The 57,671-nt window shown below is 31.6% G+C and carries 60 protein-coding genes and 1 pseudogene (2 of these 61 cut by a window edge); 48 read left to right on the plus strand and 13 right to left on the minus strand.

Annotation, left to right across the window (positions count from 1 at the left end; genetic code table 11):
• The 39 genes from AABJ49_RS09385 to AABJ49_RS09575 all read left to right on the plus strand — a co-directional run.
• Nucleotides 1-2,583, plus strand: partial view of an efflux RND transporter permease subunit gene (locus AABJ49_RS09385; RefSeq protein WP_338378020.1) — the 3' portion only. Its footprint begins 1,242 nt before the window's first position; 2,583 of the gene's 3,825 nt are visible here — the last part of the coding sequence; its start codon lies beyond the left edge, outside the window; its stop codon occupies nucleotides 2,581-2,583.
• A complete protein-coding gene (locus tag AABJ49_RS09390; protein ID WP_338378021.1) occupies nucleotides 2,576-3,796 on the plus strand; it encodes a TolC family protein in 1,221 nt (406 codons plus the stop codon). Before AABJ49_RS09385 ends, AABJ49_RS09390 begins: the two co-directional genes overlap by 8 nt.
• Nucleotides 3,797-3,798: 2 nt before the next feature.
• Nucleotides 3,799-5,571, plus strand: coding sequence for an efflux RND transporter periplasmic adaptor subunit (locus tag AABJ49_RS09395; protein WP_338378022.1), 1,773 nt, complete (start codon nucleotides 3,799-3,801; stop codon nucleotides 5,569-5,571).
• Between the two features lie 26 nt (nucleotides 5,572-5,597).
• Nucleotides 5,598-6,248: a DUF3347 domain-containing protein gene (locus AABJ49_RS09400; RefSeq protein ID WP_338378023.1), complete on the plus strand. Its 651-nt coding sequence runs from the start codon at nucleotides 5,598-5,600 to the stop codon at nucleotides 6,246-6,248.
• A gap of 21 nt (nucleotides 6,249-6,269) precedes the next feature.
• The gene (locus AABJ49_RS09405) at nucleotides 6,270-8,720 is read left to right on the plus strand and encodes a multicopper oxidase domain-containing protein (RefSeq protein ID WP_338378024.1); all 2,451 of its coding nucleotides are present in this window, start codon (nucleotides 6,270-6,272) and stop codon (nucleotides 8,718-8,720) included.
• A 198-nt stretch (nucleotides 8,721-8,918) separates the two neighbouring features.
• A complete protein-coding gene (locus tag AABJ49_RS09410; RefSeq protein WP_338378025.1) occupies nucleotides 8,919-9,599 on the plus strand; it encodes a DUF3347 domain-containing protein in 681 nt (226 codons plus the stop codon).
• Nucleotides 9,600-10,052, plus strand: coding sequence for a heme-binding domain-containing protein (locus tag AABJ49_RS09415; RefSeq protein ID WP_338378026.1), 453 nt, complete (start codon nucleotides 9,600-9,602; stop codon nucleotides 10,050-10,052).
• A gap of 20 nt (nucleotides 10,053-10,072) precedes the next feature.
• Entirely contained in the window at nucleotides 10,073-10,621 is a 549-nt protein-coding gene (locus AABJ49_RS09420) for a DUF3347 domain-containing protein (RefSeq protein WP_338378027.1), read from the plus strand.
• 315 nt (nucleotides 10,622-10,936) lie between these two features.
• The gene (locus AABJ49_RS09425; protein ID WP_140996448.1) at nucleotides 10,937-12,181 is read left to right on the plus strand and encodes a hypothetical protein; all 1,245 of its coding nucleotides are present in this window, start codon (nucleotides 10,937-10,939) and stop codon (nucleotides 12,179-12,181) included.
• Between the two features lie 12 nt (nucleotides 12,182-12,193).
• The gene (locus AABJ49_RS09430) at nucleotides 12,194-12,763 is read left to right on the plus strand and encodes an AraC family transcriptional regulator (RefSeq protein ID WP_338378028.1); all 570 of its coding nucleotides are present in this window, start codon (nucleotides 12,194-12,196) and stop codon (nucleotides 12,761-12,763) included.
• 329 nt (nucleotides 12,764-13,092) lie between these two features.
• Nucleotides 13,093-13,317: a heavy-metal-associated domain-containing protein gene (locus AABJ49_RS09435; RefSeq protein ID WP_140996445.1), complete on the plus strand. Its 225-nt coding sequence runs from the start codon at nucleotides 13,093-13,095 to the stop codon at nucleotides 13,315-13,317.
• A gap of 11 nt (nucleotides 13,318-13,328) precedes the next feature.
• Complete coding sequence (locus AABJ49_RS09440; protein WP_140996444.1) at nucleotides 13,329-13,547, plus strand: SHOCT domain-containing protein; 219 nt, start codon at nucleotides 13,329-13,331, stop codon at nucleotides 13,545-13,547.
• Between the two features lie 17 nt (nucleotides 13,548-13,564).
• Complete coding sequence (locus AABJ49_RS09445) at nucleotides 13,565-13,843, plus strand: DUF5676 family membrane protein (RefSeq protein WP_338378029.1); 279 nt, start codon at nucleotides 13,565-13,567, stop codon at nucleotides 13,841-13,843.
• A gap of 79 nt (nucleotides 13,844-13,922) precedes the next feature.
• Complete coding sequence (locus tag AABJ49_RS09450) at nucleotides 13,923-14,936, plus strand: type II glyceraldehyde-3-phosphate dehydrogenase (protein WP_338378030.1); 1,014 nt, start codon at nucleotides 13,923-13,925, stop codon at nucleotides 14,934-14,936.
• A gap of 11 nt (nucleotides 14,937-14,947) precedes the next feature.
• Entirely contained in the window at nucleotides 14,948-16,009 is a 1,062-nt protein-coding gene (locus tag AABJ49_RS09455) for a class I fructose-bisphosphate aldolase (protein WP_338378031.1), read from the plus strand.
• A 61-nt stretch (nucleotides 16,010-16,070) separates the two neighbouring features.
• Entirely contained in the window at nucleotides 16,071-16,901 is an 831-nt protein-coding gene (locus AABJ49_RS09460) for a universal stress protein (RefSeq protein WP_338378032.1), read from the plus strand.
• 10 nt (nucleotides 16,902-16,911) lie between these two features.
• The gene (locus AABJ49_RS09465) at nucleotides 16,912-17,466 is read left to right on the plus strand and encodes an ion channel (RefSeq protein ID WP_338378033.1); all 555 of its coding nucleotides are present in this window, start codon (nucleotides 16,912-16,914) and stop codon (nucleotides 17,464-17,466) included.
• Nucleotides 17,459-18,298 (plus strand): ATP cone domain-containing protein, encoded by an 840-nt coding sequence (locus tag AABJ49_RS09470; RefSeq protein ID WP_338378034.1) that lies wholly within the window; start codon nucleotides 17,459-17,461, stop codon nucleotides 18,296-18,298. The genes AABJ49_RS09465 and AABJ49_RS09470 overlap by 8 nt, the downstream gene beginning before the upstream one ends.
• 13 nt (nucleotides 18,299-18,311) lie before the next feature.
• Nucleotides 18,312-19,685 (plus strand): MBL fold metallo-hydrolase, encoded by a 1,374-nt coding sequence (locus AABJ49_RS09475; RefSeq protein WP_338378035.1) that lies wholly within the window; start codon nucleotides 18,312-18,314, stop codon nucleotides 19,683-19,685.
• A gap of 21 nt (nucleotides 19,686-19,706) precedes the next feature.
• Complete coding sequence (locus AABJ49_RS09480) at nucleotides 19,707-20,255, plus strand: ATP-binding protein (protein WP_338378036.1); 549 nt, start codon at nucleotides 19,707-19,709, stop codon at nucleotides 20,253-20,255.
• Nucleotides 20,256-20,269: 14 nt separating this feature from the next.
• On the plus strand, nucleotides 20,270-20,959 hold the full coding sequence (locus tag AABJ49_RS09485) for a hypothetical protein (RefSeq protein WP_338378037.1): 690 nt from the start codon (nucleotides 20,270-20,272) through the stop codon (nucleotides 20,957-20,959).
• Between the two features lie 7 nt (nucleotides 20,960-20,966).
• The gene (locus AABJ49_RS09490; RefSeq protein ID WP_338378038.1) at nucleotides 20,967-21,269 is read left to right on the plus strand and encodes a phosphoribosylpyrophosphate synthetase; all 303 of its coding nucleotides are present in this window, start codon (nucleotides 20,967-20,969) and stop codon (nucleotides 21,267-21,269) included.
• 1 nt (nucleotide 21,270) lies between these two features.
• A complete protein-coding gene (locus tag AABJ49_RS09495; protein ID WP_338378039.1) occupies nucleotides 21,271-22,002 on the plus strand; it encodes a PPK2 family polyphosphate kinase in 732 nt (243 codons plus the stop codon).
• 13 nt (nucleotides 22,003-22,015) lie between these two features.
• Entirely contained in the window at nucleotides 22,016-24,097 is a 2,082-nt protein-coding gene (locus tag AABJ49_RS09500; RefSeq protein WP_338378040.1) for a copper-translocating P-type ATPase, read from the plus strand.
• Between the two features lie 156 nt (nucleotides 24,098-24,253).
• Nucleotides 24,254-24,733, plus strand: a complete 480-nt coding sequence (locus AABJ49_RS09505; protein WP_338378041.1) for a DUF305 domain-containing protein — start codon at nucleotides 24,254-24,256, stop codon at nucleotides 24,731-24,733.
• Nucleotides 24,734-24,735: 2 nt separating this feature from the next.
• Nucleotides 24,736-27,258 (plus strand): heavy metal translocating P-type ATPase, encoded by a 2,523-nt coding sequence (locus tag AABJ49_RS09510; RefSeq protein WP_338378042.1) that lies wholly within the window; start codon nucleotides 24,736-24,738, stop codon nucleotides 27,256-27,258.
• Nucleotides 27,259-27,359: 101 nt separating this feature from the next.
• Nucleotides 27,360-28,205, plus strand: coding sequence for an RteC domain-containing protein (locus tag AABJ49_RS09515; RefSeq protein ID WP_338378043.1), 846 nt, complete (start codon nucleotides 27,360-27,362; stop codon nucleotides 28,203-28,205).
• 416 nt (nucleotides 28,206-28,621) lie between these two features.
• Nucleotides 28,622-28,909 (plus strand): helix-turn-helix domain-containing protein, encoded by a 288-nt coding sequence (locus tag AABJ49_RS09520; RefSeq protein WP_338378044.1) that lies wholly within the window; start codon nucleotides 28,622-28,624, stop codon nucleotides 28,907-28,909.
• A 79-nt stretch (nucleotides 28,910-28,988) separates the two neighbouring features.
• Nucleotides 28,989-29,843, plus strand: a complete 855-nt coding sequence (locus AABJ49_RS09525) for a transcriptional regulator (RefSeq protein WP_338378045.1) — start codon at nucleotides 28,989-28,991, stop codon at nucleotides 29,841-29,843.
• 250 nt (nucleotides 29,844-30,093) lie between these two features.
• The gene (locus AABJ49_RS09530; RefSeq protein ID WP_338378046.1) at nucleotides 30,094-30,438 is read left to right on the plus strand and encodes a hypothetical protein; all 345 of its coding nucleotides are present in this window, start codon (nucleotides 30,094-30,096) and stop codon (nucleotides 30,436-30,438) included.
• A 38-nt stretch (nucleotides 30,439-30,476) separates the two neighbouring features.
• A complete protein-coding gene (locus tag AABJ49_RS09535; RefSeq protein WP_298179485.1) occupies nucleotides 30,477-31,106 on the plus strand; it encodes a hypothetical protein in 630 nt (209 codons plus the stop codon).
• Nucleotides 31,107-31,684: 578 nt separating this feature from the next.
• Nucleotides 31,685-31,981 carry a helix-turn-helix transcriptional regulator gene (locus tag AABJ49_RS09540; RefSeq protein WP_140996399.1) on the plus strand — a complete coding sequence of 99 codons (297 nt, stop codon included), beginning with the start codon at nucleotides 31,685-31,687 and terminating at the stop codon, nucleotides 31,979-31,981.
• Between the two features lie 365 nt (nucleotides 31,982-32,346).
• Nucleotides 32,347-33,333 (plus strand): HipA domain-containing protein, encoded by a 987-nt coding sequence (locus AABJ49_RS09545; protein WP_338378047.1) that lies wholly within the window; start codon nucleotides 32,347-32,349, stop codon nucleotides 33,331-33,333.
• 177 nt (nucleotides 33,334-33,510) lie between these two features.
• Nucleotides 33,511-33,819: a DUF6660 family protein gene (locus AABJ49_RS09550; RefSeq protein ID WP_338378048.1), complete on the plus strand. Its 309-nt coding sequence runs from the start codon at nucleotides 33,511-33,513 to the stop codon at nucleotides 33,817-33,819.
• Nucleotides 33,820-33,905: 86 nt separating this feature from the next.
• Nucleotides 33,906-36,080 (plus strand): TonB-dependent receptor, encoded by a 2,175-nt coding sequence (locus AABJ49_RS09555; RefSeq protein ID WP_338378049.1) that lies wholly within the window; start codon nucleotides 33,906-33,908, stop codon nucleotides 36,078-36,080.
• 4 nt (nucleotides 36,081-36,084) lie between these two features.
• Entirely contained in the window at nucleotides 36,085-36,879 is a 795-nt protein-coding gene (locus AABJ49_RS09560; RefSeq protein WP_338378050.1) for a cation diffusion facilitator family transporter, read from the plus strand.
• A 1,583-nt stretch (nucleotides 36,880-38,462) separates the two neighbouring features.
• Nucleotides 38,463-38,882, plus strand: a complete 420-nt coding sequence (locus AABJ49_RS09565; protein WP_338378051.1) for a hypothetical protein — start codon at nucleotides 38,463-38,465, stop codon at nucleotides 38,880-38,882.
• A 42-nt stretch (nucleotides 38,883-38,924) separates the two neighbouring features.
• Nucleotides 38,925-39,476, plus strand: a complete 552-nt coding sequence (locus tag AABJ49_RS09570; protein ID WP_338378052.1) for a hypothetical protein — start codon at nucleotides 38,925-38,927, stop codon at nucleotides 39,474-39,476.
• Nucleotides 39,476-40,084 (plus strand): hypothetical protein, encoded by a 609-nt coding sequence (locus AABJ49_RS09575; RefSeq protein ID WP_338378053.1) that lies wholly within the window; start codon nucleotides 39,476-39,478, stop codon nucleotides 40,082-40,084. Before AABJ49_RS09570 ends, AABJ49_RS09575 begins: the two co-directional genes overlap by 1 nt.
• A gap of 70 nt (nucleotides 40,085-40,154) precedes the next feature.
• Here the strand turns inward: AABJ49_RS09575 and AABJ49_RS09580 are convergent, their stop codons facing one another.
• The 4 genes from AABJ49_RS09580 to AABJ49_RS09595 are packed head-to-tail and all read right to left on the minus strand — an operon-like array spanning nucleotide 40,155 to nucleotide 41,719.
• Nucleotides 40,155-40,331: a hypothetical protein gene (locus AABJ49_RS09580; protein WP_338378054.1), complete on the minus strand. Its 177-nt coding sequence runs from the start codon at nucleotides 40,329-40,331 to the stop codon at nucleotides 40,155-40,157.
• Complete coding sequence (locus AABJ49_RS09585; protein ID WP_338378055.1) at nucleotides 40,318-40,533, minus strand: hypothetical protein; 216 nt, start codon at nucleotides 40,531-40,533, stop codon at nucleotides 40,318-40,320. Before AABJ49_RS09585 ends, AABJ49_RS09580 begins: the two co-directional genes overlap by 14 nt.
• A gap of 35 nt (nucleotides 40,534-40,568) precedes the next feature.
• Nucleotides 40,569-40,961: a DUF5675 family protein gene (locus AABJ49_RS09590; RefSeq protein WP_338378056.1), complete on the minus strand. Its 393-nt coding sequence runs from the start codon at nucleotides 40,959-40,961 to the stop codon at nucleotides 40,569-40,571.
• Nucleotides 40,961-41,719, minus strand: a complete 759-nt coding sequence (locus tag AABJ49_RS09595) for a hypothetical protein (protein ID WP_338378057.1) — start codon at nucleotides 41,717-41,719, stop codon at nucleotides 40,961-40,963. The genes AABJ49_RS09590 and AABJ49_RS09595 overlap by 1 nt, the downstream gene beginning before the upstream one ends.
• Before the next feature lie 305 nt (nucleotides 41,720-42,024).
• Here AABJ49_RS09595 and AABJ49_RS09600 point away from each other — a divergent pair, with 305 nt between their 5' ends.
• The 3 genes from AABJ49_RS09600 to AABJ49_RS09610 are packed head-to-tail and all read left to right on the plus strand — an operon-like array spanning nucleotide 42,025 to nucleotide 43,537.
• On the plus strand, nucleotides 42,025-42,243 hold the full coding sequence (locus tag AABJ49_RS09600; protein ID WP_338378058.1) for a helix-turn-helix domain-containing protein: 219 nt from the start codon (nucleotides 42,025-42,027) through the stop codon (nucleotides 42,241-42,243).
• Nucleotides 42,244-42,249: 6 nt separating this feature from the next.
• Nucleotides 42,250-42,585 carry a HipA N-terminal domain-containing protein gene (locus tag AABJ49_RS09605; protein WP_338378059.1) on the plus strand — a complete coding sequence of 112 codons (336 nt, stop codon included), beginning with the start codon at nucleotides 42,250-42,252 and terminating at the stop codon, nucleotides 42,583-42,585.
• On the plus strand, nucleotides 42,569-43,537 hold the full coding sequence (locus tag AABJ49_RS09610; RefSeq protein WP_338378060.1) for a HipA domain-containing protein: 969 nt from the start codon (nucleotides 42,569-42,571) through the stop codon (nucleotides 43,535-43,537). The genes AABJ49_RS09605 and AABJ49_RS09610 overlap by 17 nt, the downstream gene beginning before the upstream one ends.
• A gap of 590 nt (nucleotides 43,538-44,127) precedes the next feature.
• On the opposite strand, the gene AABJ49_RS09615 is transcribed toward AABJ49_RS09610, so the two are convergent.
• Nucleotides 44,128-44,697 (minus strand): hypothetical protein, encoded by a 570-nt coding sequence (locus AABJ49_RS09615; RefSeq protein WP_338378061.1) that lies wholly within the window; start codon nucleotides 44,695-44,697, stop codon nucleotides 44,128-44,130.
• Nucleotides 44,698-44,868: 171 nt separating this feature from the next.
• On the opposite strand from AABJ49_RS09615, the gene AABJ49_RS09620 reads away from it, so the two are divergent.
• Nucleotides 44,869-45,741 carry a winged helix-turn-helix domain-containing protein gene (locus AABJ49_RS09620; protein WP_338378062.1) on the plus strand — a complete coding sequence of 291 codons (873 nt, stop codon included), beginning with the start codon at nucleotides 44,869-44,871 and terminating at the stop codon, nucleotides 45,739-45,741.
• A gap of 67 nt (nucleotides 45,742-45,808) precedes the next feature.
• On the opposite strand, the gene AABJ49_RS09625 is transcribed toward AABJ49_RS09620, so the two are convergent.
• Both AABJ49_RS09625 and AABJ49_RS09630 read right to left on the minus strand, forming a co-directional pair.
• Nucleotides 45,809-46,249 carry a hypothetical protein gene (locus AABJ49_RS09625; RefSeq protein WP_338378063.1) on the minus strand — a complete coding sequence of 147 codons (441 nt, stop codon included), beginning with the start codon at nucleotides 46,247-46,249 and terminating at the stop codon, nucleotides 45,809-45,811.
• 94 nt (nucleotides 46,250-46,343) lie between these two features.
• Complete coding sequence (locus AABJ49_RS09630) at nucleotides 46,344-46,619, minus strand: hypothetical protein (RefSeq protein ID WP_338378064.1); 276 nt, start codon at nucleotides 46,617-46,619, stop codon at nucleotides 46,344-46,346.
• Between the two features lie 228 nt (nucleotides 46,620-46,847).
• On the opposite strand from AABJ49_RS09630, the gene AABJ49_RS09635 reads away from it, so the two are divergent.
• From AABJ49_RS09635 to AABJ49_RS09645, 3 genes are all read left to right on the plus strand, one after another.
• Complete coding sequence (locus AABJ49_RS09635) at nucleotides 46,848-48,704, plus strand: DNA topoisomerase IV subunit B (RefSeq protein WP_338378065.1); 1,857 nt, start codon at nucleotides 46,848-46,850, stop codon at nucleotides 48,702-48,704.
• A gap of 80 nt (nucleotides 48,705-48,784) precedes the next feature.
• Entirely contained in the window at nucleotides 48,785-51,493 is a 2,709-nt protein-coding gene (locus tag AABJ49_RS09640; RefSeq protein WP_338378066.1) for a DNA gyrase/topoisomerase IV subunit A, read from the plus strand.
• 136 nt (nucleotides 51,494-51,629) lie between these two features.
• On the plus strand, nucleotides 51,630-52,571 hold the full coding sequence (locus tag AABJ49_RS09645; RefSeq protein WP_338378067.1) for a redoxin domain-containing protein: 942 nt from the start codon (nucleotides 51,630-51,632) through the stop codon (nucleotides 52,569-52,571).
• Nucleotides 52,572-52,631: 60 nt separating this feature from the next.
• On the opposite strand, the pseudogene AABJ49_RS09650 reads toward AABJ49_RS09645, so the two are convergent.
• The 4 genes and pseudogenes from AABJ49_RS09650 to murQ all read right to left on the minus strand — a co-directional run bounded on the left by AABJ49_RS09650 (nucleotide 52,632) and on the right by murQ (nucleotide 54,947).
• Nucleotides 52,632-53,404, minus strand: a pseudogene (locus tag AABJ49_RS09650) (TerC family protein).
• Between the two features lie 26 nt (nucleotides 53,405-53,430).
• Nucleotides 53,431-53,820, minus strand: coding sequence for a DNA topoisomerase IV (locus AABJ49_RS09655; RefSeq protein WP_338378068.1), 390 nt, complete (start codon nucleotides 53,818-53,820; stop codon nucleotides 53,431-53,433).
• Between the two features lie 30 nt (nucleotides 53,821-53,850).
• Nucleotides 53,851-54,084 carry a DUF6095 family protein gene (locus tag AABJ49_RS09660; protein WP_338378069.1) on the minus strand — a complete coding sequence of 78 codons (234 nt, stop codon included), beginning with the start codon at nucleotides 54,082-54,084 and terminating at the stop codon, nucleotides 53,851-53,853.
• A gap of 50 nt (nucleotides 54,085-54,134) precedes the next feature.
• Nucleotides 54,135-54,947 (minus strand): N-acetylmuramic acid 6-phosphate etherase, encoded by an 813-nt coding sequence (gene murQ / locus AABJ49_RS09665; protein ID WP_338378070.1) that lies wholly within the window; start codon nucleotides 54,945-54,947, stop codon nucleotides 54,135-54,137.
• Nucleotides 54,948-55,024: 77 nt separating this feature from the next.
• On the opposite strand from murQ, the gene AABJ49_RS09670 reads away from it, so the two are divergent.
• Nucleotides 55,025-55,480, plus strand: a complete 456-nt coding sequence (locus AABJ49_RS09670) for a hypothetical protein (RefSeq protein WP_338378071.1) — start codon at nucleotides 55,025-55,027, stop codon at nucleotides 55,478-55,480.
• Between the two features lie 3 nt (nucleotides 55,481-55,483).
• Here AABJ49_RS09670 and AABJ49_RS09675 read toward each other — a convergent pair whose 3' ends face one another.
• Together AABJ49_RS09675 and AABJ49_RS09680 are read right to left on the minus strand one after the other, a co-directional pair.
• Nucleotides 55,484-56,224 (minus strand): ZIP family metal transporter, encoded by a 741-nt coding sequence (locus tag AABJ49_RS09675; protein ID WP_338378072.1) that lies wholly within the window; start codon nucleotides 56,222-56,224, stop codon nucleotides 55,484-55,486.
• Nucleotides 56,224-56,988, minus strand: a complete 765-nt coding sequence (locus AABJ49_RS09680; RefSeq protein WP_338378073.1) for a methyltransferase domain-containing protein — start codon at nucleotides 56,986-56,988, stop codon at nucleotides 56,224-56,226. Before AABJ49_RS09680 ends, AABJ49_RS09675 begins: the two co-directional genes overlap by 1 nt.
• 131 nt (nucleotides 56,989-57,119) lie before the next feature.
• Between AABJ49_RS09680 and AABJ49_RS09685 the strand changes: the two genes are divergently transcribed.
• Nucleotides 57,120-57,671 carry the beginning of a THUMP domain-containing protein gene (locus tag AABJ49_RS09685; protein WP_338378074.1) on the plus strand. The gene runs 612 nt beyond the window's last position, so the window shows 552 of its 1,164 coding nt (coding positions 1-552); it begins with the start codon at nucleotides 57,120-57,122; its stop codon lies beyond the right edge, outside the window.

Below are 57,671 nucleotides of genomic sequence, written 5' to 3' on the forward strand. Positions count from 1 at the left end.
GTTGTTGCACTTTCAGGAATTGCTATTGCTATTGGAGTAATGGTAGATGTTGGAGTCGTCTTTGTCGAAAATATTATTCGACATCTCGAAATGCCGAAGAATAAAGGAGTAAAAGGAAAACAATTAATGCTAGTAATTTATGAAGGAACTACTGAAGTTGCATCAGCTATTACAACAGCTTTAGCAACAACAGTTGTTAGTTTTATTCCTGTTTTTGCAATGGAATCTGCTGAAGGTAAATTATTTAGACCTTTAGCATTCACAAAGACTTTTGCACTGTTAGGAGCTTTTGTATTAGGAATTGTAGTACTTCCTTCTTTAGCTAACTATTTGTTTGGAATTGACTATGATAAGAAAAGAGTAAAACGTTTTTGGTCGTATGTATTTATTTCAGGTGGTATTTTACTAAGTATTTATTTCAAAATTTGGCTTCCGTTGGGATTAACCTTAATGGGATTATATGACCTGTTTAATCATAAAATTCCTGAAAAATTCCAACTTTATACAAAGCATTTCAACTTAGTTATAGTAGTATTTATTGTTTCTTTCTTTTTAACTCAAGAATGGATGCCTTTAGGCCCACAAATAAGCGTAATTGGTAATTATCTATTTGTAATTGTTTTGTTAGGAATAATAATAGGAGCACTTTTATATATTGTCAGTTCTTATGAAAGAGTGCTGCGTTGGTGTTTAGAAAATAAAGGTAAATTCATGTTGTTACCCATAGCGACATTACTTTTTGGGGTTTTAGTATGGATTGGTTTTGAAAGCACTTTTGGTTTTGTGGCTAAAGGATTTGATAAAATAGGTTGGAACATCAAAACTTCAAAAGTATGGTCAGTTCCATCTCACACTTTTCCTGGAATTGGTTCCGAATTCATGCCAACACTTAATGAAGGAAGCTATCTTTTAATGCCAACATCTATGCCTCATGCTGGTGTAGAACAAAACAGAAAAGTAGTTGGACAACTCGATATGATTCTAAACCACATTCCCGAAGTTGATATGGCAGTTGGGAAATTAGGACGTGTAGAAAGTGCTTTAGACCCTGCTCCAATTTCAATGTATGAAAACGTTATCAATTATAAGCCAGAATATATTTTGGATGCTAACGGACATCGAATGCGATTTAAAACCGATAATAAAGGTCGTTACATTACAAAATCTGGTGATACACTTTCACATGATGAAGCACTAAAACAGGCAATTACTGTAAAAAATTTAATACCAGACGAAGATGGTTCTTTCTATAGAAATTGGCGCGATATAATTCAATCACCCGATGATATCTGGAATGAAATTGTAAAAGCATCTAAAATACCAGGTGTTACATCTGCTCCTAAATTACAACCTATCGAAACTCGTTTGGTTATGCTTCAAACAGGAATGAGAGCACCTATGGGAATAAAAGTTTTTGGACCCGATTTAAAAACTATTGAAGAATTTGGATTAGAATTAGAAGCCATTATTAAAGAAGTTCCTTCTGTAAAAAGCGAAGCTGTTTTTGCTGATAGAATCGTAGGAAAACCTTATTTACATTTAAATATTGATAGAGAAAAAATTGCTCGATTTGGCTTAAATATAGAAGATGTTCAACAAGCTATTGAAACAGCAATTGGAGGAATGAAAATTTCTTCAACTGTTGAAGGAAGAGAACGCTATCCTATAAGAGTTCGCTATCCTAGAGAATTAAGAGATAGCCCTGAAGCATTAGGAAAAATATTAATAGCTACTCCTACTGGCGCACAGATTCCGTTAGGTCAATTAGTTCAGTTTGAATATAAAAAAGGACCTCAAGCCATTAAAAGTGAAGATACTTTTCTGGTTGGTTTTGTCTTATTCGATAAAAATGATGGCTATGCCGAAGTTGATGTAGTAAATGATGCTCAAAAAGCAATTCAAACTAAAATTGATTCAGGCGAATTGGTAGTGCCTCAAGGTGTAAATTATAAATTTTCAGGAAGTTATGAAAATCAAATAAGAGCAATGAAAAGACTTTCAATTGTAATTCCTATTTGTTTAATCGTTATCTTTTTATTACTTTATTTTCAATTCAAGACTGTTATTGCATCGTCAATCCATTTCTCTGGAGTATTTGTTGCATTTGCAGGTGGATTTATAATGCTATGGTTATACGGACAAGATTGGTTCATGAATTTTGCTGTTGCAGATGTAAACATGCGCGATTTATTTCAAATGCATCCCATCAATTTAAGCGTTGCCGTTTGGGTAGGTTTCATAGCCTTATTTGGAATTGCTACTGATGATGGAGTAATCATGGGTTCTTATATCCACCAAGTTTTTGAAGAAAAAAATCCACAAACAATACCTGAAGTTCGGGACGCTGTAGTAGAAGCCGGAAAAATGAGAGTTAGACCAGCAGTTATGACAACTGCAACAACAATTATTGCTTTGCTTCCTGTTTTAACCTCAACAGGGAAAGGTTCAGATATTATGATCCCAATGGCTATTCCAACTTTTGGAGGTATGACCATTCAAATTATGACCATGTTTGTAGTGCCAGTATTACAAGCGTATTGGAGAGAAACAGTAATTAAAAATAAAGAAAAGAGAAATGCGTAAAATACTAATAATATCAATTCTATTTATGGCGTATAATGTTGTAGGCCAATCTATAAACGACTATTATACTATTGCGGCAGAAAATAATCCAGAATTAAAAGCAAAGTATAAAGAGTTTGAAGCAGCCATGCAAAAAATACCACAAGTGAGTTCTTTACCAGATCCAAATCTTTCTATGGGTTATTTTATTTCACCCGTAGAAACAAGACTTGGTCCTCAAAACATGCGATTTTCATTAACTCAAATGTTTCCTTGGTTTGGTACTTTAAAAGCTCAAAAAAATGCTGCAACTTTAATGGCAGAAAGTAAATACCAAGCTTTTTTAAATGCTAAAAATCAATTGTATTCTCAAGTTGCTACTGCTTATTATCCTTTGTATGAGCTATTAAAACTAAAAGATATTGAACAAGAAAACATCAAAATTCTAGAATCATACAAAAATATTGCCAATGCGAAATTTGAAAATGGTAAAGGAAGTTTAGTAGATGTCTTGCGTGTGGATATTATGATAAAAGATGCACAAACTAATTTAGATATTTTAACTAAAAAAGAACCTGCATTAACATCTTGGTTGAATAGTATATTAAATAGAAAGTACAATGAAAAAATTGTTATTTCTAAAGATTTGCAAATTATGGAATTACCAATGGAATACCGCAAAGATTCTATAACCACTAACCCAATACTACAAGAGCTTGAATTAAAAAAACAAGCTTCAGAAGTAGCTATTGAAGTAGCCAGAAAGCAAGGTTTACCTAAATTAGGTCTTGGTTTAGATTATGTTTTGGTAGGGAAAGGAATGAATAATTTTCCAGATTCTGGTAAAGATATTATCATGCCAATGGTTTCTGTTAGTTTGCCAATCTTTAGAAAAAAATACAATGCAGCAACGAAAGAAGCAAAACTAATGCAAGAAAGTTTTTCTTTTCAAAAAGAAGCGTATGAAAACAAACTAAACGGTACATATTATAAACTTGTTTTTGAATTAGAAAAGGAACGAGATTTATTAAAATTATATGAAGGTCAAGTACTAACACTCTCCAAAAGTTTGAATCTATTATTTGCTTATTACAGTAATGCGAATAAAGATTTTGAAGAAGTATTACGCATGCAACAAGAGCTTTTAAAGTATCAAAAAATGCAATTGTCAAGCACTAGTACTTTTTATATAAAACTAGCTGAATTGGATTATTTAACAGCAAAACAATTTTAATTATGAACATAGATAAAAAAACAAAAATACTGTTAGCAATAACTTTATTAGTTGGGCTATTATTAGGTGCTCTATTCTTTGGTGGAAACACTAAAGAGGAAGAAAATAAAACAGAAGTCAAATCAAAAGCAGAAGTTTGGACGTGTTCCATGCACCCACAAATTAGGCAACCAGAACCAGGAGATTGTCCTATCTGTGGTATGGATTTAATTCCGTTAGAATCTGGTAATGAAGATATTGACCCAGAAGCAATTAGTATGTCAGAATCGGCAATGATAATTGCAGGAATTTCTACTTATAAAGTAGGAAATACGGATGGAATCAAAGAAATAGCACTGAATGGAAAAATTGAAGTAAATGAGAAAACAGTTTACAGCCAATCCTCACACATACCTGGTCGTATTGAAAAAATTCAAGTTTCTTTTGTAGGCGAATATGTAAAAAAAGGTCAAGTGGTTGCTTATATATATTCTCCGGAATTAGCGAGTGCACAACAAGAACTTATTGAAGCTTATAGTGTAAAAGATATTCAGCCCCAATTATTCGAATCGGTAAAATCGAAATTGAAAAACTGGAAAGTTTCAGACGCTACCATAAACAGTATTATTTCTTCAGGAAAAACACAAGATAGATTTCCTATTTATGCTGATGTTTCAGGATATATTATTAAGAAAAATGTAGAGCTTGGCGATTATCTTCAAAAAGGGCAAACCTTATATGATGTTGCTGATTTGTCAACCGTTTGGGTACTTTTTGAAATTTACGAATCGGATATGAGTTGGGTTAAAAAAGGAGATAAAATTAACTATACAGTAGCATCTTTTCCAGGAGAAACATTTTCAGGAACAATTGCATTTATTGACCCATTTATAAACCCAATGACACGAATCGCAAAGGCAAGAGTTGAGGTAGCTAATTCTGGATTAAAATTCAAACCGGAAATGTTTGCAACGGGTACTTTAAAAACTAAAGTAGTTGGTAATAAAGCGACATTAAGTGTTCCTAAATCAGCTGTAATGTGGACAGGAAAACGCTCTATTGTTTATATTAAAAATGAAACCGATAAGGGAATAACATTCAAACTACGTGAAGTGACATTAGGACCTCTTTTAGGGAATGATTATATAATTGAACAAGGTTTAGAAGTTGGTGAAGAAATTGTAGCTAATGGTACTTTTAATGTAGATGCAGCTGCACAATTAGCCGGTAAACCAAGCATGATGAATTTGGAAGGTGGCAGAGTAAGCACAGGTCATAATCATGGAGATTCTTCTATGCCAATGAATGAAGATAAAAAAGCAGCATTAAAAACAAACAAAACTACGATAAGTTCTGAAGCTAAAAAGAGTTTACAACCATTATATAAAGATTATTTTGAATTTAAAGATGCCTTAACAAAAGACGATTTTAATTCAGCTAAAAAAGCTTTGTTAGCATTTGAAAAATCTTTTAATAAAATAAACATGAGCGTATTTAAAGGAGAATCTCATAAAGTATGGATGAATTATCAAACAGAGCTGAAAAAACAGACACTTCATGCTACACATATTAAAAACATTAAAGAATTAAGAATGACTTTTGAACCTATATCAAATGTTATGATAGCAATGACAAAAGCTTTTAATCCTTTAACTGAGAGTGCATACGTTCAGTTTTGTCCTATGGCTAATAGTGATAAAGGTGCCAATTGGTTAAGTAAAGAGAATAAAGTAGTTAACCCATATTTTGGAGCTTCAATGATAAAATGTGGAGAAGTAAAAGAAACAATTAAATAAATTAATAATTAATAAATTTTAAAATCATGAAAAAAGTAATCGGAATTTTAACAGTAGCTTTATTAAGCGTAACAATCTCTTGTAAAGACAATAAAGAACAAGAAGAAGGAACAATGCACAACGAAGAAATGCAAATAGAAGGACATGAAGGGCACGATCATTCAGAAATGAATAATGAAGATGGACATGACCATGGTAATAGCGAAAGTTCAGAAAGAGAAATCACTCAAAACAACACAAAAAATAGTGCTACTTCAGCTATACTTGATGCTTATTTTGAAATCAAAAATGGTCTAGTAGCTGATAGTGACGAAAAAGCAGCAAAAGGAGGAAATGCTCTTTTAACTGCGTTTTCTAAATTTGAGATGTCAAAATTATCTGAAGAAGAACATAAACAATATATGGAAATTCAAGAAAGTGCAAAAGAGCATGCAGAACATATAGTAAAAAGTCCTATAGACCATCAAAGAGAACACTTCGAAGCATTAAGCATAGATGTTACTGATTTAATTACACTTCTTGGTACAGATAAAGTAGTATACCAAGATTTTTGTCCAATGGCTAACAACAATAAAGGAGCAAATTGGTTGAGCGAAGTCAAAGAAATTAAAAACCCATATTTTGGATCAAAAATGCTAAAATGTGGAGAAATAAAATCAGAAATCACAAATAAATAATAACTATAAAAAAATTAAAACATGAAAATCATCAAACATATAATAATCGTATTACTAATTCCGCTGAGTTCAGTTTTTGGACAGTCGGTGGAGGGAAATGTTGATAATTTACCTATCCACGAATACACTTTAACCATCAAGGAAGAAATAGTAAACAAAGCAGGTAAACAAATTAAAGGGATGACTGTTAATGGTACAATTCCTGGACCCACTTTAGAATTTACAGAGGGGGAATATGCTGTGATTTACGTGAAAAATGAAATGAGCGAAGAAACATCGGTGCATTGGCATGGTTTGTTATTGCCCAATTTCTATGATGGCGTTCCCTATCTAACAACACCACCTGTAGAACCTGGACATACACTTAAATATGAATTTCCTATTAAACATTCTGGGACTTATTGGTATCATTCACATACCATGTTGCAAGAACAAAGTGGAGTTTTTGGTTCAATTGTTATTAAGCCAAAAGAACAAACCTTAAAATATGATAAGGAATTGGTGTTGATGTTATCAGATTGGACCAACGAAAAACCAATGAATGTGCTTCGCAATTTAAAACGAGGCAATGAATGGTATAGTATCAAAAAAGGAACTGCTACACCATTAAATCAGGTTATTGCACGTGGCGCATTTGGAGCACAGTTAAACTTTTGGAGGCAGCGGATGGGCGGTGCTGATATAGCAGATGTATATTATCCTGCTTTTTTAATTAATGGTGAAGAAAGCGTGGAATATCCAGAATTTAAAGCTGGTGAGAAAGTGCGATTAAGAATGATTAATGGAGGTGCATCCACGTCGTTTTGGATGACTTTCGGGGGAGAAGAACCGCTATTGGTTTCTGCTGATGGTCTTGATGTAGTACCTGTTAAAAAGAATAAGACTTTTATCGGGACTGCTGAAACATACGATTTTATTATAACTGTTCCAGAAGATGGAAAAATAGAATTTAAAATCACAGCTCAAGATGGTTCGGGAACTGCATCTGCATTTATTGGCAATGGAAAAGTGCTACCTGCAATGACTATTCCAAGACCAGATAAGATTGGGATGATGCAAAAAATGGCAAAAATGGATATGAAAATGGGCGCTCATGCTTTAAAATTTCAGCCCAAAAAAGACGAACGCTTTAAGATGATGGAAGAATATGGAATGCAAATGGATAAAATGTCTGGAATGGATATGAGTAAACAAAAAGATTCTATAGGTCAAATGAAAGATATTAAAATGGATCATTCCAAAATGGAAGGTATGAATATGGATGATCCAAAGATGTCTGGAATGGATATGAGTCAACCAAAAGAGGCTATGGCAACTGATAAAATGAATGAGATGAAAATGGATCATTCCAAAATGAAAGGAATGGTAATGAACAATGGTGTTGCTATGAAAGGCATGCAGATTAATGAGCAAAAAGATACAACGAAAGCAGACAATATGGAGGGAATGGATTTGTTTTCGGAGTATAACTATGACTATTTGAAATCTGTAAAGAAAACTAACTATGACAAAAATATTCCTGTAAAAGAAGTACTATTGAATCTTACAGGCAATATGAATCGCTACATCTGGAGTATGAATGGCGTGCCTTTATCTGAAGCTGATAAAATTAAAATAAATAGTAAAGAAGTAACAAGGGTTACCTTTAATAATCTTACTATGATGCACCACCCCATGCATTTACACGGTCATTTCTTTAGGGTTATCAATAAAAATGGAGATTACTCCCCGTTAAAACACACGGTAAATGTACCGCCAATGCAAAAGGTAACTATAGAATTTTATGGGAATAATGGGGATGAATATGGCGACTGGTTTTTTCATTGTCACATTTTATATCATATGATGGGAGGTATGGCAAGAGTTATGTCTTATGATACACCCAGAGACCCAAGAATGAATGAATTTCCGGCTTCTAAAATTATTGCAGAAACCGACAAATGGTATTCATGGGGATTGGTAGATGCAGCTTCACATACAACGGGTTTTAATTTAATGACATCTAATATCAGAAATCAATTTAATGCGTCTTTAGAATATGGTTGGAACAAAAATTTAGAATCAGAGTTTACCTACGAACGTTATTTACACGATTACTTACGTGTTTTTGGAGGTGTTAACATTGAAAATAAAACACGCAATAGTTTAGACCAATTTAAAACTACTGCAGTGGTTGGGATACGTTATTTAACACCCTATTTATTTAATCTTGATGTACGTATAGATAATGAGTTAAGACCAAGAATTGCGTTAGGGAGAAGTATAATGATATTTCCTAAACTATCTATTTTTGGCTATTATGAGTATCAATTGGATTTAGGGATTGTAAATAATTTGCCCGTGGGAAAAGATTTTAGTTCGGAAACGGTATGGAGTGCAGGAGCTGAGTATTTTCTATCCAGAAATATTTCACTTATGGGTAGCTATGATAACCGGTTTGGTGCTGGAGGTGGACTTTCCGTAAGGTTTTAATAACTAAAATCAGGATGTAAACTTGTTATTTTTCAATAGATTAATCTCTTAATTATAGAATTGGCAGCTATTAGCACGATGGTTTCTATGCTGGCAGTTGACAACTATCAAATGATGGAAAATGCAGATGAAATAACCGCTAAACTTAAAAATGTAATTAAAAAACTTTAAATAATAATAATCACTAAAAACAAAAAAATGAGAAAATTAAAATTGTCAATGGGACTTTTAGCAATAGTATTTGCAACCCTAACTGTTGTATCATGTAAAGATTCAAAAAAAGAGCATGATAATGAGGACGGACATCATTCAGAAATGTCTTCAGAAGGAGACCAAATGGAAATGAATAATGAAAGTGAAGAACATCATCATGCAGAAGGCAACGATGAACATGCTCACGACAAGGACGCTTCGATGAAGACTAGAGAAATAACAGCGTCCTCTAAAAAAAATGCGGCAACTTCTGCTATTATAGATGGCTATTTGCAAATTAAAAATGGATTAGTTGCAGACAATAAAGACAATGCCGCGAAAGGCGGAACAGCGCTACTTGCAGCATTTTCAAATTTTGATATGTCAAAAATTGACGAAGCACAGCATAAAGAATATATGGAAATTCAAGAAAGTGCAAAAGAGCATGCAGAACATATAGTAAAAAGTCCTATAGACCATCAAAGAGAACACTTCGAAGCATTAAGCATAGATGTTACTGATTTAATTACACTTCTTGGTACAGATAAAGTAGTATACCAAGATTTTTGTCCAATGGCTAACAACAATAAAGGAGCAAATTGGTTGAGCGAAGTCAAAGAAATTAAAAACCCATATTTTGGATCAAAAATGCTAAAATGTGGTAGTATAAAAAAACAAATTAACTAAATGAAAATTTTTAAAATCATCTTACTGATTTTACTGATTGTGTTTGTGGGAATTCAATTCATTCCCACAAAACGCAATCAAAGTGAAAGTATACCCAATACAGATTTTATGGTTGTAAATAATGTACCACAAAATATTTATAATTCATTGCAAACGTCTTGTTATGATTGCCACAGCAATAATACTTCATATCCATGGTACAATAAAGTGCAACCAGTTGCTTGGTTTTTAGAAAATCATATTGAAGAGGGCAAAGCAGAATTAAACTTTAGTGAATGGGATAACTACTCAAACAGAAGAAAAAAAAGCAAATTAAAATCTATTGTTAGTCAAATTAAAGATAACAAAATGCCTTTAAGTTCGTATACATTTATTCATAAAGAAGCAGTATTGGATAATACTAAGAGGCAAGAAATTCTAAATTATATCACAGAATTAAAAGATAGTTTATAATAATTTAAAAAGTTAAAAAGATGAAATTTTTAAAAATTAGTATAACAACAATGTTATTATTAGCTATTTCTTTTACTTATGCACAAGATGGACATAATCATAACCATGGTAAAATGAATCATAGTAAAATGAAGAAAAATAATGATGTTAAAGCAGAAGCAATCCTAAGCGATTACATTAACTTAAAAGACGCATTGGTAGCGGATGATACAAAAAAAGCAGCTGCTGTAGCTTCTAAATTAGTAGCCTCTTTTAAAGCCTTTGATAGAACTACCTATAGAGGTATGGAACAAATGGAACTTATAGAAATTATTGAAGATGCAATAGAACATGCAGAACATATTGCTAAAAGTGAACTCGATCATCAAAGAGAACATTTCAAGACGTTGAGTAAAGATATTACTGACATGATTACTATTACTGGAACTGAAAACACACTCTACCAACAGTTCTGCCCAATGTATGATAAAGGTAGTTCGTGGTTAAGCACAAATAAGGAAGTAAAAAACCCATATTATGGTAGTAAAATGCCAAATTGTGGAAAAGTGCAAAAGGAAATTAAGAATTAGAGTACTTCTTTTAGAGTAAAGGAATGAGATATCTAATTCCTAAAAGGACAATAAGGTTTTCATTATTGATTCACATTTTTATAAAAGATCCCTTTTATGGTGTTAGAAAAGTCCTAGTTTGGGAAGGGTTAAATGGATAATTAGTCTGATCTCCTTCCCTTGTTAGGCACAATAAATTAAAAAAAAGGCTTTTAATATTAATAGCTTGTATAAGTGAAGAATGATAAATCTATTAATAACATTTCCTTGTCAAACGGCAGATGAAATATAAATTTTAAAAGCAAAATAAATAATTATCAAATAGTAACATCATCAATGAACAACCTTAACCAAATAATCAATCAATATAAAAACGATACCGAAAGTGTATACAATACTTGGTTTATAGATAATGACCAACGATTAAAAGCTTTTAGAACAATACGTCGTGGTGTTATTCAAGTTGTGGAAGATATTAAAAACAAAACATTTCCTAACGATTTTAAAGGCAGTAGTTTAGAATTTGTATTGAGTTGCATTGCAGAGCAAAAACAAATATTTGTAGGTGTAGCTCATCCCTTCTATTGGAAACCAAAATTGCGTATCCCAGATATTTATGAAAACCAAAATAATAAAATCGCTTTTGGCCAATTTTTAGAAAACTGTATTAATGCAAAATCAGAAGAACAAGTTGTAAAAGAAATAGTAAAGCTAGATGAACTCAAAATAAAAGGACTTGGCCCAGCTGTTGCTAGTATTTTATACTTTTTACATCCAACATGGTTTCCTCCTTTTAATACAGCAATTCTCAATGGATTTAACTTTTTATTCAAAGACAAAAAAAAATTAGGTAGTTGGTCAGAATACCTAAAAATAAGGGAAACAGTAGTTGAAACAAATAATAAACATAAAACTGATTTATCTAATGATTTAGGTGCAATTGCTGGCTTATGTTTTGAAATTGGTACACAGAAAATGCTTATTGGTAACGATGAATATTTGAGTGAAGTAGAACGCACAAAATTTGAAAAGAATATTTTAAAACGTCAAAAAGAAATTCAAGAAGAAAAACAGGAAGAAAATTTACATAACGAAATGCAATACCACCTACTAAAAATAGGTGCTTCATTAGGGTATGATGTAACTCCAGCTAGTAATGACAAAAGCAAATCATTTGGCGGACAAAGTTTTTCATTTATTTCACTTTCTAAATTCCCAGAACTTCCTTGCGATAAAGAAACACAAAATACGATTAAACTAATTGATGTGCTTTGGTTTAAAAAAGGAACAAATACCATTGTTGGAGCATTTGAAGTAGAAAAAAGTACGAGTATCTATTCAGGGATTTTAAGATTGTCTGATTTATATTTCAGTATCTCAAATGGTAATGAAGTATTTTATATAATTATCCCAAACAGTCGCGAAAAAGATGTCATACAGCAATTAAATCGCCCTGTAATCAAAAATTCTAAAATGCTCATCAAATATATTTTGTTTTCAGAATTAAGAGAAAATTGCGATGCCATTTGCAAGTTTGGTACTGATCTTTCCATAATGGATAAAATTGCAAAATCAATTTAAAAATAAAAAATCATGAAATTATATATCAAAAACATGGTCTGTAGTCGTTGCTTAAAAGTGATAAAACAAGAGCTTGAAGAACTAGAAATAAAAGTCACATCTATTGAACTTGGAGAATTAGTTATTGATGATTCAAATAGTAATCATGATGATATTATCTTTCAAATTGAAAAAGTATTGCATTCCAATAATTTTGAAATAATTCATAGTTCAGAAGAAATTCTTGTCGAAAAAATCAAACATTTTCTATTTAATAAATTGGAAGAATTACCATTGGATATCAAAGTGAATTTATCACAAGTTTTGAGTGCAGAACTCAATCATGAATATAAATCATTAAGTAAACTATTTTCACATTCAGAAAAAATTACAATTGAAAAATACTTCATTCGATTAAAAATTGAAAAAGTCAAAGAGTTAATTCAATTGAAACAACATACTTTTTCTGAAATAGGATATTTATTGGATTATAATAATGTCAACCATTTATCAAGACAATTTAAAGAAATTGTTGGAATGAGTATGACAGAATATAAAAATTATGACGATTCAAAACGAAATCATTACGATGAAATTATATAGATTTTAACGAAAATTGTGTAGCTGATTTAAGATAGGAGTAAATACCTTTAGGAGTATTATAAACCAGCACACTATGAAAAATAATCACTGGATTTGGATGGTTTTAGGCTGTGTCCTACCATTACTATTCATCTTTTTAGCACCTACTCTTGGCATAGGAAGTAGTTCCTCACTTTTCCTTTTCATCATTTTTATGTTTGCCTGTCACCTGTTTATGCCTCATGGGTCGCATCGACATGGTAATCATAATCACGGGGAATAAAAACAAGATAATACTCAAAGTAATAAAGAGGAGCACAAAGGGCATCATAACCATTAATATCTAAGAAATGAAAAAGAAGTATCAAATAAACGGAATTAGCTGTGGTGGATGCATAGCAAGTGTTAAGAAAACTTTGGAAGTACATCCTAATATTGAGAGAGCCCAAATTTTCTTAGAACCTAAAGGAGCTGCTATCATAACAATGAGTGAAAGTCTTACGGTTGATGAATTACAAGAGCAACTCAATACGCTAAAAGGATATACCATTACTGAATTTAAAGAAACAACTTAAAAACAATTATTATGCATTTAAACGAAGCACATTATGGAGGAATGCACCTTATATGGTGGATTATATGGATGGTATTAATCATATGGATTTTTGCAACACCATGGAGTATTCCTGGGCAAAGAGCAAAAAAAGATTCCCCACTCGATATTTTAAAAAAACGCTTTGCTAAAGGAGAAATTACAAAGGAAGAATTTGAAGAATCGAAAAAGATTTTAAACGCGAGCAAATAACTTAAAATCCCAATACTATGTATCAATTAAACGTAAAAAAACTTGGTTTTGCATTCGGTCTAACAGCTGCCTTTCTTTATCTCGGCTGTATGATTGTAATGGCAACTGCAGGAAAAGAAGGAACTATTACTTTTTTTAACAGCTTGTTACACGGACTAGATACTAGCAATATTATAAGAATGGATGTACCGCTTTTAGAAGCTTTCTTTGGGATTATTCAAACATTTATTTTAGGTTGGCTTATAGGGGCTTGTGTTGGAGTATTTTATAATATTCAAATTAAAGTTAAAAAATAATTCATTATTAAAACAGGTTTCCTATCTGATTTAAAATATAAAAAGAGGAAGCTCATACAAATATTTTAAATAATTAAACATGAAAAATATTGCAGTTATAGGCTATGGTGTAATAGGAAAAAGAGTTGCTGATGCCATAAATAAACAAGATGACATGATACTTTCAGGAGTTTGTGATATCATTAGCGATTGGCGTATTCAAAATGCTGTACGAAAAGAGTATAATATTTATGCAGCAACAACTGAAGCTGCAGATAACATGGAAGCAGTAGGAATCACTGTAAAAGGAGATATGCAGTTGCTTTTAGAAAAGTCAGATCTCGTTGTAGATTGTACACCAAAAAAAATCGCAGCACAAAATGTGATAATTTACAAAGCACAAAATATAAAATTTATTTTACAAGGTGGTGAAAAGCATGAAACTACAAATCATTCGTTTAGTGCCGAAAATAATTATCAATCAGCATTAAATTTAGAGGCAACAAGAGTTGTTTCTTGTAATACCACTTCCATTTTAAGAACATTGACTGCTTTGAAAAAAGCGGGTTTATTAGAATATGCTAGGGGTACATTATTAAGAAGAGCAACAGATCCGTGGGAAAGTCATTTAGGGGGTATTATGAATACAATGGTTCCCGAAAAGGAAATTCCAAGTCATCAAGGGCCTGATGCAAAAAGTGTAGACCCAGACTTAGATGTAATTACCGTTGCGGTAAAAGTTCCGGAAACCTTAAGCCACATGCATTATTGGAATGTTAAGTTAAAAAAAAACACAACTAAAGAAGAAGTACTAACAGCTTTCAAAACATCAAGTCGTATTAAATTAATTCGCTACGACCAAGGATTGGTTTCTAACAATACCATAAAGGAAATGTTTTTGGATATGGGAAGACCATGGGGAGATATGTACGAAGTAGCGCTTTGGGAAGATATGCTAAAAGTAGTGGGCGATGAACTTTTCTATGCCTACGTAGTAGATAACCAAGCTATTGTTATTCCTGAAACTATTGATGCCATTCGTGCACTCACAGGAATTGAAACGGATGCTCAAAAATCCATTACGAAAACCAATATAAGTTTAGGAATTAGTTAAACACTATAAAAATGAAAGCAACCGAAAGTATAACCGAAATTCTAGGAAAAAAAGCGACATTTTATTTAGACCATGTTTGTGAAAAAATAACCAAGGATGAATTACAAATTCCTTCAAAAAGGAGTCTGGATAATATTTTTATTCAATCAAATAGAAGTCCTCAAGTACTTCGGAGCCTTTCACAATTATACAACCATGGAAATTTAGGTAAAACAGGTTATTTAAGTATTCTTCCAGTTGACCAAGGTATTGAGCATAGTGCAGCTTTTTCATTTTATAAAAATCCTGATTATTTTGATCCAGAAAATATTATAAAATTAGCTATTGAAGCGGGTTGCAATGGTGTAGCATCAACTTTTGGTGTACTTGGTCTTAATGCTAGAAAATATGCGCACAAAATTCCTTTTATTGTGAAGATTAACCATAATGAGCTCCTTACCTACCCTAATAAATTCGACCAAACACTATTTGGAAAGGTAAAATCTGCTTGGGATATGGGTGCCATTGCAGTTGGTGCCACAATATATTTTGGTTCTGAAGAAAGCAACAGACAACTCAACGAAATAGCAGAAGCTTTTGAAGAAGCACATAATTTAGGAATGGCAACAATCTTATGGTGTTATCTTCGTAATGAAGGATTCAAAAAAGATAAAGTTGATTATCACGCTGCAGCTGATCTTACTGGGCAAGCAAACCATTTGGGAGTAACTATTCAAGCGGACATAATTAAACAAAAATTGCCATCTACAAATTTTGGTTTCAAAAATATAGGCTTTGGCAAATATGATGATGAAATGTACAAATCACTAACTACTTCCCACCCTATCGATTTATGTAGATTGCAAGTTGCTAATTGCTTTATGGGCAAAATTGGACTAATTAATTCGGGTGGTGGTTCTAAAGGAAAATCAGATTTAATGGAAGCAGTAACAACCGCAGTAATAAATAAAAGAGCCGGTGGTTCAGGTCTAATATTAGGCAGAAAAGCATTTCAACGGCCATTTAGTGAAGGAGTAAAAATATTGCAATCCGTCCAAAGTATATATTTAGATGATAGTATCACTATCGCATAATATCTACAAAACAGTAATGAATTGCATCAAAATTTAGAATTATTTAAAATATATAAATAAAATGAAAAATATATTAGTACCAACCAATTTCACCGAAAACTGCCAAAAAGCAGCACAACTTGGCATTGAAATGGCAAAATTATATAATTCGGAAATTCATTTTCTACACTATATAAAAACACCTGTAGATTGGGTAAAATTAGATAAGCTAAAAGAAGAAAGATACCCTGAAACTTTGAAACAAATAGGAAGTGCTAAAGCAAATTTGAGAGAATTAGAAAAAAGTGCAGAAAATCAAGGACTTAAATGTCGAACTTTTCTTCAATATGATGTAGATGATAAAAGTATTTTAGACCATTCTGGTCATTTTCAACACGATTTTATAATAACAGGAAGTAGTGGAACAAAGGGAGTAATTAGAGAAATATCAGGTAGTAATGTTGAAGATATTGTACGTAAAGCTAAAGTTCCAGTAATAGTCGTTAAAGATGAAGAAATAAAATTTCCATTTAAAAGTATTGTTTTTGTTTCAAATTTTGAAGAAGATGTAACTAATGCCTTTAAACAAGTAATTTCAATAGCTAAAAAATGTAATGCTAAAATTCACTTATTACAAATAAATACAAAAACAGATTTTAACAGTATTGAAAGTAGTTTAACTAATATCGATTCACTATTGAAAAAATTTCCAGATTTTGAAAATTATTCAAAAGCAGTTTATAATGAAGATTCTGTAGAAATTGGTATTAATACATTTATAAAGCAACAACCAGTAGACTTAATAGCAATGGTTACTCATGGTAAAACAGGTTTTTTAAGTTTATTTTCTAAAAGCATAGCAGAAGGAATAACAAATCATTCAAATTTACCAGTAATGACAATACTTATTTAAAATTATAATGATGTCAAGTAGTCTAAATTATATCAAAGAAAAAGCATTTTATAAATTGCTTTTTGGAAAAACAGCACTTCCAATTATCATTATTGTTGGAATTGCATTAATTTATGTTGTTTTAATGACGATGATAGACCATAGTGCATTACCTTTTCATATAGTAGTTGCTGTAGCAGCATTAATAAAAACCATTGTGATTACTTTAACTACGTTAAAAAAACTTTCAAAACTCATAAAAATTTGCCATTCATTAGAGCGTTTACTATGGGTTTTTGGACTAATTATTGTAATAATTGTTTTCTCATTCGCTACAGATTACACTTGCTTATATCAATTCGACCATGCTGCATTTGAAGGCATACCTGACTTTTCAAATACATACCTATTTAATCTATACCATTTCTTTTATTTCAGCGTAATCACATTTTCAACAGTAGGTTTTGGAGATATTACTCCAGTATCAGATGTTGCTAAATTTGTTATCATGCTTGAAATATTTTTAAGTTTTTTTATTATAGTTTTTGCATTAACAAATATCAAAAAAATACATCTAAATGAATAATATAAACATCATAAAAGCAAACGGAGATAAAGCTCTTTTTCAAGTTGAAAAACTTATAAATTCCTTAAGACGTTCTCAAGCTAACGAAACACTTATTCAACAAATTGTAGAGCAAGTTGAAGCAGTACTTTATGATGGTATGACAACCAAACAAATCTACAAGATGGCTTTTAAAATGCTTAAAGGCAAGTCTTCAGTGAGTGCCTCTCGTTATAAACTTAAAAAAGCACTTATGGAATTAGGTCCTACTGGTTTTCCTTTTGAAAAATTAGTTGGTAAACTAATGGAACATGAAGGTTTTGCTACAGAGGTTGGGGTAATTGTACAGGGTAATTGTGTGCAGCATGAGATAGATGTAATCGCTCAAAAAGAGAACAACCATTATATGATTGAATGCAAATACCATAGTGACCAAGGTAGATTTTGTAATGTAAAAATTCCTTTATACATCCATTCGAGATTTTTAGATGTAGAAAAACAATGGGAACGTCAAAAAGGTCATGAAGCAAAACTTCATAAAGGAGGAGTTTATACCAATACTCGATTTACTACAGATGCCATACAATATGGCAAATGTGTTGGTTTACTAATGACAAGTTGGGATTACCCGTATGGTAATGGTTTAAAAGACAGAATAGATAAGTCTGGCCTTCACCCATTAACCGCTTTAACAACATTAACAAAAAACGAAAAAGCAAAATTATTAGACAAAGGAATAGTGCTTTGTAAAGAGCTTCACGAAAACCCAACTATTTTAGACCAAATCGGTATTTCAAAAACAAGGCAGAAAAATATTTTAGATGATTCAAATGTATTATGTAGTAACCATTAAATAGTATTGACAAATGAAAAATAATAAAATTAACATTCACTTTTTGGGTGCAGCAGGCACAGTAACTGGCTCAAAATATTTAGTAGATACAGGAGATAAAAAAATATTAATCGACTGTGGACTTTTTCAAGGAATAAAAGAACTACGTTTAAAAAATTGGGAATATCCACCTGTTAATGTTTCAGAAATTGATATTGTATTGCTTACTCATGGTCACATGGATCATACGGGTTATCTTCCAAGATTAGTTAAACAAGGATTTAATGGTCCAATATATGGAACCAATCCAACTTTAGATATCGCAAAAATCATACTAAATGATAGTGCCAAAATACAAGAACAAGAAGCAGAACGTGCAAATAAGGAAGGCTACTCAAAACATAGTCCTGCAGAACCGTTATACGATTTAAAAGATGTAGAAAATACATTACCACACTTTAAAGCGATACCTCAAGCACAATGGATTCCATTATTTGAAGGTATAAAAGCAAGATTTCAATACAACGGACATATTTTAGGAGCTACATTTATCGAGTTGGATATTCACGGAAAACGATTTGTATTCTCCGGAGATATTGGAAGAACAAACGATTTATTACTATATCCACCTTTAAAACCTAAAAAAGCCGATGTACTTTTCATAGAATCAACATACGGTGGAAGATTTCATCCAGATGAAATAGAAGCTATTCCACAAATTGAAAAGTTAGTAAATGAAACCATTAATAATGGTGGTAGCTTATTTATTCCAAGCTTTTCGGTAGAAAGAGCACAACTAATGATGTTTATTTTTTGGAAATTACTCAAAGAAAAGAAAATACCAAAAGTTCAAATGATAATGGATAGTCCTATGGGAGCTAGTGTATTAGAACTATTTCACAACACAAGAGATTGGCACAAATTGAAAGATAATGAATGTGATGAAATGTGTGCTAACTTCACAGTTGTAAGTAGTTATCGTGAAACATTAGAATTACGTGCTGATAATAAACCAAAAATTGTAATAGCAGGAAGCGGAATGCTTACGGGTGGTAGAATGCTCAACTATCTAGAAACACAAGCACAAAACCCTAATAACACTTTACTTTTTGTAGGTTATCAAGCCGAAGGAACTCGTGGAAGAAAATTATTAGAAGGTGAAAAAGAATTAAAAGTGTATGGAAAATGGGTTCCATTTAATATGAAAGTGGCAGTAATTGAAGGACTTTCTGCTCATGCAGATCATACAGAACTGATAGATTGGATGAGTAAAATAAAGAAAAAACCAAATAGAATTTTTATTGTTCATGGAGAAAATGAGGGTGCAGTTGCATTACAAAAAGGAATTAAAGAAACCTATAATTGGGATGCTGAAATTCCTCAACTCTATAATATTGAAGAGGTTTAATCTTGAAGTAAATTTAGTATTATGAACAGCAAAACAATCAAATCAAAACAGACCAATTGGTACGTCATCACTGGAGGACCAAGCACAGGTAAAACCACTATTATTGATTTACTTCAAAAAAGAGGATACAATACTACCATAGAACATGCCAGACATTACATTGATACGATGCACGATGAAGGACATTCTGTAGAAGAAATTAGGTCTAATAAAAGAAAATTTCAGTTAGGTGTTTTGGATATGCAAATTGAACAAGAAGGATCACTTAATAAAGAAGATATTGTGTTTTTAGATAGAGCAATTCCAGATGCACAAGCATATTATCAATTTTTGAAATTAGATTATGATGAAAAATTATTAAATGCAATAAAAGCAGTTTCTTATAAAAAAATCTTTATTTTAGACAGATTGCCATTTACAAAAGATTATGCGAGAACAGAAAATGAAGATGACCAAAAAAATATTCATCAGTTAATAATTGAGGTCTATAAAAATTTAGGTTTTCCAATTGTTTTTATTCCTGTTTTACCTCCTTTAGAAAGGGTAGAATATCTATTGAATAATTTATAAAACAAATCAAAATAATGGCTAACAATAACAATAATCAAACCTCTTCTATTAAAGCAAAAGTATCGCTTTTAGTACTGTTTATAATTGGTATAAGTTCAAATGTACAATCACAGGACACTATGTTTATTGATCAAATTGAAGGTAGAACAATTACAAGAGAAAACTTCAATGAAAAAGGTGACTTACTAAATAAGCAAATCTTTGAAGCTGGAAAAATTTTAAATAAGAACAGAAATTATCAAATAAAGGTCAAAACAGAATTATTTGATAAAAATAAAATAGCAACAGATAAATATGAAACAACCTACAAATGCAAACCAGACAAGTTTAGTGTCGTAGTATTTGTTTTTCCTTTTGCTAATCCAAAATCAAAAGAAACTGAAATTAGTTCTAAATCTGTAAATTTTAAAGAATTGTACAATATAGAAAAGTTAAACAATATTGATTTAGATATAAGTTTTGATTCTGGCTTGATGAACTTTTTTGGTTCAAAGAGTACCATAAAAATTTACGACAGAAAAAAAGAAGTAAATAATAACAGCGTAATTATTAAGTCAAAAATTATCATAAAAGCATATACTTTAGGAATAAGAGTTAAACAGTTAAATTATACTTTAACTGAAAAGTTAAATGCAAATGGATTGTTATCCTATCAAAAATTTGTCGAAAAGGATGGCAGCTACTTCACAATGGACTATAAATAAAAAAAAAATGAGAAATTACGACACTCTTTCAGAAGCAATAAACGATTTAATAAATAAAGGGTATACCTATGACTTCAATTTGAATCCTGATTGCATAAAATGTGCTTCACTTAAAATTAAAATACATCCTGAAGATTTTGAGGTTGATGCCTTTTATCGATTTGAGGGAATGAGCAGTACAGATGATAATAGTATACTATATGCAATATCATCTAAAGAAGGAATTAAAGGTTTATTAGTCGATGCTTATGGTATGTATAGCGAAAATTTAAATGAAGAAATGATACAGAAACTTACAATAAAACACTAAAATGAATACTCTTAATGATATTTCAGTAGAACCCGTAAACAATCTGTCTAAAGATGTAGCAAAGGAAGCATTAAAAAAGTTGCGAAAAGAACTTTTTGAACTGCAAAATAAGTTTTATGCAGATGGAAGATTTGCTTTACTTATAATACTACAAGGAATGGACACTTCTGGTAAAGATGGTACAATAAGACATGTTTTTAGTAGTATGAACCCACAAGGTGTTCAGGTAAAATCTTTTAAAAAACCAACAGAAGAAGAATTAAGTCATGATTTTTTGTGGCGAGTATATTCACATGTTCCACCAAAAGGTGTAATTCAGATTTTCAATCGTTCTTATTATGAAGATATCATCATGCCCATAATAGAAAATAAAAGTTCTGATAAAATGATGATACATCGCTGTAAACTTATTAAAAACCTTGAAGAGCATTTTGAGCTAAATAACATTACTGTAATCAAGATGTTTTTACATATATCAAAAGAAGAACAAGAAAAAAGAATTAAAGAAAGATTAACCAAACCTCATAAGCGATGGAAATACAGCAAAGAAGATACTAATGTAGCTAAATTATGGCATAAATATCAAACGGCTTATAATAGCATAATTAATAATTGCGATAGTCCAGATTGGAATATAATTCCTGCAAACAAAAAATGGTATCGTAACTATCAAGTAGCAAAAATACTAACAGAACATTTAAAAAATCTTAATCTAAAATATCCAAATAACTAAAGAATTTATTAAAATGGAAAATAACAAACAACACCAAAAAATGGATCATTCTAAAATGAATCATAAAACAGAAGACCATTCAAAAATGGATCATTCAAAAATGAAGCACGATCATGGTAGCGTTCCAATGGGAATGGCAGGTCATGACCACCACCAAATGATGATTAATGATTTTAAAAAACGCTTTTGGGTAACCTTATTCTTAACCATTCCCATATTATTTTTATCTCCAATGATACAAGATTTTTTTGGTTATGAATTTTTATTACCCGGTAATCCTTATGTATTATTTGGTTTAGGAACAATCGTATATTTTTATGGTGGTTGGCCTTTTCTAAAAGGATTTTGGTCAGAAATAAAAAGCGGTGCTCCAGGTATGATGACACTAATATCAATGGCAATTAGTGTTGCTTATTTTTATAGTTCTGCAACCGTATTTGGACTTAAAGGAGTTGACTTCTTTTGGGAGTTGGCTACACTTATAGCCATCATGCTAATTGGACATTGGATAGAAATGAAAAGTGTTTTGGGTGCTTCAAAAGCCTTGCAACTTTTGGTAAGCATGATGCCTGCAGAAGCACATAAAGTTATTGGAGATAAAATTGAAGATATAGCTCTTGATAAATTATTAAAAGATGATATAATACTTATAAAACCAGGTGAAAAAGTTCCAGCGGATGGAATAATCACTGAAGGCACAAGTTACTTAAATGAATCAATGCTAACTGGTGAGTCAAAACCAGTTAAAAAAGAAGTAAATGATAAAGTCATTGGTGGTTCTGTAAACGGAAATAGCACTATAAACGTTAAAGTAGAACACACAGGAAAAGACAGCTATCTTAATAAAGTGATTAAGATGGTTGAAGACGCTCAAAAGACAAAATCAAAAATGCAAAATTTGTCCGATAGAGCAGCAAAATGGCTTACTTATATCGCTTTAGCTATTGGTTTTGGAACTTTAGCTACATGGTTACTTTTAGGATTTCCTTTTGTTTTTGCATTAGAAAGAATGGTAACGGTAATGGTAATTGCATGTCCTCACGCATTAGGTCTTGCCATACCTTTAGTTGTAGCAATTTCAACAGCAGTTTCTGCTCAAAATGGTTTATTAATTAGAAACAGAACTGCATTTGAAGAATCTCGTAAAATCTCGGCATTATTATTTGATAAAACAGGAACATTAACTAAAGGAGATTTTGGTGTTACAAGAATTGAAACGGTAGATAAAAATTTCACTACAGAGGAAGTTTTAAGACTAGCTAGTGCTTTAGAACAAAGTTCAGAACATCCTATTGCAGTTGGGATTATTAAAAAAGTAAAAGAAAACAAAGTTGTAATCCCTACTCTAGAGAAATTTAAAGCAATTACAGGTAAAGGTGTAGAAGCTATTGTAGAAGGAAAAGAGGTAAAAGTAGTAAGTCCAGGATATTTACGTGAAAATAATATTTCAATTCCAGAAGATGCTTACAGTGATGCTGCAGAAACAGTAGTTTTTATTGTAATCGACAATAAGTTAGTAGGTTTTATTGCATTAGCAGATGAAATCAGACCAGAATCAGCAGAAGCAATTAGAATTTTTAAAAAGAATAATATTAAAGTATTAATGGCTACTGGAGATAACGAAATCACAGCAAAAGCAGTAAGTGATAAGTTAGGTTTAGATGGCTATTTTGCAGAAGTGTTACCACATCAAAAAGTTGAAATAATTAAAGAACTTCAAGCCAAAGGTGAGTTTGTGGCTATGACTGGTGATGGTGTTAATGATGCACCTGCCCTAGCACAAGCTAATGTAGGAATTGCAGTAGGTTCAGGAACAGATGTTGCTGCAGAAACCGCAGATATTATTTTAGTAAATAGCAATCCTCAAGATATAGCTAATTTAATCCTGTTTGGTAAAGCTACATATAATAAGATGATTCAAAACCTTATTTGGGCAACAGGATATAACGTTATTGCTATTCCATTAGCCGCAGGAGTTTTATATTCATCTGGTTTTGTTTTAGGTCCAGCAATTGGAGCGGTTTTTATGAGTTTAAGCACAATTATCGTTGCAATTAACGCTCAACTTTTAAAAAGAAAAATAAGTAAAAAATAAGAAGTTTTAGTCATAATAAATAAATTAGAAGCGGATTTTTAATTTATTTTTCTTAATTCAGATTAAAATTTTGTAATAAAGACCAACAACTATATAACTTGTTCTTTTAATAAATTTTTAAATTGAAAAAATAAAATAAATTTAAAAATAAACAATATGCAAACAAATCAAACACACTCAAAAAAAAATCCGTATCCAAAATTTGGATTAATCATGGCAGTATCATTTGTCATTATGTATTTAGTGATGTTTTTAAATGTTGCTGAATTTGATCATGTTCTAAACAGTTTAACTCGCTTTTATATGACAACGTTAATGATTGCTACTATGGCGATTACTATGTTAATATTCATGTGGAAGATGTATCCAAATCGTAAAATCAATATAGGAATTATTGCTTTTGCTGCATTTACTTTTTTTGGAACATTTTATTTATTGCGAACACAAACTCCAATAAGTGATGTTCAATGGATGAAAGCGATGATTCCACATCATTCATCAGCGATTATGACTAGTAGTAATGCCGATTTTAAAGATGCAGAAGTTCAAAAGCTCGCTGATGATATTATTGATGCTCAAGAAAAGGAAATCAATCAAATGAAAGAAATGATTGAACGTATAGAAAATAAAAAATAAAGATGAAACACACATATACAATTACAGGAATGACCTGTTCAGGTTGTGAAGCTAAAGTTAAAAAAGATTTGTCTAATGTTGAACATGTCACAGAAGTTGCAGTTTCTAAAGAAGACAAAGTAGCAACTATTATCATGTCTAAACATGTTGAAATAGAAGTTTTACAAAATGCTTTAGGAGGAAAAGATTGTAAATATCAAATTACTTTATCAGATAATTCTAGTAAAGAAGTAGTTCAAAAAAGTTGTTGTTCTACTGGAGAAAAAAAGCACAAACATGAAGAAATAAAGCACAACCATCAAGCTGGTAAATATTATTGTCCCATGCATTGTGAAGGTGACAAAGTGTATGATAAGGCGGGTGACTGTCCTGTTTGTGGAATGGATTTAGTACAACAACCAACGGTAATTCAAAACACACAATATACTTGTCCCATGCATCCTGAAATAATTCAAGACAAACCAGGAAGTTGTCCTATTTGTGGAATGGATTTAGTGCCAATGGAACCAACCGAATCTGAAGAAGACAAAACCTATCAAAAGTTAGTACATAAAATGAAAATTGCTACAATTTTCACCTTGCCTATTTTTATTATTACCATGTCTGATATGATTCCAAATAACCCATTATACAAAATTATGGAGTTACAATATTGGAATTGGATTCAATTTATATTAACGATTCCTGTTGTTTTCTATGCTTGTTGGATGTTTTTTGAAAGAGCGTGGAAATCCATTATCAACTGGAATTTAAACATGTTTACCTTAATTGGTATTGGCACTGGAGTTGCTTTTGTTTTTAGTATTATCGGATTATTATTTCCAACTGTTTTTCCTGACCAATTCAAAACTTCAGAAGGGACAGTCCATTTATATTTTGAAGCTACAGCTGTAGTTTTAACCTTGGTATTGTTAGGGCAATTGTTAGAGGCAAAAGCACACAGCAGAACAAGTGGAGCTATTAAAGAGTTATTAAAATTAGCACCAACCGAAGCTACCTTAGTGATTGATGGTGAAGAAAAAGTAATTTCAATTCACGACATTAAAAAGGGAGATATAGTTAGAGTAAAACCAGGAGAAAAAATTCCTGTAGATGGAATCATTACAGAAGGAAACAGCACCATTGATGAATCAATGATTACTGGAGAACCTATTCCAGTAGATAAAAAAATGGGCGATAAAGTAAGTTCTGGAACCATAAACGGAACTAAATCCTTTTTAATGTTAGCTGAGAAAGTAGGTTCTGAAACTTTATTATCGCAAATCGTTCAAATGGTTTCTGACGCAAGTCGTTCAAGAGCACCCATTCAAAATTTAGTAGATAAAATTTCAAAATATTTTGTACCCATTGTAGTTTTAATATCAGTTATTACCTTTTTTGTTTGGTGGATTTTTGGACCAGAACCTAAATTGGTTTATGGATTTATTAATGCAATTGCGGTCTTAATAATTGCTTGTCCGTGTGCATTAGGTCTAGCAACACCTATGTCAGTTATGGTTGGAGTTGGCAAAGGAGCAAAATCTGGTGTATTAATAAAAAATGCAGAAGCCATTGAAAAAATGGATAAAATTGATGTTCTAATAACCGATAAAACAGGAACACTAACTGAAGGAAAACCATCAGTTGAAAAAATTATTACAAAAGATGTAGATGAAAATACCACTTTAGGAAAAATTGCATCTCTAAATCAAAATAGCGAACATCCATTGGCAACAGCAGTTGTAAATTTTGCTAAATCTAAAAACAGTACTTTTTTTAAAGTAGAAAAATTTGACTCTATAACAGGAAAAGGAGTATTAGGATTTATTGACAATGAAAAAGTCAGTTTAGGTAACAAAAAACTTTTAGAGCAAGAAGGAATTCAAGATTTTTCAACTATTGAAAAAGAAGTAATTGAAGAACAAAAGTTAGGTAAAACAGTTTCTTACATCGCTTTCGATAAAAAAGTAGTAGGATATATAACCATTACAGATGCTATAAAAAAATCAAGTTTAGAAGCTATTAACGAGTTAAAGCGACAAGGAGTTCAAGTTATTATGCTAACTGGTGATAATGAAAATACAGCAAGAGCTGTTGCCTCTGAACTTAATTTAACGGATTTCAGAGCAAGTTGCTTACCACAAGATAAATTAGAATACATCAAAGAGTTACAAGCCAAAGGTAAAATAGTAGCAATGGCAGGTGATGGTATAAACGATGCTCCAGCATTAGCACAATCTGATATTGGAATCGCAATGGGAACAGGAACCGATGTTGCCATTGAAAGTGCAAAAATTACTTTGGTAAAAGGAGATTTAAAAGGAATTGTAAAAGCAAAAAACCTAAGTAATGCTGTAATGAAAAACATCAAACAAAACTTATTTTTTGCTTTTATATATAACGTTTTAGGAGTTCCAATTGCAGCAGGTGTTTTATTTCCAGTTTTTGGTTTGTTACTTTCTCCAATGATTGCAGCTTTAGCAATGAGCTTTAGTTCTGTATCAGTTATTGCTAATGCATTACGATTAAGAACTATAAAAATTTAAAACACAAATTTATTTATTCAAACAACTAAAAATAATTAGCTATTTTAACAATATTTTTAACACAATGAAGTTTTATACAAACTAACCCAAATTGTATTAAAATGAATGAGTATTGTCTGAATTTTTTTAGTGAATTTGAAAAGGAGTATCAAAACATTAAAACTACAAATTCAGACAGTATTGTCATTGCAAATAAAGTCACTGAATTAATTGAAACTAGAAGTAAGGAACTATTCAAATGGCTAAAAAAACATAAATTTAGTTCTCCAGAAGAAGAAATATATTTTTTCAAAGACTTGAAACCTATATTTATATCTAAACTTATCTACTACAAAACGGTTTTAAGTATAGAAACGAACTTACCAACTTCAAAAAAGAATAAGATTAAATTTTATGAAGATGCTTTAAACTCAATTCAAGAAAACACCAATAAAAACAGGAAGTTTTATGAATATTATAGAGCAAGAGCTTCACATAAAGACACCATTTATTTTTTAAGAGAAAAAGATTCAAATATTTTAAAAAGAGATTGTTCTTTGATCAATTATGATCTGAAATTATGTACGAGTCACGATTATAGTATGGCATTGATGATCTCTAACGATATACTGACCAATTATTTAGAAAATAAAATTGAAAAATTAGAAAACAACTGCTCAATAGTACATCCCTCTGTGCAACAAACAATTAATTGGACTGGAACTAAAATAGATTTAGTCGAACTCATTTATGCTTTACATCATTCCAAAAAAATAAACAACGGCAATACCGATATTAAGGAATTAGCTTTATTCTTTGGTAAAATTTTCAATCAAGATATTGAAGAAAATATTTATCGTTTTTACATTGATATCAAAAACAGAAAAACAGGTCGTTCCAAATTCATCAATCAACTTTCAGAAGTGCTAGAAAAGCAAATTCTAGCAGAAGAAAATGAAAGTAAATAACCTTTTTTACAGATAAATATTTTCCAAAAACACACAACTTGTGTTCAGGTTGTGAATCAGCTTAAAAACCCATGATTTTCACCTAATTTCCCAAATTGAATTTTAAAGCTGAAAGGCATTCAATTCAATAAAGCTAGAAAACAAAGTGCTTTGTACTATTTTAATAAAAAATCGTACACAACTTGTGTTTAGGTTGTGAATTAAAATCAATCAAACTTCACAAATTTGTATTACCGATTAATATTCAAAATTGCCTTAAAGAAATTGAGGCTATTTTTCTTTATTCAATAAAGAAAAATTAAGCATAACCATTGTTACGTTTTATTTTTATTTTGAAGAAGAAAGGAAAAAAGACCGATTTATTAAGGTCATTTTGGGTGTTAATCGGTAAAATATAACAATTTAAAACACAAGTTATGGCAATCGAAGTTATCACACGCGAAGACTTAAACGAATTTCGCAGTCTTCTTCTAAATGATTTAAAAGAAATCATTCATTCAAAACCGCAACAAGCAAAACAGTGGCTCAAATCCAATGAAGTCCGCAAACTGTTAAACATCTCTCCAGGTACTTTACAAAATCTCCGCATCAACGGAACACTAACCTATACCAAAGTTGGTGGCATTATGTATTATGACAACTCAGACATCGAAAAACTCCTAAACGGCAATAAAGTAAATGCAGTTCCAACTCTGTTCAAATAATGTTATTGTGTGAAACAAAGCAATCTCATAACCTTGCTCTAAGTCTTAATACTTAATACTCCAATCTTAATACTTCCAAATGAATTACATTAAACACCTCACTGGTTTCTTTGAGAAAGTAGCCATTGATAAAACGCTAAATCCAACACACGTAAGCTTATACATTGCCCTATTCCAATTTTGGAACTGCAACCGTTTCAAAAATCCTATCAGTATCAATCGCGATGAGGTAATGCGAATAAGCAAAATCAGTTCAAAAGCAACCTATCACAAATGTCTGAAGAACTTGCATAGTTTGGGTTATATCAATTACGAACCATCCTACAATCCATTCAAAGGAAGCCATGTCATTTTATTCAACTTTTCGGAAGATTTAAAACCGCTGCCAAAATCCGAAAGAAAACTAAAAAATGAACCACTTATTGAACTTGTTTCTGAACAAGCTTTGAACAAGTCTTGTACTAGTAGTGAAACAGGTACTGAACAAGCATTAGTACCTTCTATAAACTATATAAACAATACAAACATTTTAAACGATAAAAACGTTTCAAACTTGGAAAAACACACAAAAAATTTTGAAGAAATAAATAATTCAGTTTTAAAAAATGAAACCGAAGATGAGAAAGAAAAAAAGTTGCGCGAAAAAAAGAAAGATGAATTTGTCACTTCGAGCGAAGTCGAGAAACCAACAATCGAAATAGTAAAAACCTATTTCCAAGAAAATAACTTTCCGGAACAAGAAGCTCAAAAATTCTACAATTACTTCAAAAGTGTCGGTTGGTTAGTCGGTGGGAAAACACCAATGGTCGATTGGCAAGCAGCAGCACAAAATTGGATGATTAACGCACCAAAATTCATTTCAAATGCAGAACAACCAAACAGAGCAAAACAGCTTAATACAACAACCGACAAAGACTATTCAGAGCCATTATAGCTATGATGAGGTCATTACTTGGTTAGAAAAAAAAGGAGTTGAACTATACGGCAATCATTTCAAGATAATAGAAACCGATTACCCAATCGTGTACAAACTCATTGCCTATTTCCTAAGAGACGAGCCAACATGTTTTCAATACGGAATAAATCTCAACAAGGGAATACTATTATCCGGTCCAATAGGTTGCGGAAAAACATCACTCATGAACCTAATGAAATACCTAACAGCAACCGAACACAAATTCTACGTGAAACCCTGTCGAGACATCAGCTTTGAATTCATCCAAGATGGCTACCAAATCATTCACAAATACAGCATCGGTAAACTCTACCAATCAGAACCAAGAACCTATTGTTTCGACGATTTAGGAACAGAAAATAATTTAAAATACTTCGGCAACGAATGCAATGTAATGGCAGAAATTATATTAAGCCGATATGATATATTCATCTCAAAAAAACTAAAAACCCACATCACCACAAACCTATCAGCCACAGAAATAGAAACCCACTACGGCAACCGAATTCGTTCTAGATTACGTGAGATGGTCAATTTAATTGCATTCGAAAAAACAGCACAAGACAAAAGATAAAATTCGTGTAAATCCGCGTTTCAACAAAAAGTAACAAAATGAAAACAATAACCACCTTCTGGAACTACTTCCAACAAAACAACTTCGTTTTTCTACTCCTAAACGAAATCCCAAAAGAAGAACTAAAAACACATTTCGACAAACTAATCGAGATACTACATCAATACAACAAAGATCTAGACCTCATCATCAAAAACAAAACAAACGGTGCAGAGATAATCATTACAGCAAACGGAAACCCTTATCTTTTCAAAGAAGTAGAATTACTAGTTCGTCATTCTCCAAATATAAAACGTTGGAAAATAACCGCTTTTCTCCAACCCGAAACCAACCTAACCAAATACGAAAACGGCACCGACAAACCACTAGAATATTACGGCATCACTTTGCGAATAAGCGAAATGTATTTCATACCATTAGAAAACCCAAACAAACCAACCGATTTAGGAATAAAAGTATTGCTCAAAAATTACATCATCCATAAAGACAACCCAAGACTTAGAGAGGCAGTTTATGTTCACATCGAACATCTAATAGGCGAAAAGTCCTTTGCAAACGACCTATCCTTTATAGAAATAGACCAACTAAAAAACGAAGATTTAGAAGACGATTGCGTACTTGAATTATATAACCTAAAGTTTTTTATTGACTCCTTTGAATACGATTAAGCTTCGGCAATAAATGTTGTTTACTGCCAAAGTTTAACGGAAAAAAAGATGTTTCGTAGTAAAATAATCAGGTTCAACCTGACAAAACAACTATAAATGATCATAGACCCTATTGCATATCGCAATGTTCAATATTTGTCTCAATTATTGAAAAATAGAGTAGTGAAGACAAGAAAGTGGGTAGAAAAGGTGGGTAGATAATTAACCTACAATCTCTTTATGTCGTATTGCTAAGCAGCTGATTTATTGAATAATAAAAAATAATAATTTTCAATTCAAGAGAAATTAACATCTAAAAGTGGGTGAATAAGTGGGTGGAAAAATTGTTAAACAGTAAACACCTCATAAACAAAACAATAAACCTGTTTTTACACAATAAACCACATTAGTTTACTATCAATATTTTAGTTTATTATTTGTAATATAAAGTATATCACAATACGCAACAAAAGAAATCAGCTATATAATTTTGGCAAAAAGTAGGTTTTTTTGCCAAAGTTATAACACAACTAAAAAACACTTATGTTTGTTATTTCAAACATAAATAGTATATTTGTTCAGAATAACAAACATTTGATATGGCAACAACCAGTAAAAAGCAATCCGTTTTTCCAAAATACGAGAAAGTATTAGAGCAGATGGGAGAAAATGTAAAGATGGCTCGTAAAAGGCGAAAACTTACGATGATTCAAGTAGCGGAAAGAGCTGATATTGCGAGGTCAACCTTACACTTAATTGAGCAGGGAAGCCCAAGTGTGGCTATGGGTGCCTATTTCAATGTACTACGAGTGCTAGGCCTACAGGATGATTTCTTAAAACTAGCTGCAGACGACGAACTGGGAAGAAAACTCCAAGACCTCGAACTTTTAAAATAATTATAAGATATAAATGAAACGTCAGTTCGAGTGATTTTTACGCAATGCAATGGAGTGAAAATTGTATCGAGAACCTTTTAAATTAAAAAATACAACCGTCTAAAATGTCCACAAAAACCGATATATACGTTTACGCTCATTGGATTGGAATGCAAGAACCAAAGATAGTTGGTATTTTGTCTGCACAACAAGCCAAAGGCAAGAAAGCATTTAGCTTTGAGTACGATAAGGACTGGCTCAAATCAGGACAACAATTCTTACTCGACCCCGACATACAATTGTATGGTGGGCCACAATATCCAAATCAAAAAGAGAACTTCGGCATTTTTCTCGACAGTATGCCCGATACTTGGGGACGCACACTAATGAAACGTAGAGAAGCACAATTGGCAAGAGAAAAGAATGTAAAGCCTAAAACTCTTTACGATATAGATTTTCTGTTAGGTGTTTTTGATGAAAGCCGTATGGGAGCATTGCGTTTTAAAATAGACCTGGTGGGTGAATTTTTAGACAATGATAAAGTAACATCAACACCTCCTTGGGCTTCAATTAGAGAGCTTCAAAATGCTGCCTTCATTTTTGAAAATGATATAAATAATGAAGATGTCAACAGATACCTTTCAGTACTAATAACACCTGGTTCGTCATTAGGTGGAGCACGACCTAAAGCCAATATTCTAGACGCAGATAAAAGTCTTTGGATTGCCAAATTTCCATCCAAAACAGATACCATTGACAAAGCTGCTTGGGAATTTTTAGCGTATCAATTGGCAACTAAGGCTGGAATTGAAATGGCACCTTGTCATATGGAAAGAATTTTAGGCAAACACCATACCTTTTTCACAAAACGTTTCGACCGTAAAAACGGAGAACGAATCCACTTTGCATCCGCAATGACAATGACCGGAAATAACGAAGACACCATTAGAGACAACCAAGCAAGCTACTTAGATATTGCAGAATTTATTAGTAATCACGGAGCAAACATAGAAGCCAACCTACACCAACTATGGCGAAGGATAATCTTCAACATAGCCATTTCCAACACCGATGATCATTTAAGAAACCACGGATTTATACTAACCAAAGAAGGTTGGATATTATCTCCGGCCTATGACCTCAATCCTTCCATAGACAAAGACGGCTTAGCCTTAAATATTGATACTGATAACAATGAATTGGATTTCGATTTAGCAAAAAGTGTAGGTGAATATTTCCGATTAAACAATAATCAAATGGAGGAAATTATCCAGCAAGTCTTAGGAGTTACGATCAAATGGAAAACAATGGCAAATGAAATCGGAATTTCCCGAAGCGAACAGGAAGTAATGGAAAAAGCATTTTACACATAGAAATTAAAATGAAATTTTATGAAGAATAATATTTTTTCAATAACAATATCTGCTTTCCCTACCTTAAATGAAGATAGTTTACTAATCTGTTATAGTTCTAATAAAAAGAAACATATTATATTTACGAACTAAATTGTACTTTTCCTAAAAGAGTATTTTTTTCAGTATCTTCGCAAAATGAAATTTATATCTTTAATATTAGCCTTTTATGTCTTGCTGTTATCAGCATTACCGACTTTTGTTGAGGACAAATGTTTTCAGGAGCAAACGACTGAACAATCCCAAGACAACCAAGATGATAAAGATTGTGGCGATTGTTGTTCACCTTTTATGAATTGCCACACTTGTGTAGGGTTTACTTTCCCGATAGCAAACTTTGCTTTACACTCTGTTCTTACCTATTCAGACAAAAAAGTTTCCATATACAAGGACAATACTACGTCTGACTTTTTCTCTGCCATTTGGCAACCGCCTAAGATTAGTTAATGTTTCAGTGCCTTAGGCACAATAACAAATTGCGGTGCTACGCACCGCCAATTCTTATTTTTCAAACATTAATAATCATTCAGACAATGAAGTTAAAAATCATTTTGCTGCTAATGGTAGCATTTCATATAAATACCGTATTCGGACAGAATACATTTAAAGCGGTCATAAAAGACAGCGAAACAAAAGAGCCTTTAATGGGTGTAACCGCACAGGTTACGGGAACTACAATCGCAACAACTTCAGATGAAAACGGACAAATCATATTAACAGGTATTCCAAACGGTTTGCAGGAAATTCAATTTAGTTATATTGGTTTTACTCAACGTACCGACAGCTTTAATTTTCCTTTAGAAGATACAACCCTGATTGAGATTTTACTTTATGAAAGTTCAACGGAGTTGGACGAAATTGTAATCACATCTACAAGAAGTACAAGAACTATCCAAAATATCCCTACACGTATTGAATTTATAGGAAGTGAAGAATTAGACGAAAAAGGAAATATGAAAGCAGGGGATATTCGTATGCTTTTGAGTGAGAGTACAGGTATTCACGTACAAACCACATCGCCCACAAGTGCCAATGCAAGTATTCGTATTCAAGGGCTTGACGGACGATATACGCAAATTTTAAAAGACGGTTTTCCTATTTATTCGGGTGCTTCAAGTGGGTTAGGCTTGTTGCAAATTCCACCGCTTGACTTAAAGCAGGTTGAGGTTATTAAGGGTTCAACATCTACACTGTACGGTGGTGGAGCAATAGCAGGTTTGGTAAATCTGATTTCCAAGACACCAACGGAAGAAAGGGATTTGCGTTTTCATTTAAACGGAACATCGGGCAGAGGTTTAGACATCAACGGTTTTTACGGACAGAAGTTTAAGAAAATCGGAACAACAATATTTGCTTCGCATAATCGCAACGGAGCTTACGACCCTGCACAAATCGGGCTTTCTGCCATTCCTAAATTTGAAAGGTATGTACTGAACCCTAAATTATTTGTTTACTTCAATGATAAAACAAAAATGAACTTCGGTATTAACACCACCATTGAAAACCGTTTGGGTGGCGATATGCTTTACATCAAAGGCAAAGGCGATAACACACACCAATATTTTGAAGAAAACAAAACACAACGCTATTCTACCCAATTTGTTTTTGACCATACAGTAAACGAAAACAGTTTTGTACAGATAAAGAACAGCGTAAGTTATTTTAACCGCAATACAGCTATTCCCAATTACGAGTTTGAGGGAACACAAACAGCCACTTTTACCGAAGCAAGCTATACCCACAGCAAAGAAAAATCGGAATGGGTAACAGGCGTTAATGTTTGGACGGACAATTTTAAAGAAAAGCAGATTACCGTATTTCCGTTGAGAGATTACAACCATACCACATTCGGGGCTTTCGTTCAAAATTCTTTTAAAGCTACGGATTGGCTTCAATTAGAAACAGGTTTAAGAACGGATTACGTGATAGATTACGGAGCTGTTTTTTTGCCAAGAGTATCGGCATTTTTTAGGATTGCAAACGGATTGACTTCACGTATCGGGGACGGATTTGGCTACAAAACACCAACCATTTTTACCGAAGAAAGCGAGCGCATACAATATCAAAACGTAATGCCTATTGATGATAATACCAATAAATTAGAAAAGAGCTACGGAGCAAATGCAGACATAAATTACCGTACTAATATTGGCGATGATTGGACATTTAGCATAAATCATTTATTCTTTTACACCTATTTGGATAACCCTTTGTTGCTTCAAAATATAGCTACAAATACATATCAGTTCATGAATTCATCGGGCTACATTCATACCAAAGGAACAGAAACAAATATCAAAATCGGTTATGATGATTTTAAATTGTTTTTGGGCTACACCTTTACCGATACCCGATTGATTGAAAACGGAACAAATACCGAAAATCCACTAACACCAAAACATCGCATTAACTCTGTACTTATGTATGAAATAGAGGATAAATGGAAAATCGGTTTGGAAGCCTATTATTTTAGTCAGCAAAAACTTAATGACGGAACAACAGGAAAAGACTATGTTATATGTGGCTTTATGGCTGAAAAAATTTGGGAACGGTTTTCTTTGTACATCAACTTTGAAAACTTCCTTGATACAAGACAGACACGTTTTGATAACATTTATACAGGCACAATAACCAACCCTGTTTTTAGAGATATTTATGCACCATTGGACGGATTTGTAATTAACGGTGGAATAAAATTTAGACTTTAAGAAGATGAATAAAACCATATTCAATATAACAAAAATGGATTGCCCAAGTGAGGAGCAATTAATCCGTATGAAATTGCAAGACTTCGATACGGTAAAGTCATTGGAATTTGATATTCCCAATAGAAAATTGAATGTTTATCATAGTGGAACCCCAGAGCCGATTTTTTCGGCTTTGGAAACCTTGAACCTAAATACAACGTTGATTTCAACCGAAGAAACTAACACAGTTGTTGAAACAGATACAAGCAATAGCCAACGTAAACTACTATGGACGGTATTGATTATCAATTTCGTTTTCTTTGGATTAGAAATGGTGTTTGGCATTTTTTCCAATTCAATGGGATTGGTAGCGGATAGCTTGGATATGCTTGCGGACAGTATTGTTTATGCTTTGGCATTGTTTGCTGTTGGAGGTACGATTGCAAGAAAAAATAACATCGCCAAATTTGCAGGTTACTTTCAAATCCTATTGGCTGTTATTGGTTTTGTTGAAGTTATCAGGCGTTTTTTAGGCTTTGAAAAAATGCCCGATTTTCAAACTATGATTATCGTTTCTGTTTTGGCACTAATGGCAAATATATTTTGTCTTTACCTGTTGCAAAAGAACAAAAGCAAAGAAGCCCACATACAGGCAACTATGATTTTTACATCAAACGATATTATAATCAATTCGGGTGTTATCGTTGCAGGGCTTTTGGTTCATTGGCTCAATTCAAGCTATCCTGATTTGATTATCGGAGCTATTGTATTTGCTGTTGTTGGTAGCGGTGCATTAAGAATATTGAAATTGGTAAAATAATAGTTAAATTCTTCCTCAGCTAATAGAAATAGGCAGGATAACAAAAATACTTTTGTGATAATAATTGATACATAAAAAAAGAACTAAAGATAGTTTATATTCTATTTGTTAAATGTGAAAAAGGCTTATAAAATCTACTTTATTCTTTCTTATTAAATGAAAACAGTAATAAAAAAATTAAAGTCTTGCTGTGCTTTACAAAAAATATTTTTCCGAATAGTATAGTAATGGAAGTATGTTTTAATTAGTTTCCAGTTGCCACCCCTTCCCAACGCTCCAAAAGTTTTTGTATGCCAGAAGTTAATCACTCCGATAGAAAAATAGTGCAAGGCAACAAAAACTTTCCCAAAGCTTAGTTACATAATGTGGCATTATAGTGCATAAACAAATATCCTGCTTCTAATGAAACCATCGGATGCACTATAATAACATTATGTAAAAAAGCCGCTCATCCAAGGCTCGTGTGGTTTGTTCCAGGACAACATTTTTTGCAGCTCCCATCGCATCACCCAGCTACAAAAAAAACCGTCCTTCACAAACCACTTTCAATAATCCGTAGCATATTTTTGGTAGTTAGATAATTTTTATATCGCATGAAAAGCAGAACTCTTTTTATCAATTAACCGCAGACATAGGTAGTATTTTCATTGTTTTTGTGCGTGCTACAATTCCATAACAACACAATTCATAATTCTTCATTCATAATTACTTTCTGGCACCCACAAAATCAAAAAAGGACAGCAAGAGTATGATTTTTCATTTGCCAGAAACCACAAACTACATTGCTTTCACGCTGGCCAGATGCCTTAAACCTTTCCATCACAACTATTCTCTAATTACTTATTCCTAATCACTCAAAAAAGGCATCTATCCAACATAAAAGCAATCACAACAATCCCATAAGCAAATAAAAAACCACACACTTGCCTGCGCTACTGCCTCATCGCACTAGGTTAGTTAATGCATTGTTTTTTGAAGATGCTTCCCATTTTCATAAGAAAGTAAACTCATAATTCACTAATCACAATTCATAATTTAAAAAAAGCATCCTCAAAAATCAAATCCACAAAAGAGTATTAAATTTTAAAATAGGATAAAAGCATTATCTATGATTTGCCTATGGTTATTTATCCTGTTTTAAAATTCAATACCCTTTAAACAACTCCTGAATTCCAAAAGACAATCACGATAGTTAGAACGATGTCAGAATAACATCCGATTTCAAAACAAGGATTGATTGGAAATTCAAAAAAAAATAAATAAAAAAAAGGAAGCAAAGATAAGTTCCAGGTTTACAAAAAAGCAAGTTCAAGCCTTTCAGGTTTCGGCTAAAATCTCCACCCATACCATTTCGCAATGATATGCATCGTAAACTTCACTACTCCATATACGAAGACAATTCGGGTAGTATTTTATCCGAAAAACTTGCTTTTTTGAAACCTTCCACTTGAAATGACGGCTTTCTTTTTTTTCTTTTTTCTTTTGAAAAATTTATGTGTGTGGAGCATAGCGAGGCACACCTGCATTTCATAAGAAACACCGCAGAAATTTGAAAATCTAACCAATTTTTAAAAGCCGATGTTATGCTAAAATTTGTTATTAAAACCTACACTAAAGGAACGATTTACAAAAACCCACACCTTTTCATTTTAAACAAAGGGTTAAACAGTGGAAAACCTTCAAATGAGCCATTCACAAATAGTTTTGTTATCATTTTCGAGAACAAAGAAGATTTTGACAATATCAATTTAACAGCTTATGCACTTTGGAAAACAAAATTCTGGCATCAATTTCTTTGTGGTTCAGTAATACCATTTTTACGTTTAAATGATGTCAGAAAAGAATTTCCAAATAAAGTTAACCAAGAAATTAAAGACCACGAAGAACACCTTAAAAACGTGCAAACTTTAAAGCTTTTAGAACAATCTGAAAAACGTTTCAATGAAAATCTAAATCTTATTAATGATATGAGAAAAGTTATTCTATTTCGATATTGTAAATAACAATATTTTAAATCATATTTTTGTATGAATAAAAATAAATATATGAAGAATGTTATAAAAATTTTAAGACCAGAGGAAATGAAGTTTATCAAAAAAATTAACATTATTTCAAAAAATAGATTGGAAAATGATATTGTAATTGGTTTTTTACTATATGAAAGATCTATTTCTCTTGACTATACATTCAAACCAAAAGAAGATAGTATTGATAAAATTACATATTTGATTACTTATCCAAAACAAACAGATTATCCTACAGATGAAATTGATGAATTGATTTTAGAAACTATCAAATTATCATATCCAAATTCGATTGTACACTCCAAAATGCTCTTTTCTTCAGGAGATATTGAATGGTTAGAAAATTTAAAAGATAGACCTTTCGAAATTTCTAATTTAATAATTAGACCAGATTTTTTTGGGCAAGACATTGAAAAATTGGTTGGTAAAGAATTTGAAATTTTCAGAAAGGATTTAAAAATATATGTTGATTCATCGTCAGAACTTATAAAAAACAATGTTTTTTATGGTCAATGTTATTATGAAAAACATTTAGCAATTTATCAAAAACTAAATACTATAAATTTTTTATAATGGATTTACCTAAAAAAAATGACAAACTTTTTAAAGCTGAAACTTCAACTGATGTTGGTGCATGGTTGAAGGCACCTGCAAATAAGTTTTTTCTTTATTCTGAAGGATATAAAAGTGCAGGAGATGCATTATTTGAGCACTGTATTGCTAATCCTTTTTTTAACAACTCACTTGTTTATCCTTTAATTTTTACTTACAGACAATTTATAGAATTAAAACTTAAAGAAATTATTACAATGGGGAATAAATTGAATGATTTTGCTGAAGACTTTCCTGATGAGCACAATATATTAAAATTATGGAAATTGTTTAGAAATGAGATTTACCCCAAAATAGCAGCTGAGAATAAAGAACTATTTGATAATGCTGAAAAAATAATTGAGCAATTTCATGTTGAAGATCCTCATTCAATGAATTTTAGATATCCACTAACAAAAGGACCTATTAGAAGAGATAGTCTCAACCGTGAAACAATAGATTTGAAAAATTTAAAAGAAGTCATAGAAAGATTATATAATTTTCTAAATTCATTATGGGACGAGATTTCACATTATCAAGATATGAAAGATGAAATGATACAAGAGTATTATAGCCAAAATTGGTATTAAAAAAAAGCCAGGTCTTTCGACTTGGCTTTCATTTTGTTTAACCCAAAGGTCACCACAACAAAGGCTAAACTTATTTTTTGTGCTTCTTTTGTAGGCTTTTAAGTAGTAATGAAATAGTAAAACTGACTATTGCTCCAACAGTAGCTAAAATAACTGTTCTTGCAATGTCTTCAGAATGAATATTCGGTATTATACTTAAAAATGTGCCTCCAGCAGTTCCCATCAATGTGGGATTATTGGCTATCATCAGTTGTAGTAAGCTGACTAGTTGCTGTCAAAACTCCACCAGCAACTGCCATATAACCTCCAATAGTTGTAACTAATACTGGCAAGGCAATTGGAGCAGCTAAAATCGTTCCACCAACAGCAGCCAAAACCAAACCAACATTTCGAAGCACTTTAAAAAACTTTGGAGTAGGAGCTGTAGCTCTATTTACTATTTTTTTCATAATTTATATTTTTTCATTCCCATGAAAATGGGAATCTATTCAACAATCATTAGAACACTCTCTTTGTTGTCCAAAGCTTTATAGACTAACGTTTTAAGCTTTTCAAATGCTTTTCGTGACATTAGTCCTAATCCTGGACCAGAAAGTTTTGTTACGGGAGCAATACAACCATTCAATTCTCTTAATGCATTATTAGCAGGATGAAATAAAATAAAACTTCTATTTTCCACATCAATAACTTCTATATGCCATTTGAATTTCTGACTATACCGCTTTCTAATAAAATATTTCCCTATCGGAATGCAGGAAACTCTCTTTTCATTATTCTTCCAAGGTAATTCAATCGTATAACAAATAAATTTACCTTCACATTCGAGTTTTCCGTTTGTTCCTTCAGGGAAATAAGTTCTGGTTAAACTAATAACCATTAAACACCACCATCAACTTTAGCAATAGACAACGGATTAAAAGCTCCATTTTTCAAAGGATACATTTGTCCATTAATTTCTTGATAAAATTCAACTCCAACTGCCAAAAACAATGGTTTTGTACTTGCTGGAGTAACTGCATTCACTTGGTTTATTGCAGCAGTAGCAGTATTGTCCCAAGGTAAAATTGCAGTTTCAGAACTAGAAACTACAAAAGTTTCAGTCTCAAAATCAACTTCTGCACCTCCAGAAATAATTTTAAAGTGAGTAGTTCCACTTGGAGCTGCAATCATGTTCGCAGGAATAAATGGTAACAAATCAACTTTAATTTCTCCAGCTACACGGTCAATAGTAGGGACAAACGGAGCAAACAAAGAAGTTCCCAACTTCCCACGAATATTGAATTCAAAACCAAATAGCAATTCAGCCTCTCCATCAATAACGTTTCTTAAACCTCTCTCACTTACTAAATCCGCTTGAATAACTTTCACCATTCTTTGCGTCAAACGACTAACCATTCTACCATCAGCAGAGTTCAATAGTAATGGTCTTAAAGCTGTTCTTAAAAGCTTTCCTGCTTTTCCAGCTCTTCCAAACTCCGAACCATTCTCACGTGTTCTTTGAAAAGCAGGATCACTAGCAATTCTGCTAGCGTCAATTCCACCTTTCTCACGAGCTAAATGTCCGTCTTGGGTTTTGTAAAAAGTAATATCTCCGATAGTACCTTTTAATTTAATTATGCCTTTCTGTCTAGCCATAACTTAAAAATTTAATTAAACAATCATTTAAAATCTCCTTCATTCTATCAACAGGTTGCAACCACTTTCCGAATGATTTGAATACAAAATTTAAAAGTTAATTGACACAATTAAACGAGCTTAGTTCCAAATGGCACAATTTGACATAAATGGCAATAATCAACTCATTTGTCCTACATATCTAATAATTTTTAGATTATTATTTTATATGTAAATACATATAGATAATATTATTTAAACTATTTTATATGCTTTTACATATAATTTACTATATTTGTCCAAAATAGTTGTAAAAGCATATAATTATGATGACATTGGCAGAGTTTGTAAAAGAAAAAAGAAACGAAGTAAAATTAACGCAAGAAGCTTTCGCTGAACGTGCTGGAGTTGCACTTACCGTTATTCGAAAAATAGAACAAGGCAAGGAAAACCTAAATCTTGAAAAAGTAAACCAGGTCCTCAAAATGTTCGGACATACCTTAGCACCAGTAAATGCTAGAGAATTATCTAAAACTAAAAAATAAAATAGGATGAGACAAGCAGCCATTTACTATAAAGACCACTTAGCAGGAATGTTAACAGAAACCGATGATGGAGAGTATACATTTCAGTACGAAGAAAAATATGTAAAAGAACATCCCAAAGAATGCATTACTTTAACAATGCCGGTAAGTTCTAAAACATATACGGATAAGCGTTTATTTCCTTTTTTTGAAGGCTTAATTCCTGAAGGTTGGCTGTTAGATATTGCTTCTAAAAACTGGAAAATAAATCAAAATGATCGCATGGGTTTACTATTGGCATGTTGCCAAAATTGTATCGGCGCTGTAAGTGTTCAACCAATAGCGGATGAAAATGAAAAATAAGAAATGTCTATTTTGTTACAATGCATTGGAAGCAAATACAGTTGGTGATTTTCACGAGCAATGCAGCTTAACGTTTTTCGGTACCAAAGAACCACCCATATTTGAACATTCTCTAAAACAAATGGCCGATTTAGCCAAGAATGTTGTCGAACGAAGTGTTGCAGTTCCAGGAGTGCAACCCAAATTATCATTATCGGTAATAACGGACACAATGCAAGATGGCAGCAAAGGCCGTTTGACAGTAGTAGGTGCATTAGGTGGAAACTATATTTTCAAACCACCATCCAACCAATTCCCAGAAATGCCCGAAAACGAACACTTAACTATGCGAATAGCAGAAGCCTTCGGAATAAACACAGTGCTATCAAGTTTAATAAGGTTACAATCGGGAGAGCTATCCTATATCACAAAACGCATCGATAGAACACCAACTGGAGAGAAAATCCACATGCTCGACATGTTTCAAATTACAGAAGCCTTTGACAAATATAAAAGCTCTATGGAAAAAATAGGCAAAGCAATTGATGAGTATTCAAGTAACACGCTGTTAGATAAAGTCTATTTCTTAGAACTTGCGATTTTCAGTTTCCTAACAGGCAACAACGACATGCATTTAAAAAACTTCTCCATGATAAACTCAGGAGAGCAATGGACATTATCGCCAGCTTATGATCTTCTAAACGTAGCTATAGTAAACCCTGAAGACACAGAAGAACTAGCTTTAACATTAGAAGGAAAAAAGAAAAAACTAAAATGGGAAAATTTTGAACGCTTAGGCTTACAATTAGATCTAAATAAAAAGCAAATAAAAGGCATCGCAAAACGTTTCAAAAAAAACAAACCCATCGCAGCAGAATGTATAAATAACTCCTTCTTATCAGAAGAATTTAAAGACAAATACAAAAACCTTTTAGAAGAGCGATACACTATTTTATTTTCGGCAATCACTTAAATATCAATTGTATTTTTTTATAATTTTATGCAATATAATACAGCTTTGAGCTTAGTCAAAGCTTAGTCAAAGCTATAGATAAAGTATGAAAACAGAAAAAAAGAGGTTATGTATCTACCCAAAGGATATACAACGTATTACCGGAAAGAGTTATCGACAAAGTATTAGATTGTTACAAAGAATCAGAAAGGATCTTAATAAGCTTGAAAATGAGTTTGTAAGTGTTGAAGAGTTCTGCACTTATACCAGTTTAAAACACGAACAAGTTATTACCCTAATCGTTGATTAAATTTTACACTTAACTAGTTCAAAATTTGGTTAGTTTAATAGAAATTTATGGACTTATTTTCGTAAATTTGTACTATCAACACATATGAGAAACTAGGATTTTTACATAGGGGTACAATTAGGAGTACTTAGAAAAGTTATATATAAAAACACTTGAAAACACTAGCGTTAGAAAGATTACACAAATCCCTCTTTCTCCGCGAGCTGAAAAGCAAAAATTAATAAAACCCACTAATTTTAATTTAGTGGTTTTTTTGATTTTAGTAGCTTATATTTTTAAATTAAAGGTTTTCCTTTTACTTTTAACAACCGTCAATTTCAAATTTCATTACACCCTTTTCATATTTGATGAAAACAGGAATTTTCTCTAAAGTACATCGTGGTTCAATAGTAAACTGAATATGACCTCTAACTTCAAAGTCTTCTTCAGAAGTAATTTCTAGTTTTTGTTTGTAAGAAGTGTTATCACGAATCCATTTTGGATCATAATCAGATGAATAATAATCATGTTTTTCTGCAGAAAGAGGAGTTTCAATAAGATTATTTTCTAATGTAAAAAAGTCATTGTTGGCTACAACAAAAGTAAATTTACCTTTCAAATCTTTTTTCTCATTTGGAGAAGCATAGTAAGCATCATGATATAAATACATTTTCATTTCTAAATCATAAATACCATTACTCAACGTATGGGTTTCAAGTTTTAATTCATAAGGATTCTCTTGAAGTTTTGGACCATAAACAGTTAGATTTCTGGGTTCTGATTTTGCAATTTGTACAAAAACACTATCTGTGCTAGCAGTTTCAGTTTTTGAACTATCAATTTTGCAACTTATGAATAATAACAAACAAAAAGAAAGAATTAGATTTTTCATGATTCAAATTTTTTAAGGATTAATATGAAGTTAAAAGTGCCAACAAATATTGCTATTATTTAATGACACAGTAAAACTAATATTCGTATAATCTCTAAGTGTCAAAAAAATGCAAAAAAAGTGTCAATCATTGTAAAATGTAATGAAATTGTATGTTATTTGTAAAATATTATGAAGAACGTTATCAAATATCTCTTTAGTTTTTTAAGCCTTTTCGGAATGTTTTCTACTATGATTTCGTGTTCCAATGAACCCAAAGAGGACATTTCTGGAATTGTAAAAGTGGCCTTGCGTGATGTTGGGCATCATTTGTTATTAAACAATCAAGATTCCATTTCTGTGGTGAAACCTGTCACAAATTCAGAGGATTTGCAATACAAATTATCGTTTGAAGAACAATTGGTCATAAACCCAGATAGTTTGGTTGCTTTAGTGAAAAACAGTTTTCAAAAAGCTAATTTACCCCAACAGTATTTGGTTGAAGTAGTGCAATGCAAAGACAATGAAGTAGCTTACAGTTACCAAATGAACCAAAATCTACAAAAAGGTATTATTCCATGCAGTGGAAGACAATTGCAAAAAGCGTGTTACCTGATAAATGTTCGATTTACAAAAAGCATTGAATCAAGTAAAAGTTCTTCTTATACTTGGCTTATTTATGTTTTATTGTTAGTTATTATTGGAATTTTAACACTTCTTTATTTCAAACGAAAAACTAAAGTTGTTCATGTGGAATATTCGGAAAATTTTACAGCTATTGGAACCTATAAATTCTATCCAGAACAAAATAAACTGATTAAAGAAGCTGTAGAAATCAGCCTTTCCAAAAAAGAATGTGAGTTGTTGACTATTTTTATGGAACAACCTAATCAAGTGATTAAAAGAGACGAACTAACTAAAAAAGTATGGGAAGATCATGGAGTTTTTGTGGGAAGAAGTTTAGATACATATATTTCAAAACTTCGCATTAAACTAAAAGCAGATGAATCAGTCAAATTAATAAATATCCATGGAGTAGGATATAAGTTGGAGATAAGTGAATAGTAATCTTAGAAGAAAGAGACAAGAGTAAAGAAGAAAGAAAAACCTGAGATTTTGAATGCTGGTTTTTTTATTTTTTTTCTAAATATTTAAAAATGAAATTTCCAATTTTTGTTAATCTAATCGCACCCATTTTTATATTTTCATTTTCTTTGTTTGACAATATTATTGCTTCTGCATATCTGTTTTTTATTAAGTCGTTTAAAGAGTGGCCAATTCTGTCCATTGTTAAGCTATCATTTATGCCTTTATTTTTTGCATAAATATTCATAAAGTCAGGCATCCAATTATGAGTTAATATTCCACTATTAGATGTGTAATTAGATAATTTCCAAATTGTCCAATTTTTTCTATCTGACAGTAATAATATTGATTGAGGAGACATTAATTCAATTTGATTTATTGCAAACTTATGGTCTTCAAAAAGATTTTTGAAATCAGAATTAACAATATGGTTCAAAACATTAGCTAAATTATTTGTTAATTCAAAATCTGGTGGATTATTATCCAAAACACGTAATATTTTATTGAATATTGTGTTACCTTGTGGGTTTGTAAGAAATTCACCAATGTTTTTTATTGACTCTTCTGTATTATCAGTTTTATCAAAATAAGCTGAAAGTAAATATTGTTTTTTTTGTTTCTTTTATTTCTGAATCTATTTCTTCATTCCAATTAAGAATTGTACTTATTACATCTCCGATTTTGAAAAGACCTAAAAATTTGTCTCTTATTGTTTTAGTTGTTTTGGATTTAATTATTTCCTGTTCTTCTTTTTCACTTAATTTTACTTCAGAAATTCTTTTATCAAGATTTTCTTTTTGTTTTTTAAAGTATAATTCTGATTTAGAAATAATTTCTTTTTTTTCTATATTTTCCATTTGAATTATTTATAAAATTTGAAGGTAATTCCATCAAATATAAACAAATTCTCAATCTAAAAATCTTTTCTCTTGCTTCTTTCCTCTTTTTTCTAAATTCAAACTTCTAAATTCAAACTTCTAAATTCTAAATTAAAAATTGTGAATAACATTCTTAATATCTTCTAATTTTTATCCTTTCATTTTCTTGTCAATTCCAGTATATTAGCCTAAATTCTTAAACAACTTATGCTAGAGCAAAATCAATATACCGAAGACAACATACGTTCACTCGATTGGAAGGAGCATATCCGAATGCGTCCTGGTATGTATATCGGAAAACTCGGTGATGGTTCGTCTCCAGATGATGGTATTTATATCTTAATCAAAGAAGTTATCGACAACTGTATCGATGAATTCGTAATGGGTGGTGGAAAAACCATTGAAGTAACCATCAAAGATAAAATGGTTACCGTTCGCGATTATGGTCGTGGAATTCCATTAGGAAAAGTGGTAGATGTTGTTTCTAAAATGAATACCGGTGGAAAATACGATTCCAAAGCCTTTAAAAAATCAGTAGGTTTAAATGGTGTCGGAACAAAAGCCGTAAATGCACTTTCCAATTATTTTAGAGTAGAATCGGTTAGAGATAACCAACAAAAAGCAGCCGAATTTTCTGCTGGAAACCTAACCTTAGACGAAGAAATTCAAGACTCAACCAAACGAAAAGGAACTAAAGTTTCTTTCGTAGCTGACGAAACTATCTTCAAAAATTATAAGTATCGCAATGAGTATATCATCAAGATGCTTAAAAATTATTGTTACTTAAATCGCGGTTTAACCATTTATTACAATGGTGAAAAATATGTTTCGGAACATGGTTTAAAAGACTTGTTGGAAGAAAATATTGCGGAAGAAGATATGGTGTATCCAATCATTCATTTAGAAGGTGATGATATCGAGATTGCCGTAACACATAGTAAATCGCAATATTCAGAAGAATACCATTCGTTTGTAAATGGACAAAATACCACACAAGGTGGAACGCATTTAAGTGCTTTTAGAGAAGCGATTGTGCGTGTCATCAAAGAATTCTACAACAAACCTTTTGAAGCTTCTGATATTCGTAAATCGATAGTGTCAGCTGTTTCGGTTAAAGTGGAAGAACCTGTTTTTGAAAGTCAGACGAAAACCAAATTAGGTTCAACAGATATTGGTCCAAATGGTCCAACAGTGCGAACATTCATCAATGACTTCATCAAAACTAAATTTGATAACTATTTACATAAAAACCCTGAAGCTGCAGATGCTTTATTGCGTAAGATTTTGCAAGCCGAAAGAGAACGTAAGGAATTATCAGGCATTCGTAAGTTAGCCAAAGACAGAGCCAAAAAAGCGAGTCTTCACAATAAAAAATTAAGAGATTGTAGAGTACATTTAACCGATGCAAAAAATCCACGAAGTTTAGAAAGTACACTTTTTATTACTGAGGGAGATTCGGCTTCGGGTTCGATTACCAAAAGTCGTGATGTAAATACCCAAGCGGTTTTCAGTTTACGTGGAAAGCCTTTGAATTCGTATGGCATGTCCAAAAAAATTGTTTACGAAAACGAAGAATTCAATTTATTGCAAGCGGCTCTAAACATTGAAGAAGACATGGGTGATTTGCGTTATAATAATATCGTAATTGCAACCGATGCTGATGTCGATGGAATGCACATTCGATTGTTATTGATTACGTTTTTCTTGCAGTTTTTTCCAGAGTTGATTAAAGACGGCCATTTGTATATTTTGCAAACTCCTTTATTCAGGGTTCGTAATAAAAAAGAAACAATTTATTGCTACAGCGATGAAGAACGAGTAAATGCCATTGAAAAACTAAAACCAATACCAGAAATCACACGATTCAAAGGATTAGGAGAAATTTCACCTGATGAGTTCAAACATTTTATAGGAGATGACATTCGTTTAGACCCAATCATGTTAGATAAAGCCACATCTATTGAAACTTTATTAGAATTTTACATGGGAAAAAACACACCTGATCGACAAGAGTTTATCATCAATAACTTGAAGGTGGAGTTAGATGTGATTGAGAAAGTATAGTGTTCAGTATTCAGTTTTAAGTGAGCAGTGATTTCGAAGTAAGATTAAAGAGTAAATACTGAAAATAATTCAGCATAAAAATGAAAGACGAAGAAGAAGATAACATCATTCCAAACGAAGACGAAAATTTAGATAACCAAGATCAATCTACAAATGAAGAAGGTTTTGATGATATTCATGTTTCATCAGGACATCAATTTTATGAAAATAATGACAATCCAGAAGAAACGATTACGAAAGTAACCGGAATGTATAAGGATTGGTTTTTAGATTATGCTTCCTATGTAATACTAGAACGTGCTGTTCCTGCTATTGAAGATGGATTTAAACCGGTTCAACGTAGAATTATGCACTCCATGAAGGAATTGGATGATGGTCGTTATAATAAAGTAGCCAATATAGTTGGGCATACGATGCAATATCATCCTCATGGTGATGCTAGTATTGGAGATGCCATGGTGCAAATAGGTCAGAAAGATTTGCTTATTGATATGCAAGGAAACTGGGGAAATATTTTAACTGGTGATAGTGCAGCAGCTTCTCGATATATTGAAGCTCGTATTTCAAAATTAGGTCATGATATCTTATTTTCTCCAAAAATAACGGAATGGGGAACTTCTTATGATGGTCGTAGAGCTGAACCTGTTAATCTTCCTGTAAAATTTCCATTGCTTTTAGCGCAAGGTGCAGAAGGAATTGCGGTTGGTCTTTCCACAAAAGTTTTACCTCATAATTTTAACGAATTAATAGATTCTTCTATCAAAATTTTAAAAGGAAAACCTTTTACCATTTATCCTGATTTTCCGACAGCGGGAATTGCAGATGTTTCCAATTATAATGATGGAATGCGAGGGGGAAGAGTGCGAGTTCGTGCTAAAATTTCGCAATTGGATAAACAAACGTTGGTTATAACTCAAATTCCATTTTCAACCAATACATCAACTTTGATTGATAGTATTTTGAAAGCCAACGAAAAAGGAAAAATCAAGGTTAAGAAAATTGAAGATAACACTGCTGCTGAGGTTGAAATCTTGATACACTTGACACCTGGAGTTTCACCAGATAAAATGATTGACGCTTTATATGCTTTTACGGCTTGTGAAACGTCAATTGCTCCTTTAGGTTGTGTAATTGGTGACAATAAACCAATGTTTATTGGAGTTTCTGAAATGTTGAAAATTTCAACTAACAGAACAGTTCAATTACTAAAAAGAGAATTAGAAATTCAATTAGATGAATTAGAAAATAAATGGCATTTTTCTACATTAGAGAAAATCTTCATTCGTGAAGAAATGTACATTGATTTCAAATTATATTCAGATAGAGAATCTTTATATCAATATTTATACAAGAGTTTTGAGCCTTTCAAAAAGGATTTTGTTCGAGAAATTAACGATGAAGACTTACAGAAGTTAACCCAAATTCCAATGATTCGTATCACACGATTCGATTCTGACAAAGCAGATGATGCTATTGCCAAGTTAGAAGCTGATATGGAAAAGGTGAAACACGATTTGGATAACATTATTGATTTTACCATTGCTTTTTTCCAAATGTTGAAAGAAAAATACGGAAAAGGTCGTGAACGTCAAACCGAATTGAGAAGTTTTGAAAATATTGAAGCTACCAAAGTAGTTTTAAGAAATACTAAACTTTATGTCAACAAAGCAGAAGGTTTTCTCGGAACTGGCTTGAAGAAAGACGAATATGTTGCCGATTGTTCTGATATTGACGATGTGATTGTTTTCTTGCGTGATGGTCGTATGGTAATTACAAAAGTAGATGAGAAAAAATTTATTGGCAAAGATATTATTCATATAGCTGTTTTTGATAAAAATGATAAACGTACTATTTATAATGTCATTTATCGAGATGGAAAAAACGGAGCTTCATTTGTAAAACGTTTTAATGTTTCGAGTATTACTCGTGATAAAGAATATCATGTTTCACAAGAAAAACCAGGCTCTCAAATTCTATATTTTTCGGCCAATCCAAATGGTGAAGCTGAAACAATTACTATTCTTTTACGACAAGTTGGAAGTGTAAAAAAATTAAAATGGGATTTAGATTTCTCTGATATTTTAATCAAAGGAAGAAGTTCTAAAGGAAATACAGTAACTAAATATCCTATCAAAAAAATTGAATTGAAGGAGAAAGGAATTTCGACTTTACGACCAAGAAAAGTCTGGTTTGATGATACCGTTCAAAGATTGAATGTGGATGGAAGAGGTGAGTTGTTAGGTGAATTTAGACCGAATGACAGATTGTTAATTATCAATCAATCGGGAAAATTAAAAACCATAATTCCAGAATTGACAACCCATTTTGAGGAAGATATGATTGTTTTGGAGAAGTGGAATCCGAAAAAACCAATTTCAGCAATTTATTATGATGGTGAAAAAGAACGCTATTACATCAAACGTTTCTTAGTTGAAAATGAAAATAAAGAAGAGATTTTTATTTCGGAACATCCTAAATCTCAATTAGAAATTGTTTCTACGGATTGGAAACCAATGGCTGAGGTAGTTTTTGCAAAAATTAAAGGAGTACAAAAGGAATCAATGCAAATTAATATGGAAGACTTTATAGCTGTTAAAGGCATAAAAGCTTTAGGTAATCAATTGACTACCGATAAAGTAAAACAAGTCAATTTATTAGAGCCTTTACCATATGAAGAGCCTGTTTCTGAAGTTCCAGAAGAAATGGAAGTAAATAATGAAAGTAACGTTTCTGAAGATATAAAAACTGATTTAGATGATGATGGACAAATAACGTTAAGTTTGGAATAATTTATTAATTAATTATTGTTAATAAACCTGGTTTTATTGTTAATAATTATCAAAAGTTCCTTTGTTTTATTGAAGTCTATTGTTAATAAAATGATTATTTTTACTGTTAATAAGTTGAATTTTAAAACTATATAATATGAAAGCCCCAAAACTTAAATTTATTGTTTTAATTATTGTTGCTTCTTTTACCCTAACAACTAGTTATGCTCAAGATGCTAAGCAACAAAAAGAAATCATTAATAAATTAAATGAAATTCATAAAAAGACTTTTAAAACAAGAGATTCATTAGCTACTGTTTATAAAGTTATTTATGAGAAAATTGGGTATACCAATGACACAATTATTAAAAACAATTTATTTAAAAAGATTGCTGAATTAGATGTTGCGTCGTTCAATAATGCCGAAAAAGAATTAGATAGAGAGTTTGGATTTGTTAGACAATACAATTCTAATCCTATAGCTTTAGATATTTTACTTTATAAAGTGACTAAACTAGAAGCTGCTAATAAATACGAAGTTTTTAATTCTTTATTCAGTAGTTTGAGTTTTGACTTGCAAAATAGCACAAAAGGGTTGCAATTGAAAGAAATGTTAGTTAATTTCAAGGAGAGCAATATTGGTAGTGAAGCTCCAGATTTTGAGGTAAAAGATATTAGAAATAATAAAGTGTCTTTATCTTCTTTTAAAAATAATAGCTATGTTTTATTATCTTTTTGGAATAGTACTTCACAAGCTTGTAGCGATGAAAACACTTACTTAAAAGAAGTTTATTTAAAACATCATCAAAATGGTTTAGAGATTGTAAATGTTTCAATTGATGAAAACATGGAGGTTTTGAGAAAAGCCATTGATTTTCAAAAAATTGAAATGTTTAAAAATGTGCCAATTATTTCTAATGATGTGCCATTATTAGAACGTTATTTTGTTAATTCAATTCCGCAAAAGATTTTAATTGATAAAAACGGAATTATTATTGGAAGATGGAGAGGTTCAAATAATTCGTTAAAACAAGAAATGAATCTAGTTTTAAGCACTTTATTTAAAACGGTTGCAAGTAGCTCAAATAATGTTCATTAATTCAAAAATTAATATATCAACTATATGAATATAAAAAATCCCGCTGAAAGCGGGATTTTTTTATTGTTTTTTCTTTCTCATTTTCATGTTCAAAAACTCAACAGCTAATGAAAAAGCTATGGCAAAGTACAAATATCCTTTTGGAACGGCACCAACGTGTTGTCCAGCTAATTCAGCGTTTGATAAGTGCATACTTTCTGTAATTAGCATAAAGCCAATTAAAATTAAGAAAGCCAATCCTAAAATTTGAATAGAAGGATTTTTGTTTACAAAATTTCCAACAGGAACTGCAAAAAGCATCATTACACCAACAGAAATTACAACAGCAGTAATCATAATAACTAAAGCACCTTCGAGTCCATTTGTCATACCAACAGCTGTTAAAATACTATCTACAGAGAAAATCAAGTCAATTAATAAAATTTGACCAATTACACTACCAAACGATTTGGCTGCAGAAATTTTTAATTCTTCTTCATCTTCACCTTTGTGGTCTACTTTTTCATGAATTTCTTTTGTACTCTTATAGATTAAGAAAAGTCCACCCAATAATAATATCATAGCTTGACCTGTTATTTGAGCTGAAAACCAACCAAAATCAAAGCTAAACCATGGGGCTTTCATGGCAATTAGAAGAGTTATACCAAACAGCAAACCAATACGCATAAACATAGCCAAGAATAAACCAATTCTTGTGGCTTTTTTACGATTTTCTTCGGGTAATTTTCCCGTTACAATTGAAATAAAAATGATATTATCTATTCCAAGAATAATTTCTAAAAAAGTTAGGGTTAATAAAGCAATCCAGGCTCAGCATTTAAAAAAACTTCCATTTGTTTGTGGGTTTAGGTTATTATTTTCAATCTAATTTGTAAACGATTCCTTTTTGCTTCAATGATTCTCCTACATAATTGTATTCAAATGTATAAGAATTTTTTGAAGTAGTCAATATTTTTACATGAACTGCTTTTTTCTCAGCCATGTTCTTGGGTTTACTGTTTTTAATGATGTACTCACAATCATTTGTCCAACGTACATCATAAGTGTCCGTAATGCCTTTAAATGTCTCAATTTGGATAGAATAATTGCGTTCAAACGTTGTGATTAATTTTTTGCCATCGACTTCAATTTCCGATTTGAATTTACCAGTTTTGAAGTCTTTGCAATTGCGTTCTTGGTTGTAACACGAAGTTAGTAAAAAGGTAATGGCTAATAGGTAATAGGTGATAGGTTTAATCTTGATTTTCATGATTAATTTGTTCATTGGTTTTAATTGATATTAAATGTATTTATCTCCATCGAATAAACTTTTTACAATTGTATTGACTCCTTTAAACATGAAAAAGATGGCTAATCCACATAGTAATATTCCAACTCCTAACACTATTTCATAATAAGGACTATCTTGGTTTTTAAAGGAACTATTAATTACTATTGGTCCCATAAATAACAAAGGCAAAGCACCTGATAAGTATTTTATTCCTTTAGCTAGTATTTTTCTGTTTGTAGGCATATTTTTAATTGAAAATTGATAATTCGTAATTGATAATTCGTAATTGATTTTTAAGGTTTATAATTTTCAACAGCACTTCTTACACTACCATATTTTTTTAGTAAAATAGAAGCTAATTTGTGATCTACATCAATTTCAACCATAATCATTTTTACACCTCTGTCAACCAATTTGTTATTGCTCAATTGCATATCAACCATTTTGTTGCCTTTCACTTTTCCTAACTGAATCATTGTTGCCGTGGAAATCATGTTTAAAACCAATTTTTGAGCGGTTCCAGCTTTCATTCGGCTACTTCCGGTTACAAACTCTGGTCCAACAACCACTTCAATAGGATATTTTGCCACTTTTGCTAGTGGACTTCCTTCATTACAAGTAATACAAGCGGTTGTGATGTTATTTTCGTTGCATTTTTCTAAACCACCAATTACATATGGAGTTGTTCCAGATGCTGCAATTCCAACCACAACATCTTTGTCTGTAATCATGCATTCGTTTAAATCGTGCCAAGCTTGTTCGGTATCATCTTCTGCATTTTCAACAGCTCTTCTAATTGCTGTGTCTCCACCAGCTATTAAACCAATTACCATATCAAAAGGAACACCAAAAGTTGGAGGACATTCCGAAGCATCTAAAATTCCCAATCTTCCAGAAGTTCCTGCTCCAATGTAGAATAAACGACCACCTTTTTTCATATTAGCTACAATTTGAGTAACTAGTTTTTCAATTTGTGGTAAGGCTTTTTCAACAGCAAAAGGAACTGTTTTGTCTTCATTATTGATATTGGAAAGTAATTCCGAAACAGCCATTTTTTCTAAATGATCATATTTGGAAGCTTGTTCTGTAGTTTTGGTAAAGTTCATTGATTTTAGATACAAAGTTGTAAAGTACCAAAGTTACAAAGTAATTTTATTATATTTAACTTTTAATATTTCAAAATATGAAGATCATTATTAAAGTTGTTATAATAAGCTTTTTGTTTTTTAGTTGTCTTCCAAATAAAAGTTCAGAAGTATATTCAGATAAGAGAATGGCTTTGTTTGAAAAAAACTCTCAAAAAGATATTAATTATATACATGAATTAACAATTCTCAATACATCAGATTTTTATGTTATAGACGAAATACTTAAAAATGCAATAAATGATAAAGAATTTTATTTTTTACAAAGACAAAATTTGAAGAGTTTAAAAAAATACTACAGGCAATATGTTGTTTATTTAAATGAAAAAAATGAAAAATGTGTCTATATTAATGCAATGTGTAATGTTGATATTATTCCAAATTGGAAGAATGTACTTTTAGACACATCTGATGGTGGTTCTTGTTATTGGAATTTGAAAATTAATTTATCTAAAAGAATATATCAAAATTTAATAGTGAATGGTCAAGGTTAAAATCTAAACAAAAACAGCCAAAGCAATTCCTAAAATAATAGCAATTAGTTTAGCTAAATTAAACTTATGACCTTCACTACTTTCAAAGATAATGGTAGATGAAATATGGAATAAAATACCAATTACAACTCCAGAAATTTGCGTGTAGTATTGCGTTAAGAAACTTAAATTTGAAGAAACATAAGTTCCTAATGGAGTCATGAAAGCAAAAATCAACATGAAAAATAGTATGGCTTTTTTATTCAATTCAGCATTCATGAAAAATAAGGTCAAAATAATGGCAATAGGGAAGTGGTGAATGGCAATTCCGTAAGCTAATTCGTTGTTTTGACTTATTGGCATTCCTTCTAACAAAGCATGTAAACACAAACTAAAAAACAACAACCAAGGAATAGTATTCATTTTGTCATGACCATGAACATGACCATGAACATGACCATGTTCTGCACCTTTTGAAAAATATTCTAAAATGATTTGAAATACGATTCCTATCATGATAAAAAGTCCGATTGTACTTGTACCATGTGAATGTCCTTCATGAACGTGATTATGACCTTCGTGCAAAAGAGCTTCAGCTGCATAAACTTCAGGCAATAAATGCATTACGGTCAGTGATAACAAAAAAGCACCACTAAAAGCCAAAAGTAATTTTAGATTTTTCTTGTTTTTGGGTTGTAAAAAAAACGCAATCAAATAACCTAAGATAACTGATAGTAAAGGATAAATGTAAATCGAATAATTCATTACTTAAAAATCATAATTAAACGTTCAGACTGATTTTTGTAGAAAGGTTGCAATTTGTAATTTCCAAAGATATCTAACAAATAAATATCAGCTTCTTCCATCATTTTTTCGAAATCGGCTAATCGTAAAGCTTGTACTTTTTCGGTAAAATGGAATTTTTCACCATTATCTTCAAAATCAATTTCTTTAAAAATGTAATTATCTTTTAAGTACCTTTTGATATGAAAATCAATGTTTTCCACCGTTTTTACTTCTTCTGGAACTAAATTATCAATTACATAATCAACATTCATGAAGTCGATACATGCAAAGCCATATTCAGTTAAACTATATTTTATTGCTTTTAGTGTTGTTAAATTATCCGCATCATCTTCAAAATAACCAAAACTGGTAAACAAATTAAAAATAGCATCATATTTTGAATCACAAACATCACGCATATCGTGCACTTTGAAATGTAATTTCTCATTTTCATGTTTAGAAGCTTCTTTTATGCTATTTTCCGATAAATCTGCACCAGTTACATCAAAGCCTAAAGAATTCAAATACACAGAATGACGACCTTTTCCACAAGCCAAATCCAATATTTTTGCTTCTTCAGGTAAGTTTAAATAATGGGTAAGATTATCCATGAAAGTTTGTGCTTCCTTGTAATCTCTATCTTTATATAAAATGTGATAATACTTCGTATCAAACCATGAAGCAAACCAACTAGATGATTGTTGATTGCTGATTGCTGATTGTTGATTGTTGATTTCTGACATTTATTCTGATTTCATTTCTTTCAAGTGGCAAAATTAGTGTATTTTTGCTGAACTTATTCCAAATTTAAGTTTGATGTTTATGATTTATGATTTATTTGGGATTTGAAATTTAATAATTGGAATTTTTATCGATGGAAGATAATTTTAAAATGGTAGCCAAAACCTTATTTGGTTTTGAAGAACTGTTAGAAAAAGAATTAACGCAACTAGGTGCTCAAAAAGTAAAAACAGGAACTCGTGTCGTGACTTTTTATGGTGATAAAGGGTTTATGTATAAAGCCAATTTAGCTTTAAGAACAGCTTTAAAAATCTTAAAACCCATTCACGAATTCAAAGCTTTCAACGATAAATCATTATATGACGGAATTCAACGAATTGATTGGAGTAAGTATTTGACTCAACACCAAACTTTTGTGATTGAAACCACTTTACATTCCGATCATTTTAATCACAGTCAGTTTGTGGCTTTGAAATCAAAAGATGCTATTGTAGATCAGTTTAGAGAAAAAACAGGAACACGACCAGATATTGATAAAGATTTTCCAGATGTGAAAATTCATGTACATATTGATAGAGATTTGGTTACGGTTTCTTTAGATACTTCTGGTGAATCTTTACACAGAAGAGGTTATAAAACAGCGACAAACATTGCACCAATCAATGAAGTTTTAGCTGCAGGAATG

Origin of the sequence: uncultured Flavobacterium sp., assembly GCF_963922255.1 — a bacterium.
In the GTDB taxonomy this organism is placed as follows: Bacteria; Bacteroidota; Bacteroidia; order Flavobacteriales; family Flavobacteriaceae; genus Flavobacterium.

Bases quoted from the DNA above. Each gene is read 5' to 3' on its own strand.
- AABJ49_RS09560 (WP_338378050.1), top strand. From the start codon at position 36,085: ATGAATAAAACCATATTCAATATAACAAAAATGGATTGCCCAAGTGAG.
- AABJ49_RS09520 (WP_338378044.1), top strand. From the start codon at position 28,622: ATGGCAATCGAAGTTATCACACGCGAAGACTTAAACGAATTTCGCAGT.
- AABJ49_RS09400 (WP_338378023.1), top strand. From the start codon at position 5,598: ATGAAAAAAGTAATCGGAATTTTAACAGTAGCTTTATTAAGCGTAACA.
- AABJ49_RS09550 (WP_338378048.1), top strand. From the start codon at position 33,511: ATGAAATTTATATCTTTAATATTAGCCTTTTATGTCTTGCTGTTATCA.
- AABJ49_RS09485 (WP_338378037.1), top strand. From the start codon at position 20,270: ATGGCTAACAATAACAATAATCAAACCTCTTCTATTAAAGCAAAAGTA.
- AABJ49_RS09545 (WP_338378047.1), top strand. From the start codon at position 32,347: ATGAAACGTAGAGAAGCACAATTGGCAAGAGAAAAGAATGTAAAGCCT.
- AABJ49_RS09510 (WP_338378042.1), top strand. From the start codon at position 24,736: ATGAAACACACATATACAATTACAGGAATGACCTGTTCAGGTTGTGAA.
- AABJ49_RS09610 (WP_338378060.1), top strand. From the start codon at position 42,569: ATGAAAATGAAAAATAAGAAATGTCTATTTTGTTACAATGCATTGGAA.
- AABJ49_RS09605 (WP_338378059.1), top strand. From the start codon at position 42,250: ATGAGACAAGCAGCCATTTACTATAAAGACCACTTAGCAGGAATGTTA.
- AABJ49_RS09615 (WP_338378061.1), bottom strand. From the start codon at position 44,697: ATGAAAAATCTAATTCTTTCTTTTTGTTTGTTATTATTCATAAGTTGC.
- AABJ49_RS09455 (WP_338378031.1), top strand. From the start codon at position 14,948: ATGAAAGCAACCGAAAGTATAACCGAAATTCTAGGAAAAAAAGCGACA.
- AABJ49_RS09410 (WP_338378025.1), top strand. From the start codon at position 8,919: ATGAGAAAATTAAAATTGTCAATGGGACTTTTAGCAATAGTATTTGCA.
- AABJ49_RS09555 (WP_338378049.1), top strand. From the start codon at position 33,906: ATGAAGTTAAAAATCATTTTGCTGCTAATGGTAGCATTTCATATAAAT.
- AABJ49_RS09595 (WP_338378057.1), bottom strand. From the start codon at position 41,719: ATGGCTAGACAGAAAGGCATAATTAAATTAAAAGGTACTATCGGAGAT.
- AABJ49_RS09450 (WP_338378030.1), top strand. From the start codon at position 13,923: ATGAAAAATATTGCAGTTATAGGCTATGGTGTAATAGGAAAAAGAGTT.
- AABJ49_RS09405 (WP_338378024.1), top strand. From the start codon at position 6,270: ATGAAAATCATCAAACATATAATAATCGTATTACTAATTCCGCTGAGT.
- AABJ49_RS09570 (WP_338378052.1), top strand. From the start codon at position 38,925: ATGAAGAATGTTATAAAAATTTTAAGACCAGAGGAAATGAAGTTTATC.
- AABJ49_RS09500 (WP_338378040.1), top strand. From the start codon at position 22,016: ATGGAAAATAACAAACAACACCAAAAAATGGATCATTCTAAAATGAAT.
- AABJ49_RS09575 (WP_338378053.1), top strand. From the start codon at position 39,476: ATGGATTTACCTAAAAAAAATGACAAACTTTTTAAAGCTGAAACTTCA.
- AABJ49_RS09460 (WP_338378032.1), top strand. From the start codon at position 16,071: ATGAAAAATATATTAGTACCAACCAATTTCACCGAAAACTGCCAAAAA.
- AABJ49_RS09540 (WP_140996399.1), top strand. From the start codon at position 31,685: ATGGCAACAACCAGTAAAAAGCAATCCGTTTTTCCAAAATACGAGAAA.
- AABJ49_RS09620 (WP_338378062.1), top strand. From the start codon at position 44,869: ATGAAGAACGTTATCAAATATCTCTTTAGTTTTTTAAGCCTTTTCGGA.
- AABJ49_RS09680 (WP_338378073.1), bottom strand. From the start codon at position 56,988: ATGTCAGAAATCAACAATCAACAATCAGCAATCAGCAATCAACAATCA.
- AABJ49_RS09445 (WP_338378029.1), top strand. From the start codon at position 13,565: ATGTATCAATTAAACGTAAAAAAACTTGGTTTTGCATTCGGTCTAACA.
- AABJ49_RS09600 (WP_338378058.1), top strand. From the start codon at position 42,025: ATGATGACATTGGCAGAGTTTGTAAAAGAAAAAAGAAACGAAGTAAAA.
- AABJ49_RS09585 (WP_338378055.1), bottom strand. From the start codon at position 40,533: ATGAAAAAAATAGTAAATAGAGCTACAGCTCCTACTCCAAAGTTTTTT.
- AABJ49_RS09475 (WP_338378035.1), top strand. From the start codon at position 18,312: ATGAAAAATAATAAAATTAACATTCACTTTTTGGGTGCAGCAGGCACA.
- AABJ49_RS09640 (WP_338378066.1), top strand. From the start codon at position 48,785: ATGAAAGACGAAGAAGAAGATAACATCATTCCAAACGAAGACGAAAAT.
- AABJ49_RS09395 (WP_338378022.1), top strand. From the start codon at position 3,799: ATGAACATAGATAAAAAAACAAAAATACTGTTAGCAATAACTTTATTA.
- AABJ49_RS09440 (WP_140996444.1), top strand. From the start codon at position 13,329: ATGCATTTAAACGAAGCACATTATGGAGGAATGCACCTTATATGGTGG.
- murQ (WP_338378070.1), bottom strand. From the start codon at position 54,947: ATGAACTTTACCAAAACTACAGAACAAGCTTCCAAATATGATCATTTA.
- AABJ49_RS09425 (WP_140996448.1), top strand. From the start codon at position 10,937: ATGAACAACCTTAACCAAATAATCAATCAATATAAAAACGATACCGAA.
- AABJ49_RS09480 (WP_338378036.1), top strand. From the start codon at position 19,707: ATGAACAGCAAAACAATCAAATCAAAACAGACCAATTGGTACGTCATC.
- AABJ49_RS09525 (WP_338378045.1), top strand. From the start codon at position 28,989: ATGAATTACATTAAACACCTCACTGGTTTCTTTGAGAAAGTAGCCATT.
- AABJ49_RS09655 (WP_338378068.1), bottom strand. From the start codon at position 53,820: ATGAAAATCAAGATTAAACCTATCACCTATTACCTATTAGCCATTACC.
- AABJ49_RS09645 (WP_338378067.1), top strand. From the start codon at position 51,630: ATGAAAGCCCCAAAACTTAAATTTATTGTTTTAATTATTGTTGCTTCT.
- AABJ49_RS09430 (WP_338378028.1), top strand. From the start codon at position 12,194: ATGAAATTATATATCAAAAACATGGTCTGTAGTCGTTGCTTAAAAGTG.
- AABJ49_RS09490 (WP_338378038.1), top strand. From the start codon at position 20,967: ATGAGAAATTACGACACTCTTTCAGAAGCAATAAACGATTTAATAAAT.
- AABJ49_RS09565 (WP_338378051.1), top strand. From the start codon at position 38,463: ATGCTAAAATTTGTTATTAAAACCTACACTAAAGGAACGATTTACAAA.
- AABJ49_RS09590 (WP_338378056.1), bottom strand. From the start codon at position 40,961: ATGGTTATTAGTTTAACCAGAACTTATTTCCCTGAAGGAACAAACGGA.
- AABJ49_RS09465 (WP_338378033.1), top strand. From the start codon at position 16,912: ATGTCAAGTAGTCTAAATTATATCAAAGAAAAAGCATTTTATAAATTG.
- AABJ49_RS09630 (WP_338378064.1), bottom strand. From the start codon at position 46,619: ATGGAAAATATAGAAAAAAAAGAAATTATTTCTAAATCAGAATTATAC.
- AABJ49_RS09675 (WP_338378072.1), bottom strand. From the start codon at position 56,224: ATGAATTATTCGATTTACATTTATCCTTTACTATCAGTTATCTTAGGT.
- AABJ49_RS09660 (WP_338378069.1), bottom strand. From the start codon at position 54,084: ATGCCTACAAACAGAAAAATACTAGCTAAAGGAATAAAATACTTATCA.
- AABJ49_RS09580 (WP_338378054.1), bottom strand. From the start codon at position 40,331: ATGATAGCCAATAATCCCACATTGATGGGAACTGCTGGAGGCACATTT.
- AABJ49_RS09495 (WP_338378039.1), top strand. From the start codon at position 21,271: ATGAATACTCTTAATGATATTTCAGTAGAACCCGTAAACAATCTGTCT.
- AABJ49_RS09415 (WP_338378026.1), top strand. From the start codon at position 9,600: ATGAAAATTTTTAAAATCATCTTACTGATTTTACTGATTGTGTTTGTG.
- AABJ49_RS09635 (WP_338378065.1), top strand. From the start codon at position 46,848: ATGCTAGAGCAAAATCAATATACCGAAGACAACATACGTTCACTCGAT.
- AABJ49_RS09470 (WP_338378034.1), top strand. From the start codon at position 17,459: ATGAATAATATAAACATCATAAAAGCAAACGGAGATAAAGCTCTTTTT.
- AABJ49_RS09670 (WP_338378071.1), top strand. From the start codon at position 55,025: ATGAAGATCATTATTAAAGTTGTTATAATAAGCTTTTTGTTTTTTAGT.
- AABJ49_RS09515 (WP_338378043.1), top strand. From the start codon at position 27,360: ATGAATGAGTATTGTCTGAATTTTTTTAGTGAATTTGAAAAGGAGTAT.
- AABJ49_RS09435 (WP_140996445.1), top strand. From the start codon at position 13,093: ATGAAAAAGAAGTATCAAATAAACGGAATTAGCTGTGGTGGATGCATA.
- AABJ49_RS09505 (WP_338378041.1), top strand. From the start codon at position 24,254: ATGCAAACAAATCAAACACACTCAAAAAAAAATCCGTATCCAAAATTT.
- AABJ49_RS09390 (WP_338378021.1), top strand. From the start codon at position 2,576: ATGCGTAAAATACTAATAATATCAATTCTATTTATGGCGTATAATGTT.
- AABJ49_RS09420 (WP_338378027.1), top strand. From the start codon at position 10,073: ATGAAATTTTTAAAAATTAGTATAACAACAATGTTATTATTAGCTATT.
- AABJ49_RS09535 (WP_298179485.1), top strand. From the start codon at position 30,477: ATGAAAACAATAACCACCTTCTGGAACTACTTCCAACAAAACAACTTC.